50 protein-coding genes, 1 tRNA gene and 1 riboswitch (1 of these 52 running past the window's edge) are annotated in these 57,671 nt (G+C 56.3%); of the genes, 27 read left to right on the top strand and 24 right to left on the bottom strand.

Translation table 11 applies throughout. From position 1 onward, the window contains the following. On the top strand, nucleotides 1–327 hold the 3' end of the coding sequence (locus tag IE156_RS05740) for a DUF484 family protein (protein ID WP_189391585.1). 351 nt of this gene lie to the left of the window's left edge; the window shows 327 of its 678 coding nt (coding positions 352–678); its start codon lies beyond the left edge, outside the window; its stop codon occupies nucleotides 325–327. Further along, nucleotides 315–1,352 carry a tyrosine recombinase XerC gene (locus tag IE156_RS05735; protein WP_189391584.1) on the top strand — a complete coding sequence of 346 codons (1,038 nt, stop codon included), beginning with the start codon at nucleotides 315–317 and terminating at the stop codon, nucleotides 1,350–1,352. The genes IE156_RS05740 and IE156_RS05735 overlap by 13 nt, the downstream gene beginning before the upstream one ends. A gap of 1 nt (nucleotide 1,353) precedes the next feature. Here the strand turns inward: IE156_RS05735 and IE156_RS05730 are convergent, their stop codons facing one another. Genes IE156_RS05730 through IE156_RS05715 form a run of 4 tightly spaced genes read right to left on the bottom strand, consistent with a single transcriptional unit; the run spans nucleotide 1,354 to nucleotide 4,145 of the window. Next, nucleotides 1,354–2,370 carry a metal ABC transporter substrate-binding protein gene (locus IE156_RS05730; protein WP_189391583.1) on the bottom strand — a complete coding sequence of 339 codons (1,017 nt, stop codon included), beginning with the start codon at nucleotides 2,368–2,370 and terminating at the stop codon, nucleotides 1,354–1,356. Next, the gene (locus IE156_RS05725; RefSeq protein WP_189392226.1) at nucleotides 2,370–3,269 is read right to left on the bottom strand and encodes a metal ABC transporter permease; all 900 of its coding nucleotides are present in this window, start codon (nucleotides 3,267–3,269) and stop codon (nucleotides 2,370–2,372) included. The genes IE156_RS05730 and IE156_RS05725 overlap by 1 nt, the downstream gene beginning before the upstream one ends. Next, nucleotides 3,269–3,991, bottom strand: a complete 723-nt coding sequence (locus tag IE156_RS05720; protein WP_189391582.1) for a metal ABC transporter ATP-binding protein — start codon at nucleotides 3,989–3,991, stop codon at nucleotides 3,269–3,271. Before IE156_RS05720 ends, IE156_RS05725 begins: the two co-directional genes overlap by 1 nt. 4 nt (nucleotides 3,992–3,995) lie before the next feature. Beyond that, the gene (locus IE156_RS05715; protein WP_189391581.1) at nucleotides 3,996–4,145 is read right to left on the bottom strand and encodes a hypothetical protein; all 150 of its coding nucleotides are present in this window, start codon (nucleotides 4,143–4,145) and stop codon (nucleotides 3,996–3,998) included. 79 nt (nucleotides 4,146–4,224) lie between these two features. On the opposite strand from IE156_RS05715, the gene IE156_RS05710 reads away from it, so the two are divergent. The 5 genes from IE156_RS05710 to hslU all read left to right on the top strand — a co-directional run bounded on the left by IE156_RS05710 (nucleotide 4,225) and on the right by hslU (nucleotide 8,644). Beyond that, the gene (locus tag IE156_RS05710) at nucleotides 4,225–4,716 is read left to right on the top strand and encodes a Fur family transcriptional regulator (protein ID WP_189391580.1); all 492 of its coding nucleotides are present in this window, start codon (nucleotides 4,225–4,227) and stop codon (nucleotides 4,714–4,716) included. 199 nt (nucleotides 4,717–4,915) lie between these two features. After that, the gene (locus IE156_RS05705) at nucleotides 4,916–6,007 is read left to right on the top strand and encodes a CobW family GTP-binding protein (RefSeq protein ID WP_189391579.1); all 1,092 of its coding nucleotides are present in this window, start codon (nucleotides 4,916–4,918) and stop codon (nucleotides 6,005–6,007) included. Between the two features lie 83 nt (nucleotides 6,008–6,090). Then, on the top strand, nucleotides 6,091–6,528 hold the full coding sequence (dksA, locus tag IE156_RS05700) for an RNA polymerase-binding protein DksA (RefSeq protein ID WP_042488105.1): 438 nt from the start codon (nucleotides 6,091–6,093) through the stop codon (nucleotides 6,526–6,528). A 227-nt stretch (nucleotides 6,529–6,755) separates the two neighbouring features. Continuing rightward, nucleotides 6,756–7,289, top strand: a complete 534-nt coding sequence (gene hslV / locus IE156_RS05695; protein ID WP_189391578.1) for an ATP-dependent protease subunit HslV — start codon at nucleotides 6,756–6,758, stop codon at nucleotides 7,287–7,289. A 17-nt stretch (nucleotides 7,290–7,306) separates the two neighbouring features. Then, entirely contained in the window at nucleotides 7,307–8,644 is a 1,338-nt protein-coding gene (gene hslU / locus IE156_RS05690; protein WP_189391577.1) for an ATP-dependent protease ATPase subunit HslU, read from the top strand. A gap of 259 nt (nucleotides 8,645–8,903) precedes the next feature. Here hslU and IE156_RS05685 read toward each other — a convergent pair whose 3' ends face one another. Further along, entirely contained in the window at nucleotides 8,904–9,209 is a 306-nt protein-coding gene (locus IE156_RS05685) for a copper-binding protein (protein WP_189391576.1), read from the bottom strand. A gap of 111 nt (nucleotides 9,210–9,320) precedes the next feature. On the opposite strand from IE156_RS05685, the gene IE156_RS05680 reads away from it, so the two are divergent. Both IE156_RS05680 and IE156_RS05675 read left to right on the top strand, forming a co-directional pair. After that, nucleotides 9,321–9,845 carry a GNAT family N-acetyltransferase gene (locus tag IE156_RS05680; protein ID WP_189391575.1) on the top strand — a complete coding sequence of 175 codons (525 nt, stop codon included), beginning with the start codon at nucleotides 9,321–9,323 and terminating at the stop codon, nucleotides 9,843–9,845. A gap of 7 nt (nucleotides 9,846–9,852) precedes the next feature. Then, complete coding sequence (locus IE156_RS05675; RefSeq protein WP_189391574.1) at nucleotides 9,853–10,416, top strand: cob(I)yrinic acid a,c-diamide adenosyltransferase; 564 nt, start codon at nucleotides 9,853–9,855, stop codon at nucleotides 10,414–10,416. A gap of 62 nt (nucleotides 10,417–10,478) precedes the next feature. On the opposite strand, the gene IE156_RS05670 is transcribed toward IE156_RS05675, so the two are convergent. Further along, nucleotides 10,479–11,516, bottom strand: coding sequence for a C45 family autoproteolytic acyltransferase/hydrolase (locus IE156_RS05670; protein WP_189391573.1), 1,038 nt, complete (start codon nucleotides 11,514–11,516; stop codon nucleotides 10,479–10,481). A gap of 5 nt (nucleotides 11,517–11,521) precedes the next feature. Continuing rightward, on the bottom strand, nucleotides 11,522–12,382 hold the full coding sequence (locus tag IE156_RS05665) for a MurR/RpiR family transcriptional regulator (protein ID WP_189391572.1): 861 nt from the start codon (nucleotides 12,380–12,382) through the stop codon (nucleotides 11,522–11,524). 181 nt (nucleotides 12,383–12,563) lie between these two features. Between IE156_RS05665 and IE156_RS05660 the strand changes: the two genes are divergently transcribed. Next, nucleotides 12,564–13,889, top strand: coding sequence for an aspartate aminotransferase family protein (locus IE156_RS05660; RefSeq protein ID WP_189391571.1), 1,326 nt, complete (start codon nucleotides 12,564–12,566; stop codon nucleotides 13,887–13,889). Nucleotides 13,890–13,993: 104 nt separating this feature from the next. After that, complete coding sequence (locus IE156_RS05655) at nucleotides 13,994–14,518, top strand: carboxymuconolactone decarboxylase family protein (RefSeq protein WP_189391570.1); 525 nt, start codon at nucleotides 13,994–13,996, stop codon at nucleotides 14,516–14,518. Here the strand turns inward: IE156_RS05655 and IE156_RS05650 are convergent. Beyond that, on the bottom strand, nucleotides 14,515–15,456 hold the full coding sequence (locus IE156_RS05650; RefSeq protein WP_189391569.1) for a LysR family transcriptional regulator: 942 nt from the start codon (nucleotides 15,454–15,456) through the stop codon (nucleotides 14,515–14,517). The genes IE156_RS05655 and IE156_RS05650 overlap by 4 nt on opposite strands. 86 nt (nucleotides 15,457–15,542) lie before the next feature. Here IE156_RS05650 and IE156_RS05645 point away from each other — a divergent pair, with 86 nt between their 5' ends. From IE156_RS05645 to IE156_RS05635, 3 genes are all read left to right on the top strand, one after another. Next, on the top strand, nucleotides 15,543–16,178 hold the full coding sequence (locus IE156_RS05645) for an alanyl-tRNA editing protein (protein WP_189391568.1): 636 nt from the start codon (nucleotides 15,543–15,545) through the stop codon (nucleotides 16,176–16,178). Between the two features lie 89 nt (nucleotides 16,179–16,267). Next, entirely contained in the window at nucleotides 16,268–17,038 is a 771-nt protein-coding gene (locus IE156_RS05640; RefSeq protein ID WP_189391567.1) for a 2OG-Fe(II)-dependent halogenase WelO5 family protein, read from the top strand. 1 nt (nucleotide 17,039) lies between these two features. After that, complete coding sequence (locus tag IE156_RS05635; RefSeq protein ID WP_308430469.1) at nucleotides 17,040–17,699, top strand: LysE family translocator; 660 nt, start codon at nucleotides 17,040–17,042, stop codon at nucleotides 17,697–17,699. Nucleotides 17,700–17,877: 178 nt separating this feature from the next. Here IE156_RS05635 and IE156_RS18375 read toward each other — a convergent pair whose 3' ends face one another. From IE156_RS18375 to IE156_RS05605, 7 genes are all read right to left on the bottom strand, one after another. Continuing rightward, nucleotides 17,878–18,000: a putative transporter small subunit gene (locus IE156_RS18375; RefSeq protein ID WP_229841048.1), complete on the bottom strand. Its 123-nt coding sequence runs from the start codon at nucleotides 17,998–18,000 to the stop codon at nucleotides 17,878–17,880. A gap of 30 nt (nucleotides 18,001–18,030) precedes the next feature. Further along, complete coding sequence (locus IE156_RS05630; protein WP_189391566.1) at nucleotides 18,031–19,728, bottom strand: sodium:solute symporter family protein; 1,698 nt, start codon at nucleotides 19,726–19,728, stop codon at nucleotides 18,031–18,033. A 529-nt stretch (nucleotides 19,729–20,257) separates the two neighbouring features. Further along, the gene (locus IE156_RS05625; RefSeq protein ID WP_189391565.1) at nucleotides 20,258–21,055 is read right to left on the bottom strand and encodes a winged helix-turn-helix domain-containing protein; all 798 of its coding nucleotides are present in this window, start codon (nucleotides 21,053–21,055) and stop codon (nucleotides 20,258–20,260) included. Nucleotides 21,056–21,098: 43 nt separating this feature from the next. After that, nucleotides 21,099–21,683 (bottom strand): SecDF P1 head subdomain-containing protein, encoded by a 585-nt coding sequence (locus tag IE156_RS05620; RefSeq protein WP_189391564.1) that lies wholly within the window; start codon nucleotides 21,681–21,683, stop codon nucleotides 21,099–21,101. Between the two features lie 116 nt (nucleotides 21,684–21,799). Further along, nucleotides 21,800–29,191, bottom strand: a complete 7,392-nt coding sequence (locus tag IE156_RS05615; protein WP_189391563.1) for an ESPR-type extended signal peptide-containing protein — start codon at nucleotides 29,189–29,191, stop codon at nucleotides 21,800–21,802. Between the two features lie 278 nt (nucleotides 29,192–29,469). Next, on the bottom strand, nucleotides 29,470–30,249 hold the full coding sequence (locus tag IE156_RS05610; protein ID WP_189391562.1) for a response regulator transcription factor: 780 nt from the start codon (nucleotides 30,247–30,249) through the stop codon (nucleotides 29,470–29,472). Nucleotides 30,250–30,581: 332 nt separating this feature from the next. Then, the gene (locus tag IE156_RS05605; RefSeq protein WP_189391561.1) at nucleotides 30,582–31,463 is read right to left on the bottom strand and encodes an ATP adenylyltransferase family protein; all 882 of its coding nucleotides are present in this window, start codon (nucleotides 31,461–31,463) and stop codon (nucleotides 30,582–30,584) included. Between the two features lie 117 nt (nucleotides 31,464–31,580). Here IE156_RS05605 and IE156_RS05600 point away from each other — a divergent pair, with 117 nt between their 5' ends. The 4 genes from IE156_RS05600 to IE156_RS05585 all read left to right on the top strand — a co-directional run bounded on the left by IE156_RS05600 (nucleotide 31,581) and on the right by IE156_RS05585 (nucleotide 33,774). Next, complete coding sequence (locus tag IE156_RS05600; RefSeq protein ID WP_189391560.1) at nucleotides 31,581–31,958, top strand: RidA family protein; 378 nt, start codon at nucleotides 31,581–31,583, stop codon at nucleotides 31,956–31,958. 92 nt (nucleotides 31,959–32,050) lie between these two features. Continuing rightward, nucleotides 32,051–32,545, top strand: a complete 495-nt coding sequence (locus IE156_RS05595) for a RidA family protein (protein WP_189391559.1) — start codon at nucleotides 32,051–32,053, stop codon at nucleotides 32,543–32,545. 144 nt (nucleotides 32,546–32,689) lie between these two features. Next, nucleotides 32,690–33,040 (top strand): CidA/LrgA family protein, encoded by a 351-nt coding sequence (locus IE156_RS05590; RefSeq protein ID WP_189391558.1) that lies wholly within the window; start codon nucleotides 32,690–32,692, stop codon nucleotides 33,038–33,040. Then, the gene (locus tag IE156_RS05585; protein ID WP_189391557.1) at nucleotides 33,040–33,774 is read left to right on the top strand and encodes an LrgB family protein; all 735 of its coding nucleotides are present in this window, start codon (nucleotides 33,040–33,042) and stop codon (nucleotides 33,772–33,774) included. Before IE156_RS05590 ends, IE156_RS05585 begins: the two co-directional genes overlap by 1 nt. Before the next feature lie 21 nt (nucleotides 33,775–33,795). On the opposite strand, the gene IE156_RS05580 is transcribed toward IE156_RS05585, so the two are convergent. The 4 genes from IE156_RS05580 to metX form a co-directional block, all read right to left on the bottom strand. Then, nucleotides 33,796–34,413: a trimeric intracellular cation channel family protein gene (locus IE156_RS05580; protein WP_189391556.1), complete on the bottom strand. Its 618-nt coding sequence runs from the start codon at nucleotides 34,411–34,413 to the stop codon at nucleotides 33,796–33,798. 8 nt (nucleotides 34,414–34,421) lie between these two features. Beyond that, the gene (locus IE156_RS05575) at nucleotides 34,422–35,651 is read right to left on the bottom strand and encodes a muropeptide transporter (protein ID WP_189391555.1); all 1,230 of its coding nucleotides are present in this window, start codon (nucleotides 35,649–35,651) and stop codon (nucleotides 34,422–34,424) included. A 17-nt stretch (nucleotides 35,652–35,668) separates the two neighbouring features. Beyond that, entirely contained in the window at nucleotides 35,669–36,295 is a 627-nt protein-coding gene (metW, locus tag IE156_RS05570) for a methionine biosynthesis protein MetW (protein WP_189391554.1), read from the bottom strand. Next, nucleotides 36,292–37,536: a homoserine O-succinyltransferase MetX gene (gene metX / locus IE156_RS05565; RefSeq protein WP_189391553.1), complete on the bottom strand. Its 1,245-nt coding sequence runs from the start codon at nucleotides 37,534–37,536 to the stop codon at nucleotides 36,292–36,294. The genes metW and metX overlap by 4 nt, the downstream gene beginning before the upstream one ends. Further along, nucleotides 37,526–37,604, bottom strand: a riboswitch (SAM riboswitch). It overlaps the preceding gene by 11 nt. A gap of 203 nt (nucleotides 37,605–37,807) precedes the next feature. On the opposite strand from metX, the gene IE156_RS18480 reads away from it, so the two are divergent. Further along, on the top strand, nucleotides 37,808–38,083 hold the full coding sequence (locus IE156_RS18480) for a response regulator transcription factor (RefSeq protein WP_189391552.1): 276 nt from the start codon (nucleotides 37,808–37,810) through the stop codon (nucleotides 38,081–38,083). Here the strand turns inward: IE156_RS18480 and IE156_RS05555 are convergent. Further along, entirely contained in the window at nucleotides 38,013–38,543 is a 531-nt protein-coding gene (locus tag IE156_RS05555; protein ID WP_189391551.1) for a hypothetical protein, read from the bottom strand. The genes IE156_RS18480 and IE156_RS05555 overlap by 71 nt on opposite strands. A gap of 193 nt (nucleotides 38,544–38,736) precedes the next feature. On the opposite strand from IE156_RS05555, the gene gshA reads away from it, so the two are divergent. Then, nucleotides 38,737–40,320: a glutamate--cysteine ligase gene (gshA, locus tag IE156_RS05550; protein ID WP_189391550.1), complete on the top strand. Its 1,584-nt coding sequence runs from the start codon at nucleotides 38,737–38,739 to the stop codon at nucleotides 40,318–40,320. 185 nt (nucleotides 40,321–40,505) lie between these two features. Here the strand turns inward: gshA and IE156_RS18520 are convergent, their stop codons facing one another. Beyond that, the gene (locus tag IE156_RS18520) at nucleotides 40,506–41,582 is read right to left on the bottom strand and encodes a bifunctional transcriptional activator/DNA repair enzyme AdaA (RefSeq protein ID WP_189391549.1); all 1,077 of its coding nucleotides are present in this window, start codon (nucleotides 41,580–41,582) and stop codon (nucleotides 40,506–40,508) included. A 308-nt stretch (nucleotides 41,583–41,890) separates the two neighbouring features. Between IE156_RS18520 and IE156_RS05540 the strand changes: the two genes are divergently transcribed. Both IE156_RS05540 and IE156_RS05535 read left to right on the top strand, forming a co-directional pair. After that, on the top strand, nucleotides 41,891–43,945 hold the full coding sequence (locus tag IE156_RS05540; RefSeq protein WP_189391548.1) for a TonB-dependent receptor domain-containing protein: 2,055 nt from the start codon (nucleotides 41,891–41,893) through the stop codon (nucleotides 43,943–43,945). Then, the gene (locus IE156_RS05535) at nucleotides 43,942–44,730 is read left to right on the top strand and encodes a class I SAM-dependent methyltransferase (protein ID WP_189391547.1); all 789 of its coding nucleotides are present in this window, start codon (nucleotides 43,942–43,944) and stop codon (nucleotides 44,728–44,730) included. The genes IE156_RS05540 and IE156_RS05535 overlap by 4 nt, the downstream gene beginning before the upstream one ends. A 178-nt stretch (nucleotides 44,731–44,908) precedes the next feature. On the opposite strand, the gene IE156_RS05530 is transcribed toward IE156_RS05535, so the two are convergent. Beyond that, nucleotides 44,909–44,983 (bottom strand) — tRNA-Arg (locus IE156_RS05530). A gap of 243 nt (nucleotides 44,984–45,226) precedes the next feature. Here IE156_RS05530 and IE156_RS05525 point away from each other — a divergent pair. After that, a complete protein-coding gene (locus IE156_RS05525) occupies nucleotides 45,227–46,093 on the top strand; it encodes a c-type cytochrome (RefSeq protein WP_189391546.1) in 867 nt (288 codons plus the stop codon). Nucleotides 46,094–46,210: 117 nt separating this feature from the next. Here IE156_RS05525 and IE156_RS05520 read toward each other — a convergent pair whose 3' ends face one another. Together IE156_RS05520 and IE156_RS05515 are read right to left on the bottom strand one after the other, a co-directional pair. Next, nucleotides 46,211–47,746 (bottom strand): 3-hydroxyacyl-CoA dehydrogenase, encoded by a 1,536-nt coding sequence (locus IE156_RS05520; RefSeq protein ID WP_189391545.1) that lies wholly within the window; start codon nucleotides 47,744–47,746, stop codon nucleotides 46,211–46,213. 31 nt (nucleotides 47,747–47,777) lie between these two features. After that, on the bottom strand, nucleotides 47,778–49,010 hold the full coding sequence (locus tag IE156_RS05515; RefSeq protein WP_189391544.1) for a CaiB/BaiF CoA transferase family protein: 1,233 nt from the start codon (nucleotides 49,008–49,010) through the stop codon (nucleotides 47,778–47,780). A gap of 245 nt (nucleotides 49,011–49,255) precedes the next feature. Here IE156_RS05515 and IE156_RS05510 point away from each other — a divergent pair, with 245 nt between their 5' ends. From IE156_RS05510 to IE156_RS05495, 4 genes are all read left to right on the top strand, one after another. Further along, the gene (locus IE156_RS05510; protein WP_189391543.1) at nucleotides 49,256–50,227 is read left to right on the top strand and encodes an NAD(P)H-dependent flavin oxidoreductase; all 972 of its coding nucleotides are present in this window, start codon (nucleotides 49,256–49,258) and stop codon (nucleotides 50,225–50,227) included. Nucleotides 50,228–50,243: 16 nt separating this feature from the next. Then, nucleotides 50,244–50,987 (top strand): enoyl-CoA hydratase/isomerase family protein, encoded by a 744-nt coding sequence (locus tag IE156_RS05505; RefSeq protein ID WP_189391542.1) that lies wholly within the window; start codon nucleotides 50,244–50,246, stop codon nucleotides 50,985–50,987. Between the two features lie 220 nt (nucleotides 50,988–51,207). Next, nucleotides 51,208–55,941: a glutamate synthase-related protein gene (locus tag IE156_RS05500; protein WP_189391541.1), complete on the top strand. Its 4,734-nt coding sequence runs from the start codon at nucleotides 51,208–51,210 to the stop codon at nucleotides 55,939–55,941. 32 nt (nucleotides 55,942–55,973) lie between these two features. Further along, on the top strand, nucleotides 55,974–57,446 hold the full coding sequence (locus tag IE156_RS05495; protein WP_189391540.1) for a glutamate synthase subunit beta: 1,473 nt from the start codon (nucleotides 55,974–55,976) through the stop codon (nucleotides 57,444–57,446). Nucleotides 57,447–57,671: the final 225 nt, after the last annotated feature.

The raw sequence follows: 57,671 nt of genomic DNA, 5'->3' as shown, positions 1-57,671 counted from the left end.
CACTGCTGGAACCCCGACGAAGTTTTGGCAGATGACCTGCTCGTCAGCTGGGCCTACACCTTGATCGACCCCTATTGCGGCACTAGACGCGAACAGGAGTTCCTGGCGAATTTGCAGCAAGATGCGCAGTCTGTTGCGATTGTGCCCTTGAAGAGCCCTGAATCAAATACTTTGTTTGGCCTGCTGGTTCTGGGCTCACCCGAAGCCAGTCGTTTTACGGTTGATATGGGCACAGATTTTCTGGAAGGGATTGGCGAGCTGTGCAGCGCCGCGCTGCAGCGTTTGCACAAGCCTAGCAGTGTCAATCAAAGCGAATGTCCGGCCTAAAAAAACAAGACCGCTCCCTTTCTGGGGAGCCCTCCGAGCAGCCAGCCGCCCCCCCGGCCCTCAGTCCTGCCATGCAACGCTGGCTGCATCAACTAAGCCATGAAAAACGTTATTCGGAACACACGCTCAGTGCGTACCGAACTGATCTGCGCCATTTGCTGGCGCAGCATCCCGGCATAGATCCCGACACGCTGAATCAAACACAACTAAGGCAAGCTGCCGCTCGCTTACATGCGCAAGGTATGGCCCCACGCAGTCTGGCCCGTATTCTGGCCGCCTGGCGTGGCTACTATCAATCTCGCACCAAAGAATTGGGCTGGCCCTTGAATCCCGCAGCCAGCCTGAAAGCGCCCAAGATAGGCCGCCCCCTGCCCAAAGCCTTGTCCGTAGACCAGACCCAACAATTATTGGACCGGCCAAGCGCGCCCATACAAGATGATCCGGTCAGCTGGCGCAATCAGGCCATGTTTGAACTGTTTTATTCCAGTGGCCTGCGCTTGTCTGAGCTGGTCAGCCTGGATACGCACTATCACCAAGACTCTCAATACCAGTCTAAAAGCTGGCTATTAATGGATGATCGTGAACTGCTGGTCAGCGGCAAAGGCGGCAAAGTTCGCCGTTTGCCCATCGGCGAAAAGGCCTTGAATGCTCTGCAGCAGTGGTTGACAAAACGAACGGCCCTGGCCTCGCTGGCGATAAGCGCCGATGCCAGTGCCGCCTTGTTTCTAGGTGCTCGCGGAGCGCGGATTCACCCGCGTGTCGTGCAGCAGGAGTTGGAAAACTACGCCCGTGCCAGTGGCCTGCCTGTGCATGTACACCCGCATAGCTTGCGTCACAGCTTTGCCAGCCATTTGCTGCAATCGGCGCAGGATCTACGGGCGGTGCAGGAGCTATTGGGACATACCAATATCTCCACCACCCAGATTTACACCCGCCTGGATTTCCAGCATCTGGCCCAGGCTTACGATCAGGCCCACCCTCGGGCACAACGAAAGAACCGGGCCAGCGACAAGCCGGATGAATGAATCAGGGCTGCAAAGCTTTGATCAGCTGATCCGTGTTCGAGCGCATCATGCCCAAGTACGTGTCCACCCCTGAACCCGCGACGCCCAAGGCATCGGAATACAAAGTGCCACCCACTTTCGCGCCAGTTTCCCGAGCAACTTGCTCCACCAGCTTTGCGCTGACGGTGTTTTCCACAAAAATAGCCTGAATCTGCTCACGGCGTGCTAGCTGAATGATTTGTGCAATATCACGAGCCGAAGGCTCTGCTTGGCTGGACACACCGACCAAGGGGATAAAGCGAATGTCGTACGCCTTACCCATATAAGAAAACGCATCGTGCGAGGTAATCACCTTGCGCTTTTCTACAGGCACAGCTTGAAGGCGGGTTTTGATGGAATCGTCCAGTTCCTGAATACGCTGTGCGTAATCCTTAGCGCGGCGCTGGTAGTACTCAGCATTGGCCGGGTCTGCCTGTTCCAGACCTTTGCTGATATTGCGTACATAAATCTGTGCCAAACCCAGACTCTGCCAAGCGTGCGGGTCCTGACTGCCGTGCTGATGGCTATGGGCATGGTCACTATGGGCCTGCTCACCCTCTTCAGCGCGGACATGTTGATGATCATGGTCATGCGCAGGCTCGTGATCGTGATCGTGACTATGATCAGCGTGATCATCCTGCCCGCCCTCGAAAGCCAAAGGCGTAATACCCTCGGTGGCCACGATCTGCGGGCCTTTGTAACCCGCCGCCTGCTGCAAACGAGGCAACCAGGTTTCAAATTCCAAGCCATTAATAACCAGCAACTGCGCACTAGCCAAGGTTTTGGCATCGCTGGGGCGCGGCTCAAAAGAGTGGGCATCGCCATTGACCGGCACAATCGTACTGGCCATGACCTTGTCGCCGCCTATCTCCTTGACCATATCGTTCAAGATGGAAAAGCTGCTGACCACTCGTAAAGGCTCAGCTTGCACTGACAGGCTGGCCGCCAGCAAACCCAAGGCCAATACCGTACGGCCAGAATACAGGTCTCGCATTTTCATCAATCGTGCTCCAAAAGAGAGGCCATGCGCCGACGCCGTGCACGCCATTGGGAATAAGCACGCAGCAAACCGCCTTGGGGGCCAAGGGTGATAGAAAGAAAATAAAAGCCACCCGCCGCCAGGATGATCGCGGGCGAGGCGGGCACGTTGTAGTAATACGAGAACAGCAGCCCCAGATAGGCACTCACCATGCCCAGCACAGCCGCCACCAACATCTGGCGTCCCACGGAATACACCCAGAATCGGGCCGAAGCGGCGGGCAGCATCATAATCCCGACCACCATCAAGGTCCCCAGAACCTGGAAGCCAGCCACCAGCGTGATGACCAACATGAACAAAAACAGCATATGAACGACCGAACCCCGACCACCTTGGGTGCGCAGGAAGATCGGGTCCATGCACTCCAGCACCAAAGGCCGGAACACCAGGGCCAGAATAATCAGCGTGACGGTCGTACTGCTGGTGACCAGTAGCAAGGACGCGTCATCCAGCCCCAGCACAGTGCCAAACAGCACATGAATCAAATCCATATTGGAGCCGCGCAGCGAAACCAGCAGCACTCCCAGCCCTAAAGACACCAGATAAAAAGCGGCAAAACTGGCGTCTTCACGCTGGGGAGTCAGGCGAGCCACCAGGCCAGCCAGCAAGGCAACGACCAAACCCGTAATCATGCCGCCCAAGGCCATCGCGCTTAGAGACAGACCAGCGGTCAGAAAGCCCACAGCAACACCGGGTAGGATGGCATGCGCCATGGCATCGCCCATCAGGCTCATGCGACGCAATACCAGGAAAACACCCAAGGGCCCAGCAGCAGCGGCCAAAGCGAAAGACCCCGCCAAGGCCCGCTTCATGAATCCAAATTCGATGAAGGGTCCTAACAGCACATCCATCAGCGCCATCATAAGTAGTCCCCTGCACACAGATGACGAGCCAGATGCAGGTTTTCCGGGGTCAGCACCGCTTCGGTTTCACCCCAGCCCACCACTTGCCCCGCCAACAGCACGGTTTGCGGGAAACAGCTGCGCACCATATCCAGATCGTGCAGCACGGCCATCACGGTACGGCCCTGTTTGTGCCAGTCCAGAATCAGGTTCATCAATTCATCCGAGGTTGCGCGGTCCACCGCGGCAAACGGCTCGTCCAGCAAAAGTATCTGGGCATCTTGCATGATCATGCGGGCAAACAAGGCGCGCTGTAATTGTCCGCCTGACAAGGTGCCAATCGAGCGTCGTGCAAAGTCGGCCAGGCCCACCTGCTCCAAAGCATGGCCAATGCGCTCGTGCTCTGCTTTGGGGAAACCACCCCAGGCGCCAACACGCTTCCAGGCGCCCATAGCGACCAGATCATGCACGGTCACAGGAAAGCTTTTATCCAGATCGCCCATCTGCGGCAGCAAGGCCAGTTGATGCAGAAAACCGCTATCAAGCGCGATGCGACCTTTCAGGGGGTTGATCTGCCCTGTCAGCCCTTTAAGTAAGGTGGACTTGCCTGCGCCATTAGGCCCGACAATCGCTGTCAGGGAGCCACGGGTGAAACAGCCGCTAATGTCCCGCAAGGCAATTTTGTCTTTCCAGCCCAACGCCACATGATCCAGCTCGATCAAAGTCTGATTGTTCGTCATGCTCTTACCACGCGCCCAATGCCCAGGCCGTCATCGCCCACAGGGCGGCGGCCACGCACAAAGCGCCCAGCACACGCTGCCACGCCGAGGCCAGCAAGAGCGAACGGCGGGGGGCCGGACTGCGAGAAGTCGAGGAAAATTGAGAACAGGACATGAAACAGGGATAATGCGGCAAGAGTGGGAATTTATTTTTCCAAAGATGTTATAACATAACAAACACCCTATCAAGCGCCATGCCTGTACATATTCTTACGCCCAACGCCATTGAAGATCAGCTTGCTACCGCTGAACAGCTTTGTCTGGAACGCGGTAAACGGCTGACTTCAATTCGACGCCAGGTGCTGGAAATCCTGATTCAGGCCCAGCGCAGTTTGCGCGCCTACGAACTGCTGGACCTGGTTCGTGAATTTCAGCCGGGCGCCAAACCTCCCACCGTTTACCGCGCTCTGGACTTTCTGACCGAAGAAGGTCTGATCCACCGCTTAGATGCCGTCAATGCCTGGACGGCTTGTGTGGATGCCGGTGGTCACCCCCACGATTTGCTGATTGTCTGCACCCAGTGCGGCACCGTAGTGGAACTGTGCGCTCCGGCCTTGAGCAAGAAACTGGCCGACTGCGTACGCGAGGCGGGTTTTGCTCTCTCTGGCCACGAAACTGAATTACGTGGTCTGTGCCAGCGTTGTGTTGCTGCTAAAAACGAGCGAAAACCCTTATCTGCCCCCTAAAACGTGGTATTTTGCCGCCAATCAGTATATATTCCCCGATCTATTGGCAAACCTCTGTGAATTTTTACAGATCACCGTTTGCCCAACAGGCAAGGCTGTGCTGTAATCGCACGTTGTTTTCGTGCGGAGCAGATGGGTGCAGGAAGCCGCGGTTGGAACCGTGCCTTGTACCTTTCGCCCGCCACTGCGAGGCATGTTTATGAACGCGGCATCAGATCTGAAAAACATGGTTCCAGTCACTGTTCTGACTGGTTTTTTGGGCGCTGGCAAAACCACGCTGCTCAAGCGCATCCTGAGCGAATATCACGGTCGACGCATTGCCGTCATCGAAAACGAATTCGGGCCCGAGGGCATCGACAATGAATTGTTGGTGCAAGACTCCGAGGAAGAAATCGTTGAGCTGAGCAACGGTTGCGTCTGCTGCACGGTGCGCGGCGACCTGATGCGCACGCTGAACGATTTGCGTGTTCGCCGCCAAGCGGGCGAACTGAAGTTCGAGCGCGTCATCATCGAGACCACAGGCATGGCTAACCCCGGCCCGGTCTGCCAGACCTTCTTCATGGACGATGATATTGCCGACTACTATCGGCTGGACGCAGTCATCACCGTGGTGGACGCCAAACACGGCATGGCCACGCTGGATAATCAAGAAGAAGCACAGAAACAAGTGGGTTTTGCGGACCGCCTGCTGATCTCCAAAAAAGATCTGGTCAACGATGTAGATTACGAGGCCCTGCGTGCCCGTCTGATCCGCATTAATCCACGAGCAACCATTACGCCGGTTCACTTCGGTGAGACCGACATCAAGGATTTGCTGGAAGTCAGCGGTTTTAACCTGACCTCCATTTTGGACATTGATCCACAATTCCTGGCTGAACAACACCCCGATGCAGATGATGGTCATGATCACCATCACGATCATGCTCACGATGAAGATGGCGACTGCGGCCCAAGCTGCGGCCACCACCATCATCACCAGCACGCTGCTCACAATGACGAGATCGGAGCCTTCGTGTTCCGTTCGGATCGTCCTTTTGATCCCGAGCGTCTGGAAGATTTCCTATCGGGGATTGTCCAAGTATTTGGACCAGATCTGATGCGCTATAAAGGCATTCTGTATCTGAAGGGCATCAATCGCCGTATGCTTTTCCAAGGCGTACACATGATGATGAGCGCCGAGCCTGGCAATGCCTGGCTGGCCAAAGATAAAAAAGGCACCAAGCTGGTCTTTATTGGCCGCAAATTGCCACAAGACATCTTCACCCAGGGCTTGGAGAATTGCCTGGCTTGAAGTGAAAACTTATTCAGTAAATGCGGAGCGATTGCGCGTGACGACAGTTACAGGCTCCCAGACGTCAACAAGAGGTAAGCATCATGGCAACTAAGTCACATGACAGTACTACAACCCTGCTGACCGAGCAGGAGCTTTTGGCGATGCCTGAGTCAGACTACATGAACGCCGCCCAGCTGGAGTTTTTCAAGCACCGCTTGCGCCAGCTTGAACAGGAAATTCTGGCTAACGCAGGTGCCACAACGGAAAACCTGCGTGAAACCCAGTTCGTTCCTGACCCGGCTGACCGTGCCACGATCGAAGAAGAACACGCTCTGGAGCTGCGTACCCGCGACCGCGAACGCAAGCTGCTCAAGAAAGTGCAACAGTCCATCGCCCTGATCGATTCGGGCGAATACGGCTGGTGTGAGGAAACGGGCGAGCCTATCGGCCTGCCCCGTTTGCTGGCACGCCCAACGGCTAACCTGTCCCTGGAAGCCCAAGAGCGTCGCGAGAAGCGTCAAAAGATGTTTGGGGACTGATAAGGCCCTACGGCTTATCGCCCTGATAAAAAGCCCGCTTGATTTTTCTGGCGGGCTTTTTTGTGACTGCCCGCAAGGCCACAATGCGACCCGCTCCAAACTGCTGGCCGCTCTCCCCTGATCCACAGCTTCCAGCCCAAGTACACGCTGAAACAAAAACTTCGTTCTGTCATGCGCTTGAAATTTCCTGCCCGGCCCCCAACTGAGAATCTTAACGGAAGGAAATCATGGAACAATTTCACGCCACTACTATTGTCTGTGTACGTCGCGGCGATCAAGTCGCCATTGGCGGCGATGGTCAGGTTACGCTGGGCAATGTTGTCATCAAAGGCACAGCCCGCAAAATTCGCCGACTGTACAACGACAGCATCCTGGCCGGTTTTGCCGGTGCGACGGCCGACGCATTTACCTTGCAAGAGCGCTTTGAGGCCAAGCTGGAAAAGCATCAGGGCAACCTGCTGCGCGCTGCGGTCGAGCTGACACGCGACTGGCGTACCGACCGCGTTTTGCGCCGTCTGGAAGCCATGCTGCTGGTGGCGGACAAAGAGCACACACTGGTGCTGACCGGCAATGGCGACGTGCTTGAACCCGAGCATGGCCTGGCTGCCATCGGTTCCGGCGGCTCCTATGCCCAATCTGCCGCCATGGCCTTGCTGAAAAACACCGATATGGCCCCTGCCGACATCGTTAAAAAGTCGTTGGAGATTGCAGGCGATCTGTGTATCTACACCAACCAGAACCATATCGTCGAAACACTCTGACAGCCGGATACCCCACCATGTCTACACCTAATATGACTCCCGGAGAAATTGTCTCCGAACTGGACAAGCATATCGTTGGCCAGGGCAAGGCCAAGCGCTCCGTGGCCGTGGCCCTGCGTAATCGCTGGCGTCGCCAGCAGGTTGCCGAGCCCCTGCGCAGCGAAATTGTCCCCAAGAATATTTTGATGATCGGACCCACCGGCGTAGGTAAAACCGAAATCGCCCGTCGTCTGGCCAAACTGGCCAATGCACCGTTCATCAAGGTCGAAGCCACCAAGTTCACGGAAGTGGGCTATGTAGGCCGCGACGTTGAAACCATCATCCGCGATCTGGTGGATATCTCGGTCAAGCAAACCCGCGAAATCGAAATGCGCCGCGTGCGTACCCAGGCCGAGGAAGCGGCTGAAGACCGCATCCTGGACGTACTGGTGCCGCCCTCTCGCGACGCCCACGGCCAACCCCTGCGCGAGGACAACTCTGCTCGCCAGGTGTTCCGCAAGCGTTTGCGTGAAGGCAAGCTGGACGATAGCGAGATTGAGATCGAAATGACTCAGGCCATGCCTCGCATGGAAATCATGGCTCCTCCCGGCATGGAAGAGATGACCGAGCAATTGCGCGGTATGTTCTCCGGCATGGGTCAGGAAAAAACCAAGCCCCGCAAGCTGACGGTCAAAGAAGCCTTCAAACAACTGACGGAAGAAGAAGCCGCCCGTCGCGTCAATGAAGACGATTTGCGCACGGCGGCGGTGGCCAATGCAGAACAGAACGGCATTGTGTTCCTGGACGAGATCGACAAAATTACCGCGCGTGGCGAGAGCCAGGGCAGTGGTGGCGATGTATCCCGCCAAGGTGTACAACGCGACCTGCTGCCTTTGGTTGAAGGCACCAACGTCACCACCAAATACGGTGTCGTGCGTACTGATCACATCCTGTTCATTGCCTCGGGTGCGTTCCACCTGTCCCGCCCATCGGATCTGATTCCTGAACTGCAAGGCCGTTTCCCTATCCGTGTGGAGCTGGAATCGCTGAGCGCCCAGGATTTTGTACAGATTCTGTCGGCCACGGACGCCTCCCTGACCAAGCAATACGCTGCTTTGCTGAACACTGAAGAGGTGCAACTGGACTTCCGTCCTGATGGCATCCAGCGTCTGGCCGAGCTGGCGTTCGAGGTCAACGAGCGTACTGAAAATATCGGCGCCCGTCGCTTGTACACCGTCATGGAAAAACTGCTGGAAGAGCTGTCCTACAGCGCCGGCAGCCATGGTGAGCAAAACGTGGTCATTGATGCGGATTACGTGAACAAGCAGTTGCAGGAAACGGTCGCCAGCCAGGATTTGGCGCGCTACGTGCTGTAAGTTCGGGTTTTGCTAGACATGAAAAAGGGGCAGATTTTCTCTGCCCCTTTTTTCATTCTGACTCAGGTAATACCAAACATCGTAGCAAGCAAGCCACTCAACACAATACTTCACCCGGCTCTGCCCGAACAAGCCGAGCTTGCTCGCTGCAAGATCAACAAAGCTAACTAATATCCATGAACACGCTGGCAAATCACCTACGCCGGACGTGAAAAAACCGGGCGAACCCGGTTTTGGTATTCAATGGTTCAAGTCAGCCTTATTTGCTGATCTTGGTGACCACGTAATCACCACCCTCACGTTTGGCAGTGAATTTAACTTTGTCGCCCGGCTTGATGTTCGCCAGCAAGGCTGAATCAATCTTGTACACCAGCGTCATGGCGGGCAATTCAAGATCGCTGATCTCACCATGTTTGATGGTGATCTTGCCAGCTTCAGCGTCCAGTCGGCGCACTTCGCCCGATGCACTGGCCTCTTGAGCCTGGGCAACCACGACATATGCCGAGCCAGCCACAACACCCAAAGTTCCCAGTGCCAAGGCCGCGCCTCGTTTTGTCCACGTCATCTTTCACTCCTGCAAATTGGGCAGAGCTAAACAATTAGCTCATAATGCCTATTTTCGGACGTTTACTACGTCTGTTTCCGATCAAGCATAACGCTAAATCTTTGCAAAAGCATGAGCGAATTTATTAAAGGGTATGTGCTGCGTCCAGCCACCCCCGCTGACATTCCGGCTGTTTTGGGCCTAATGCGCGATATGGCCGCCTTTGAAAAACTGGAACACATTTTCAAGGCCAGCGCCGAATCACTGCGCAACAGCTTCTTCTCAGACGAGCCCAGTGCTTACTGTCTGGTCATCACTCCGGAAGATCAGCCCGACGCACCAATTTCTTACATTATGTGGTTTTACAACTACTCCAGTTTTTTGGATCGCCGCGGCATCTATCTGGAAGATTTGTATATCGATCCCGCTCACCGAAAACACGGCTTGGGTGCAGCTGCCTTGCGCCATCTGGCTCAATTAGCGGTCGCTCAAGAATGTGGTCGCCTGGAATGGGTGGTGCTGGACTGGAACCAGAACGCGATCGACTTTTACAAATACCAAGGTGCCCAAGTGCTGGAAGAGTGGCGTATCGTTCGCGTTACCGGCGATGCCCTGCTCAATCTGGCCCAAGGCACACCCAAGCCTGCCGAGGCATAAGGCCAGTATGTCCACACGACTTTCCATTATCAGCACCCGCACGGGGGACGACGGTACCACCGGATTGGGGGATGGCAGCCGCCTGCCCAAAACCGCTCCCCTGATTCACGCCTTGGGTGATGTGGACGAGCTCAACAGTCATATTGGTGTGTTGCGCAGCATGGCGCTCCCCAAAGATGTGGATAGTCTGCTGTCCGATATCCAGCACGATTTGTTCGATATGGGTGCCGAGCTGTGTATTCCCGGCCATCAGGTCATAGGCAGCAGCCATGTAGAGCGTCTGGATCAAGCCATTCGCCACTACAACGAGCCCTTGGGCATACTCAAAGAATTTATTTTGCCCGGCGGCAGTCCAGCGGCTGCACAAGCGCATGTATTGCGCTGTGTCGCACGTCGGGCAGAGCGCACAGTCGTAGCCGTGCCAGCCGCCTCTTTGCCGCAGGATGGCCCGCGTCTGTATTTGAACCGGCTATCGGATCTGCTATTTGTGCTGGCGCGCACCTTGAACCGCCATGTCGGTCGCTCTGACGTGCTGTGGGAGCCTAAACGCGGCGAGCAAGACAAAGGCTGACACTCACCAAGAGACAGCGACAATAAGAATAGGGCCCTGCTAAAACAGGGCCCTATTTCTTTTTAGGCAAGATCAAGACGGGTAATGTCAGAGAATTTCAGCACCGGCTGATCCGTCGGGTCTTCGTAGACCTGCCATTTCAATGACAGACTTCCCACCTGAATGTCCACGGTCGCCAAGGTATTCTCCGCATCGCTATCGTCAGGAGCACAACGCCAGATCGGAAATTCCGCATGGTGCTGATCAGCCAGTACTTTCAAGGGGTCAAGGTCTGCCCCGGCCTGGGCCAGCATCTCATCACCGCGTTCCTGCCGAAACTCGGAGGAACGGGTAATGCGCTGCTCAAACCCTTGCATGGCTTCATGCAAGGCATGGTTGGCATGCAGACGATTTTGCTCGATGGTCTGGACCGAAACGGCCTCGGCGCTGAACTCCACGCTAAACAAACGCGGATCACCGCGCTGAGCCAGACTCAAGTGGAACGCACCCGAACGTGGGTGATCCTGCAAGAGGCTGACCGCCTGATCCAGATCTGGCTGATCCAGCATGGCACGGGTCAAGACCATGCGCGGTACGCCAGGGGCCACATGGCGGGCACGCACATTATTGACGGTCATGGCCAAACCCGCCTGCGTCACGGCAAAGCTATGTCCTGGCAGGGACGCGGGGTACAAGAAAGACACAAAGGACATACCGCTGTCAGGGATGAATTTAGCCACCCCGCAATAGCCGGCAAAGCCTGGATCGCCGTCTTCGTTGTGCACCAGACGGGGCTCGCCCTGGCCGGGCATCTGCACGGTGGTGCAGCCGTCCGGGGCCATGGCCCACAGGTCGCCCCGGCAGTTCCACAGAAACACGTCATCAAAGGGGAGCTCCAGGCCTAATGCCAGGCCCTGGAGCTCGGTCCATATTCGGGGGAAATAGCGCTCGGTGTACTGTGCCAGTTCACTGGCTACAGCCGACCCTTTATGTTGCATGATGCCTTGCCATGCTGCTGAGCTCAGCAAATAGGCATGCACTGCAGGGGCTCCGAAACGTCCCAAAGAATGGCCAATTTCTTTGGGACCACCACTTAACTCCAGATAGGACAACTTAGCCATCGCGTCTATTTCCAGTAGGCACCCGATTGGTGCAATTGATTTTCAAGCGACTCAATACCGCTTACAGCACGACTGCCTGCTTTGGCCAGAACCTGCTCCAGCAAGACCTCCACCAGCGCTTGGGCAGCAACCAGAGAAGGAAAAAAAGACGGGCTGTCGGTTCCAAACAATAATGTGGCATCCGCCTGCTGCGCAATAGGGGCAAGCAAGCTGTCGCAAATCGACAGAATTTGTGCATTAGCCTGTCGGGCGGCACGATGTGCCAGCACGGCCTCGTGGGAATAAGGGGCAAAACCAAACAAGACCAACACATCGCCCTTTTGCAAAGCCCGTAAATCCATGTCCAGGGTGCCTGCTTCGCCCCGCAGCAACACAATAGAAGGCCGAAACAAACGGTACTGATAATGGAAGGCAAAAGCCGGCGCAAAAGAAGCTCGAAACCCAGCAACAAAAACCCGCTTGGCTTTGTTAAGCAGCTCGACTGCTGGCGGTAAACGCGCTTCGTTCACTTCTCGCAGCAGCGTCAGATTATCCATTTGTGCGGTCAGCACCTGCTCCAGCCGGTCCTCTTTGCAGCGATTACGCACCACAGCCCGAGCCTGATCAGCGTAACGCCGGGCTCCTTGCCCATGCAGGGCCTGCGTAAATACGGCCTTGAACTCAGCCCAACCACCGAAGCCCAGGGACTGCGCAAAGCGCAGCAAGGTCGCAGGTTGTACTTGGGCTTGTGCGGCCAACTGACGCATGGACATCAGCGGCACCTGATCAGCATGGTCCAGCACATAGCGCGCGCTTTGCTGAAACTGGGGCGACATGGCGGCAAATGCGGCCTGGATACGCTCAGTCAGGGTGCTCAAGGAATTCATGGGCCAACACGCTTTAAAAAGGGACACTCAGTATATATCGGGCGCAAATGCAGTCAGGACGCAACAGTGAGGCCTTTATCCACCCACCTCAGCACCGTTGATATGATTTATTTGTTGAAAGCATTATTATATATTCAACATACGTTGAGAACACCTCGGGACTACTTTCTGGATCTGCGCCATGACACACGTGTTTCACCGCAACCCCAAACAAACACTGCCTTACGCCGTCAAAGGCGATGGCATCCACATTGTGGACAGCAATGGAAAATCGTATATAGACGCCAGTGGTGGCGCGGCAGTGTCTTGTCTGGGTCATAGCCACCCCGCTGTTATTACTGCCATCAAGCAGCAACTGGACCAGATTGCCTACGCCCACACGTCCTTTTTCAGCAGTCAGGCTGCTGAAGATCTGGCAGATTTCTTAACCCGTCGCTCGCCGGGTGATCTGGACCATGTGTATTTTCTGTCCGGTGGTTCTGAGGCCGTGGAAGCCAGCCTGAAACTGGCTCGACAATATTTTGTAGAGATCGGCCAGCCAGAACGTCATATCTTCATCGCACGTCGTCAGAGCTATCACGGCAATACGCTGGGTGCCCTCGCTATCGGCGGCAATGAATGGCGTCGCAAACCTTTTCTGCCCTTGTTGGCACAGGCCCAGCATGTCTCGCCCTGCTATCCCTACCGCGATCAGCAGAGCGATGAAAGTGCCGAGCAATACGCTGACCGTCTGGCCCAGGAGCTGGATGACATGATTCAAAGCCTAGGGCCCCAAAACGTGGCGGCTTTTGTAGGCGAAACCGTTGTCGGTGCGACCGCAGGCGCTTTGGCTCCAGTAGGTGATTACTGGAAGAAAATTCGCCAAGTCTGCGATAAACACGGTGTCCTGCTGATTCTGGACGAAGTCATGTCCGGCATGGGCCGCACAGGCTACCTGTTTGCTTGCGAAGAAGATGGCGTGGTGCCTGACATCATGGCGATTGCCAAAGGCTTGGGTGCAGGCTACCAGCCCATTGGAGCCATGTTGGCCAGTGACCGGATTTATCAAGCCATCTTGAATGGCTCGGGCTTCTTCCAGCATGGCCATACCTATATGGGACACGCCACCGCCTGCGCCGGAGCCTTGGCAGTACAAAAGGTGATTGAGCAAGACCAGCTACTGGAAAACGTACGCCAGCGCGGGGAGCAATTACGCCGGGAACTGCATCAGGCCTTGGACAACCACCCCAATGTGGGCGATATACGTGGTCGCGGCCTGTTCGTCGGTATTGAACTGGTTCAAAACAAAGCCAGCAAGCAAGCTCTGGACCCTGGGCTGAAAACCCATGCCAAAATCAAGCAGCTTGCCTTTGCCCAAGGGCTGATGCTCTACCCGATGGGCGGCACAATTGACGGTGTGCAGGGCGATCATATTTTGCTGGCACCGCCTTTCATCTGCACCGAGTCCGATATTCACGAGATTGTGGAACGGCTGACCCACACCCTGGACAGCATTCTGCCTCGTTAAACCGACCCTGCTAAAGGCTGCCATCTGTGCGCGATGAACGTTTTGTCCGTTGAGTCGCAAACCAGTGCAGCAGCCGCAAGCACCACTATGAATAAAGGAGAACCATGGCCCGCCTGCCTTATGCCAAGCTAGAATCCCCCGAAGCCGCCCCACTGGTAGAACAGATCATTGCTGAGCGCGGCAGCGTCTTGCACCTGTACCAGATGCTGCTGCACAGCCCGCCAATTGCCAAAGGCTGGCTGAATCACCTGACTGGCATTCGTCACAACAGCAGCTTGCCGGGTGACCTGCGTGAACTAGTGATCATGCGCGTAGCCTTATTGAATCGTGCCCCTTACGAGGCCGATCAACATGCCCCTATCGCGCTGGCAGAAGGCCTGAGCCAGGCTCAACTGGATGCCCTGCCCGACTGGGAGGGCTCGGATCAATTCACGCCTACCCAGTGCGCTGTGCTGGCCTACACCGATGCCATGACCCGCGACGTACAAGTAGATAAGGCCGTGTTTCAAGACATACGCCAGTATTTTGATGAACGCCTGACCGTAGAACTGACCGCCACCATCGCTACCTACAATATGGTGTCGCGCTTTTTAGAGGCGCTGCACATTCATTCGGACGACTCGCGCTAAAGCGGAGCCACCCCGACCTCCGCTCTGCCTCCCCCTAAACGTCCCGCCAGAAACTCCACAAACAAGCGCAGCTTAGGAGGTAGATGGCGGGTGGGCGGATACAACGCCCAGAGCGCACCGCAATACTGCGTGCGGAATTCCCAATCGTCCAGAACGCGCACAATCCGCCCTTCTTGCTCCGGCTCTTTAGCCACAAAAAAGGGCAAGCTGCCGACTCCCAGGCCACGCTCCACCGCATCCAGACGCACGCCTGTATGGTTGGCCGCGTAACGCCCCTTCACCGCCACATTCAACACCCGCCCGCCTTTATTGAAACGCCAGCGCGAATCGCTGGGTGCCTCGCCTAAATAAATACAGCTGTGATCACGTAACTGCTGCGGGTGAGCGGGCATGCTGTGCTCGGCCAGATAGGCCGGGCTGGCATACAAACCATGGCGAATATCGGTCAGGTGACGACCCATCAATCCAGGCGGCGGCTGATCGGTGATACGGATGGCCAAATCCAGCTGATCGTCGATCAGGTCTGCGTAGCGATCATCCAGATTCATCAAGACATTCACTTTGGGATGGGCGGCCAGAAAATCCGGCATATGGGGATGAATCAGAAAATGCCCCACGGCCTTGGGCACGCTCAGGCGGATCTGCCCTTCCGGTTCAGTCTGAAACTGCCCCGAGATTTCCATGGCCGCCTGCGCGCAAGACAGCATGTCGCGGGCGTGTTCGTAAATCGCCTGACCGCTGTCACTTAAGCGCAATTTTCGGGTCGTGCGTTGCAGTACCCGCGTCCCCAGCCCTTTCTCCAGGCGTGCAATGGAGCGGCTGACCGCAGACGGGGTATAGCCCAACTGACGAGAGGCCTCGGAAAAGCTGCCGGTCTCTACCACTTTGACAAAGACCACCATATCGCTCATCAGGGAAGTGAGATTACTTGTGCTCATAGGGAATAAATTATTTCATTGAATTGCAATTATCAGGACTGTCCACTATGCCTACAATGCCTTAAAACCAACCTACAGGTAATAAAATGCAAGATAAATTATATTTGACAAGCAATAGCCTTACCTGCGTGGCGAAAATCTTGGAGTGTTATCACTCGGAAAATGAACGCTACGCTGTCAGGCTGGATAAAACCTTATTCCATCCCCAAGGCGGTGGCCAACCTTGCGATAAAGGCACACTAAATGGTCACGAGGTTCTGCATGTGGCTCAAAACCGTGACGGCCATGTGCTGCATTACCTGCATGTACGCCTCCCCCTAGGCCCGGTAGAACTGCAAGTAGACCGTGTGCACCGTCTGCAACACGCACGCTTGCACACCGCTGGCCACATGATTGGCCATTTGATCGAACGCACGGGCTGGCAAGCCGTCAAGGCCCATCACTGGCGGGGCGAGTCGCGGGTTGTATTTCTGAACCCCAAAAATGCCCTACCCCCTTTTCTGGATGATTTGTCTGATCGCTGCGCAGAACTGATCCAGTTGGCGCAACCCATTTCCATCAGCTTTCGAGATGACAAACGCCAAGTCGCCATTGGAACTCTGGGACATTATCCTTGCGGCGGCACGCATGTTGAAAATACCTCTGAATTAAATGGATTGAAAATAATCCGTATCAAAAACAAAAAGGATGAACTCAGCGTTCATTATGAAATACTAGATTAATGAATAATAAAAATTAAGCCTGTTTATTGTTTTTAGCTATTACTGGGAAAGAAAAACAATTCTTTTAAAACCCCAAAGGGAAGTGAGACATGTATTTAGAGACAGAACGTTTACGGACTGAGCATATGCAGTCCCTGCTTAATGGCGACCTCCTGGCAATTCGGCTCTCCCAGTTCATTGATGCGCCCACCTCACAAAAGCTGGGGACACAAATCATTGATAAAGGTTTTGACCGCTATGTGAATGCACCCAGCATTGGCCGTATTGGCATGGCGTTTTACGAAGCTGAAAACCAGCCCGAGCGCATGGCGTCTTATTTTGAAGGCGTGTTCGACAATATTGACGAGCTGCGCCGCCGCTGCGCGCCTTACCTGTCCCCGATTGACGTGCTGCGCTGCACGCTGGACGAGGTCTGGCCCGCCGGGGCCACACTGGAGACGCTGTACGGCAAAAAAATGTATGTGGGCTTGTCGCGCGTGGTGCAGCCGGACGTCCATTTCCTGGCGCATCACGATATTTTGGCGAAAGACGCCCCCGGTAGTTATCAGGCCATCAGTCTGCAAGGCCAGTTGGCTGCCAATGTGTATTTGAAAATGCCCGAACAAGGGGGTGAACTGCAGATCTGGAAAACAGAACTAAGTCCTGCTGAATTTGATCAGATGCGTGGCGACAGCTACGGCATCCATCCTGATTTACTAGGCGCACCTGAAGTACAGATATGTCCCGGTCCGGGCGATCTGATTATTTTCAACTCTCGCAAAATGCACGCTGTCACCCCTGGAAAGGGCGATTTGCGTTTGAGCCTGTCGTGCTTTGTGGGATATCGCGGCCCGGCCATGCCGCTGACCTTTTGGAGTTAATGTGCTGCAAACCTATTGGCCCGAATTCGCTACTCTTGCCGTGATTCATTTTTTAGCCGTTATTGCCCCCGGGCCTGATTTCGCTGTCACCATCCGCCAAAGTGTGCGGCTAGGTCGCCAAGCCGGCATTGCTACAGCTATTGGTATTGGCGCGGGAATCTCCGTGCATGTCATCTACACCTTGATGGGCGTAGGCGCTCTGCTGCACTCCACTCCCTGGCTGATGAGCGTGGCCGAAGTGTTGGGCGGTGCCTATCTACTCTATATAGGTTGGGGGTTTTTACGCCAGGCCAGTACGCCCATGGAGGTGAGTCTGGCCGAATCCGACAATGGCAAACCAGCCGCCGTCAGTGTGCGTCAATCGCTGACCTTAGGCTTTATGACCAATGCCACCAACCCCAAAGCCACACTGTTCTTTCTGGCCGTATTTACCACGATAGTCAGCGCCAGCACACCGTTGACGACCCAAATGCTCTATGGCGTCTGGATGTGTCTGGTTAATGCGGGCTGGTTTATTGTGGTCAGCCTGATCTTTACCAATCCCGGTGTGCGCCAGCGTTTTCTGCGTATGGGGACCTGGTTTGAACGAGTGACTGGAGTGTTGTTACTGGGCTTTTCTCTACGCTTGCTGGTCCATGCGGGACAACGCATCCTGACCTGAACAAGCCAGGAGCCAGCCTAGTTTGGGTAAGGCTTTTATCGCGCCATGATCTATGCAGCGAAGCTGCCTGGCAACGCGCAAGAGGTAAGTTCACCGCCGGCCTTACCCCAAGAACAAAGCCACATCTGCAACAGCGTAAACAACAAAGTCCCGCCTTGCAAAAGGCGGGACTGTCTGCTTAGATCATGGCCTCGCCCGTTTTACGGGCATTGCTCCAATCTCGGACCAGATTAACAATCAGCAAGAGCAAGATAAGAGCCGACAAAACAGGCCACACCAAAAAATAGATCGTCATCATCATAAGATTCTCCTTAGTTGTTCTCTCACCCAATCAGGCGCGTGCAGAAACAGGCTCGCCTGCGGGCTCAGCCCCCTTCTTACCCAGCGCAGGTGTGTCGTCGTAGTGAAAAGACTGAACACGCTGAGCCAGTAAAGAAAAGTCAAACCGCTCCTGGTTGCGCAAACTGATGGCCACGCAAACTACCGCGCTGACGCCATAAGCCGTCAAAGAACCCATCAAAACAATGTAGTCACGCAAGAAGCCGATAAAGCTAGGCAACATGATGGCGGTAGCAATCACCCCAATTGCAATGGCAATCCGGCTCCGGAAGAAGGCGAAGGCCATCAAACCTGCCACTACACCACCACCAATCGAGGAGGTGATTTCGTAGAACAAGGCCACCGCGCCTTCGATCGGGATTAGCTCGAAGCGCACAATGGTGAACAACACGACAGCACTCAACACCGACCAGCTAAAGGCCTTGTTGGTGACACGATCCCAGTAAAAACTGACAATAACCGGGAACACGATTGCCCCCCACAACGCACCCACGAAAACCAGCATCACCAAAATATCCAGACGCAGGCTGGCAAAAATCACCCCCACCATCGTAGCCACTACCATCGTGATACGGCCCCACCACAACATGTGAGCTGGTTTTGGACGACCACGGGCAATGTTCTTCGCATAGATGTCGGTCATCATGATGGCCGACAAGGCTGACAAGTCAGAGTCCGCTGTCGAGGACAAGGAACCCACGACCAGAATGAAGAACAAAGCGATCCCAAAAGGAGGTAGGTACGTCGAGGCCATCTGCGGGATGATGTTGTTCATGTTTCCATCCACAGGCTCCAGACCAGTGAACAGAGCCAGCAGGCCCAACATACCCAGACCAATCACCACGGCACCGTAGCCAATCGTGGCGGTCAGGAAGGTGGGTTTGATCAAGTCTTCGCGCACGGCAAACAGGCGCTGGGCAATGGTCTGGTTACCAATGGCATACGCCAGCACCGCCACGAAATACGGTGCACCCTGTTCAAGAATGGCCTTGGTGGAATAAAAGTTGGCTTGCTCTGCGTCCAGACGCCACCAGTTGGCCTGGATCATCTCCGGCCCGCCGGCGTTAAAGAAGATCAGCGGAATAATCACCACGGCCGACAGAATCATGGCGACCAACTGGGCGAAGTCCGTCATGACTGAAGCGCGAAAGCCCGACCACAAGGTATAGGACAGCACGCCCAAACCCGCGATCAGCACACCCTGAATGAAGGACAAGGGGCTAAGAATCGAGACCAGTGCGCCGGCGGCCGTAAAGTTCACCATCAAGCTGATGCCACTGCCGACCACGTTGGAAATTGCCATGATCATCTGACTGGATGAACCGTGCCGCGCATGCAGCACTTCGGCCAGGGTATGCGCCTGGGGGGCCAATTTACGGAAGCGTCGTCCAAAGGGATAGATGAACAGAATCATCAAGGCTCCCCAGAGTCCGTAATGCAGGGGACCGGACAGTCCGTATTTGAAACCCGAGGTCGCGCTGGCGTAAAACGACGCGGCCCATACCCAGGTGGCGATCATACTGGCCGCAGACAGGCCAAACCCCACCGCACTGTTGGACACCATGTATCCGTCCACGTTTTCTTTCTTTTGGCCAATCATGAGCGACATCAGAAATGTCGCGCCATAAAAGCCGACCAATAACAATATGGCCGTTGTTGTTGAAAGCGTAAAAAACTCCGCCTCTTGCATGTCTTTCCCTTTCTCTTCTGCGCAGCGGCCATGTGCAAAGTGGTCGTCGTGCGCATGTGTGCCAATTCCGCAGTAACGCGCTGGGCGGCACTGATCCCATGATCAGAACCGAAACACCTAAACCGAACGCGCGCACCAACGCCCCCACCGTGGGCAAAGCCCAAAGCGGGGAAAGAGCAAGACACAGCGCAAAGTGCCTCACATTACGACGAGTCTGCGGGCCTTACAGCAAATAAACATGGCCAGAGGCAAGTCGCTCTGTTGCAGGCCGATGTCGGGAGAGACAATCGGCTGGTTGTTCCGCGACCCAAAGGGCCGGGCAAGGTGTTTCGGACTAAAAAGCCGGGTTGTTGTGCAACAACCTGTTGAAGAACGGACCGCCATTTTTTATGCAATTTTGTCGCACCTGAACGGCCTGTTCGAGACGCTGATTCGAAGAACCAGAGCCACCAATTATACATATTTAAAATTTAAGGGTCTATATCATGCTGTTTCAGCATCGAGAAAGGGCTTTTCAGCCCTTTTCAGATCAGTCGTAGACCTCGTCATTGCTTAAGCTGACTCGTGTCAGCTCCTGACACGCCAACGGCACTTTACCCACAAATGCGTAGCCTTCACCACGCACAGAACGAATAGGGAGCTCCTCTCCCATAGCACTTAATTTTCGTTTTAAACGGCTGATGAGAACGTCCACAGAACGGGCAGTGGCCTCACGACTTTCATCCAGCGGAAATAGGCGCTCACGCTCCACCGTCTGGGGGCTGACCGCAAATAACACTTGCACAATACGGCGTTCGCCCCGGGTCAGCATGACCGAATGCCCCTTGGGAGTCAGCAAAGTCCAGCCGTTCTCAGTTAAATCCCACAACGCAAACTCTGGCTCCGGTTCCGGTTTGTGGTCCAGCGCCATCGCTCTGCTAAGCGCCGAGCCTGGACCGCGTAGGCTCTGGCGCAGCGCATAAGCACGTCGGCGCAAAGCCTGCACGCAGGCCACCACTTCCACTGGCAAGGCGTCCTGATCGAAGCAAGCATCAGCACCGGCCAACAAAAAATGGCCTCGTTCCAGTCCCGCCATTTTTTCATGCCGCACAATAATGAGCCCAGCGGCCGGAAAATCCATGCGTATGCGGTTGATATGCAGGAACACATTGTCTGACAAGCACGACAAGGCCAAGACCTGCTCTCCCCCGGACGCATGGGCCTGAGCCAGGCACTTTTCCATCGTTTCAACGAGTTCTACCCGCACTCCCCATTGTTCAGATTCCACCGCGATCTGGCGCAAACTAGCCTGATCGTCATACAACAGAAAAATCTGCTCAATCGTCATATCCCTTATCCTTGCTGGCCCTATAAGGCACTTTATATTGTTCTTAACCCTGAACCTGCCTTAACAGCCGCTGCGCGGCGGCATCATCGGGCACGGGCAGATAAATCATTCCCTGCATCAAGGGTGCGTCAATTCGGGCAAGCTGCGTCACCCGATCCTCCATGACGAGAACCAGCAAAGCTCCCACATTACCAGAGCTGACCTCAGCCAACTTACGAGCACCCAAGGGATTTAATTGAAAACGCACCAAGTGCCTTCCCTGCTCGGTCCGTAAGGTAGCCACCCGCATTAAATCAGTACGCTGCACGATCACTTGGGGATACAGCCACAAGGGTCCCTGCGGCCCTTCCACCTGTATCAGCCCGGGTGCTGGTTGCGGCATGCCCACATAAAAATCCACCTGAGGCGCCTGGACCGATCGTGGAGTTTGAGAGGCTAAAAAACTGCGTGTACCGTCCTCCCTTTCGCGCTCGTAATTACTAGCCAAAGCCGGTGGACTCAAGTCCGCAGGGCTCGTTTGTGTAGCTACGCCTGCCCCCGTGGTCTGGCAAGCAGTCAGCAAAAATGCCAATACGCCGAGCGTCGATACCAGCGCTGCTCTCATCATTTCATTACTTTTTTTAAACATAGCTCGCTCTCCGTGCGGGCTCTTGCCATCCAGCAACAGCCAGGACTGCGAAACCGGGACTAGCCCAGTAAAAAAGGGCCACGTGCAGCTGCACGCGACCCTGCCTTCTTACTGACTTACCATTGATAGCCCACGCCCACCGAGCCGCCATAATCACCACGAGACGAACCGGCTACCGTGCCCTTCAAGACCCAGCTGCCACTATCCGTGACCGTGGACAAGCCCATGGCGTAACCGCTTTCACCATTCCAGGCACCACCGGCCACCGCAAACATGCTCTTTCCAGGAACATAAGCCTGCGGCAAACCAGCCGTCGCCATGGCCGCTGCCACACCCGCATTCGCCCGGTTTTCCACCTTGTTGATACGGCGATCCAGATTATTGAACTGATTGGTGATGTTAGAGGTCGCCTGACTCAACTGACGCACGTTGACAGCATCTTGCGGTGCTTGGCCATCAGCGACGTTGCTAATGGTTTTGTCGTGCATATCGATGCCGCCCTGGTTGATCGTAGGCCCGCCAACAATCTGCACCTCGTTAGTTGTGACTGACTTGGCCACCACGCTATTGACCTTGATGTCCTGAGCCAAAGCCACCTTCACATCCAGGCCAGAGCGCGAGATCTCGATGTTGTCCCCGTTCGAGAATTGCACGGTGTCCTTGGGCCCAACCTTGGACGCCGTATCCCCGTTGGTCTGAATGTTCCAGCCTGAATTGGCCAGCTCCGTCACGTTTTCGATGTCGGTATTCAAACCACCCAAGGCATCGTTGACGTTGTTGTAGGTCTTGTCACCTACCGTCAACTCCGTCACCAGCTTGCCATCCACAAACTTGGAGCCACCGCCCATACCACTGGCGACGCTTTCACCCATATCGTGAATCTGGCTGCCATTGACCGCATCGGTACTATTGGCCGAGATATCGCCGCGAGCCACATTGGTGATTCCTGTACCACCGGTTCGGCCACCGTCAGTCGATTCGGTACCGGCCATGGTGACCTTGCCGTAATTCACAGACTGATCCGGATTCTGGTCGTACTTCACTGCACGGTCGGACAGTTCCTGGGTTTCTCCCCGTACCAGACCCAACTGTTCCTCAGTAGCCGCACGGCCGTTCTTGCCGAAGTTGGCCCCCGTCAAGGTCCGGTTACTCAGGCCAGTGATGTCATTGTCCGTGGCGGAAACGATGACAGTCCCGGCACGCAGACCCGCATTGCTCAAGGCAATATTGGTGCCAATCGCAAAACCGGCATTGTCCATGATCACGTCTGGCGCACCGGCCGTGCCTTTGATCGTCACACTGCTCAGTTCCAGATCATCACTTAAGGCAATCTGCAGTGTGTCGGTGCCCACAGTGGAAGTCGCCAAATTAGCGTTGCTACCCACCACCTTCAAGGTTTCGCCCAGATCTCGATGCACGGCCGTGCCTGTATTACCGGCAAAGTTCATGCCCTTGGCAGTCAGGCCCGTATCACGACCGTCAAGCTGGCTGACATTGACCGCGTCCGTGCCCGCTACACCTGCGGCCACATTGGTGATTTTCTGACTGCCGGCATTAATACCCTGGTCGTTGATCACCACATTAAAGGCCTTGAAACCTGCACTGCTGACACTCACCTGCCCAATCGTCAGACCCGTATTGCCCAACACCACATCAGGCTGGCCCGTCGCACCTTTGATCTTCACACCTGCCGTGCTCATTTCAGTATCACCGGTGGTGACACTATCGAGCACCAGATCATCACTTAAGGCAATCTGCAGTGTGTCGGTGCCCACAGTGGAAGTCGCCAAATTAGCGTTGCTGCCCACCACCTTCAAGGTTTCGCCCAGATCACGATGCACGGCCGTGCCTGTATTACCGGCAAAGTTCATGCCCTTGGCGGTCAGTCCCGTATCACGACCGTCAAGCTGGCTGACATTGACCGCGTCCGTGCCCGCTACACCTGCAGCCACATTGGTGATTTTCTGACTGCCGGCATTAATACCCTGGTCGTTGATCACCACATTAAAGGCCTTGAAACCTGCACTGCTGACATTGACCTGCCCAATCGTCAGACCCGTGTTGCCCAGCACCACATCAGGCTGGCCCGTCGCACCTTTGATCTTCACACCTGCCGTGCTCATTTCGGTATCACCGGTGGTGACACTATCGAGCACCAGATCATCGTTCAAGGCGATCTGCAACGTGTCGGTACCCACGGTGGAAGTCGCCAAATTGGTGTTGCTGCCCACCACCTTCAAGGTTTCGCCCAGATCACGATGCACGGCCGTGCCTGTATTGCCGGCAAAGTTCATGCCCTTGGCGGTCAGACCCGTATCACGGCCTTCAAGCTGACTGACATTGACGGCGTCCGTGCCCGCTACACCTGCGGCCACATTGGTGATTTTCTGACTGCCGGCATTAATACCCTGGTCGTTGATCACCACATTAAAAGCCTTGAAACCTGCACTGCTGACATCGACCTGGCCGATGGTCAGCCCCGTATTGCCCAGCACCACATCAGGCTGGCCGGTCACACCTTTGATCTTCACTCCTGCCGTGCTCATTTCGGTATCACCGGTGGTGACACTATCGAGCACCAGATCATCGTTCAAGGCGATCTGCAACGTGTCGGTACCCACGGTGGAGGTTGCCAAATTGGCGTTACTGCCTTTAACCGTCAGCGTCTCCCCCAAGTCGCGATGTAGCGCGGTTCCGGTTTGAGCGGCAAAACCCATACCCTTGGTCGTCAAACCGCCTTCAGCCTCCGTCAACTGGCTGACATTGACTGCATCCGTTGCTGCCGTGCCCTTAGCCACATTAGTAATTTTCTGACTTCCGGCATTGATGCCTTGCTCATTGATCACCACGCTAAAAGCCTTCAAGCCGGCATTGCTGGCACTCACCTGACCAATAGTCAGGCCAGTATTGCCCAGCACCACATCGGGCTGGCCCGTCGCACCTTTAACGGTCACGCCTGCCGTGCTCATTTCGGTGTCGCCGGTGGTGACACTATCGAGCACCAGATCATCACTTAAGGCAATCTGCAATGTGTCGGTGCCCACGGTGGAAGTAGCCAAATTGGCGTTACTGCCTTTAACCGTCAGCGTCTCCCCCAGGTCGCGATGCAGCGCGGTTCCCGTTTGAGCAGCAAAACCCATACCCTTGGTCGTCAAACCGCTTTCAGCTTCAGTCAACTGGCTGACATTGACCGCATCCGTTGCTGCCGTACCCTTAGCTACATTGGTAATTTTCTGACTTCCGGCATTAATGCCTTGCTCATTGATCACCACGCTAAAAGCCTTCAGGCCGGCATTGCTGGCACTCACCTGACCAATAGTCAGGCCAGTATTGCCCAGCACCACATCGGGCTGGCCCGTCGCACCTTTAACGGTCACGCCTGCCGTGCTCATTTCGGTGTCGCCGGTGGTGACACTATCGAGCACCAGATCATCGTTCAAGGCAATCTGCAACGTGTCGGTACCAACAGTGGAGGTCGCCAAATTAGCGTTACTGCCTTTAACCGTCAGCGTCTGCCCCAGGTCGCGATGCAGCGCGGTTCCCGTTTGCCCCGCAAAGCCCATACCCTTAGTGGTCAGACCCGCTTCAGCCTCCGTCAACTGGCTAAGATTGACCGCATCCGTTGCCACTGTGCCCTTCGCCACATTGGTGATCTTCTGACTGCCCATATCGGCACCCTTGAAAAAGGGCGTCTCGGCGATTTGAATCTGCAGCTGGCCGTTTAGAACCTGAGTGCGCACATTGGCACCACTATAATTTCCAGCCGTTGTCGCCCCACCCAGAATTTGCAGACTCTGGCCCAGGTTCTTATGAATCGTCGTACCCGTGGGGTTACCGCTGCTGAAGTTATTGCCTACGTAGTTCGTACCCAAGGCCGTCAGATCCTGATCCAGCTTGACCAACTGAGCGACGTTGACCGCATCATTGGCGTCCTGCCCCCCCGCCAGATTGGTGATACGGCGTTTTTCCGAACTACTACCTACCGAGATCACCCCTTGCGTCGCTTCCTGATTCACGACATTGGTGTATCTTGCCGTGGAGTTGGTGTAAGCCGCGTTCGTGCTGGAACCGGCGCCCAGCGCAACCGCACCACCAGCCGACACAGTGGCACCTGCTCCGAGGGCCAAACCTCTAGTAGCCGTTTCATTGGCAATCGCACCTTGACCGAACGCCATGGATTTCTCGGCAGACGCGCGGGCATCTTTACCCCATGCCTGAGACGCATTCGCCAAGGCTTGAGCATTGGTACCCAGTGCCGAAGCATCCACTCCTTCAGAGATAGCCTTGAACCCTAACGCCAGACCACCGTCCTCACTGGCATTGGAGCCAGCGCCTACACCCATCGCACCTTCACCGTGCATGATGTATTCAATCAAACCATTCGGACCTTGTTTTTCCTCGATCCAGCCCGCCTTGGCTCTGTCACCCAAGGCAACTGAACGGAAGCCATCCGCCTCAACTGCCGAACCGACACCTACTGCATTGCTGGCGCGGGTCTTGCTGCCCTGACCTAAAGCAAGCGAGTTGCTGCCAGCCACCGAGGCCTGATAGCCCAAAGCGACAGACTGAGCGCCCGAAGCCGACGAGCCACTGCCCATGGCCATACTGCGGGCAGCCCCGCGATCTACGCTGGAATTAACACCAATCGCGACCCCGTCCACGGCTTGATCGTAGGCATTGCGCCCAAAGGCAATCCCCCCTTCCTGCGTAACTCGGGCTTGCTCTCCAATGGCAACCGCCCCCCTGGTGTGAGCCAGTGCGTCACCCATCACCTCTGATTTATAGCCAATAGCCACGGAGTAATTGGCAGTGTCTGCCACGCGTGACTCCTGACCGACTGCAATCGAGCTTTCCGAAGCTGCGGTTGCCGAAGTTCCCACCGCGGTAGCGCCCAGACCCGAGGCCTCTGTATGGGAACCGATAGCGGTGGTCAGATTCGCCTGCGTCAGCCCACCAGCCGAGGAGTTCAAACCAATGGCCGTAGCGCCAATGCCGGAGCCGCGAGCCACCGCACCAATCGCAATCGCATCGGCCCCGGTTGCTCCATCGTTGTTCTCATTGGGGTTGTTGGACGAATTAACGCTGACATAGCGCTGTCGATTCGCAATCAGCGTTGATTCCAGCTGCTCGAGCTGACCTTTATTGACGGCGTCACCTACAGCGATGCCAGCTGCCAGGTTGGAGATCCGTACCGGCGCTCCTGTCGTACTGTCCAGATCAATCAAAGTGCGGTCCGGGCTGGAATACGTCACTGCCGATAGCCCAGCAATCGTTCCTGCTACCCCTGTACGCATGGCTTCAAAGGCTGAGCCGATGGAGGTATAGCTATGATCGGCCCCGTTTTCGTCTTTGATGATGAACGTCGGGCCAGTCATCTGCCCGTTGCTATCCCAATTTAGGTTGCCGCCCACAATGGACGTCAGATCCCCGTGGAGCAACTTGAGCTGGCTTACGTTCACGGCATCCGTGTCCAGGCGACCTGCAGCCAGATTGCTTAAACGACGCTCCCCCCCCACCGTGCCGATGGACACACTGGCCGAAGGCAACAGCGCCCCGGAAGGAGCTCCGTAACCCACCCCAACTGTCTCTGCCGAGCGAGAGTTAGCGCCAATCGCCACGCTATTGGCATGTGTAACGTGGGACTGATCCCCCAGAGCAATACCGCCAGCGGCCACATTGGTCGAGGTGCCGGCATAAACCAGCGCCTGATTACCAATCGCAATGCCGCCAATATCATAATCAACCACCGTCGCCATTGAGCCTAAAGCGATGGCACCATCTGCCCCCGAGCGGGACCGATCACCGATCGCAACGGCATGCGCAGCTTTGACGGGTGGGGCCACGGGAGTACCGGAGCCTGTCTCTCCCGGCAAATTATTAGCGCCATAACCAATGCTGACGGTACGATCACCCGTGAGTTTGTTACCTGCTTCACGTCCGATCGACACGGTATCGTCACCGGTAATGTCGCTCCCAGACTTGTAGCCCAGAGCCACGTTATAGCCGCCATACACACCCTGTCCGGCAAGGCCGCCAACCGCCACTTGGCCAAAGCGGTTGCCAATGACGGGGGTTCCGGCATTGGAGCCCGCGCCTTCACCGATAGACACACCGGAGGTGGTATTGCTCATGGCACCTGAACCTACCGCCACCGAATTGCTGCCAAAGGCTTTAGAGCCACTGCCTCCTGCAAAGGCAGAACTGCCAGAGGCCTCCGCCTGATTACCAATTGCCGTGGAGCCTGCGCTTGAACTGCGCGCGCCAGTTCCAATGGCTGTTCCAGCCGCACCCCAGACGACAGTACCGGACCCCACTGCAGTGGCGCCCGCCGCATCCTGAGCCACTGTCGAGTTATTCCCCATTGCAATTGCATTCGTCGCCAGCAAGCCCACATCAGCACTATTGCCCAGCGCAATCGCCCCTGTGGCCTTGGCCTGCGCCTCATTGCCAATGGCAAGGGTATTGTCCACTTCCAAAGGATCAACCAGATTGCCAGCCGCATTGCCAATGGCCACATTATTCTTGCCTTCCAGACGCTGGCCAGCCTTGTTGCCCACGGCAATCAAATCACTGCCTTTGCTCTGAGCCCCGGCATCACTGCCAATCATCACGCCGCTGGCAACCGTATTACCAGTACCTGCACGGGCTCCCAGCGCCACGGCCTCTTTGCCTGCCGCCTGGGCCAACAAACCGGCAGCCAAGGCTGCTTCACCGGCCGCTGCGGCTTGCGGGCCGATAGCGACGGCATCGGCACCGCTGGCAACGGAATCCGCCTTGGTAGAGCTACTGTGGAAGTACTTCATCCCGTTGCCTGAATTCAAGGCTCCATACAAGACCTTGCCGGACACCGCTTCTGTGCTGGCAGCGCTGACCGTGGCGTCCGCCAAGCCGGAAATCTTGTTGTTGTTTACATTAACGGCCCGCAGGCTGCTATTGCCGGTGGCGGTCAACGTTCCCGTAGTGACGCCCCCCGCGGTGACGGTACCGGTGACCGTAGCGGCATTCGCCGTCAAGCCAGCCGTAACAGCCACGCTTTGCGCTTGCACAGCCCCGGTAAAGGTGCCCGTTCCGGCCGAGACACTACCCGCCGATACCTGACCGGTGAACTCGCCCGTCGCGCCCTTAATAGCCCCCGTAGCCGTTAAGGAGTCCACGTTCAAATCAGGACTCAGCGCAAACGAAACATCGCTGCCCGTTTGTGTCAGCACCATATTGCTGCCCGAACTCAGGGAAAAAGCACCGCCAGGAATCACATGAAAAGGGCTTGCGCCGTCAACGATCAGCTCCCAGCCATCTGTGACCTGCGCCATGACAGGTTGTGTCAAAGCCCCTGCTGATAGCAAGGCCATTGCCACAGAACGCAAGCGCAGGCCCTGAACCCAGCTCAAGACAGCCCGCGTGCCGTTCGCTCCCCCACTGCAACGCTTGCCGCGCGCCTTGGTGTTTTCAGCGACAGCGACAAAGGTAGCAGTCTGCTCATTCCAAACCGATTTATAGATTCTGTTCATGATCTCTTCGCTTACAAAGGAAATTAGTCATGTGTGCCTTCCTGACCGCCCTCTGCGTCGTGCTGACGTAACAGAATTTTCAGGCACAACAAATCCCCTCGCCCCGTCTTGGCGATAATTTGAATGTGTTGTTCAGGAAAGCCTTACCGAACCTTCACCCCTATTCGGATAGTTTTATTTTCTTACTGTTTTTTAATAATTACTTTTGAATTTCTACAGAAGCCGTTTGAATTACTGCAAAACAACATTTTTAATAAATTTACTATTTCAATTATGTTTTAAATATTAGTACTGTTTCGTTGCCGGTAGACTGACGGCGACAGGCCGCTGTACTGCCGAAAGGCCGTGGCAAAGTTAGCGGGATTCACATAACCGGACTCCTCAGCCACGTTGGTTACCGCCATATCCGTCTGACGAAGCAACTGCATGGCATAGCTCATGCGGCTGGAGCGCACGTAATCGTGCACAGTCAAACCGCAAGACGCCTTGAACAGTTCATTCAAACGCCGGCACGTCGTACCAAACAGCTCGGCCAGACTCTCGGCCGTCAAATAAGCCGACAAATTATCCCGCACGTGTTGCTGCACAGCCCCCACCAGGTAATGGCGCACGCAAGGGACCTCACAGGCCTCCAGCATCCGGTCCTGAATCAAGGCAACACTGTCTGGCGGAACCTCCCGCAACCCCAAATGCAGGCGAATTCGCTCCAGCACCAACTGCACATTGGTTTGATAAGCAATGAAATCACGGGCTCCGCTGCGTAGCGCCATCAACTGACTGTCAGCACACAACACGGCCGATAAAAAGACAACGGGGATAGAAGCGGTTTGAGGATTTGCCCGCAGCATGCGCATGAAAGTGTCACCACGCAAACGGGGTAAATGATATTCACTCAAGACAAAATCAGGCTGCAATGATTGGCACCGCGCCAGCCCCTGCTGCGCATCCAGCGCATAACTAATACGAGCAAAACTAGTACGTAATACAAGCAGCAAATCCGCCACACCAGCCGGATCTGGAGCAATGACCAAAATATGAGCATCAGAAGAAACATGCATAAGCAATCCACCCATGGAGACAGACAAGGTTGTGTTGTTCCAAGCTGAAGACAATTCTAATAATTAATAAGGCTTATACATTAAGGCGCTATTTTTTTTAAACTCCTTATTTCTTTCTATTTCCATAAACAAAGTTACATTGTTTCAGTTATTTTCTAAATTTACTCAACAATTCCTTATTAAACCGCAAAGAATAGAAACCAACACTGCATTAAAAACTAATATCTGCTTATTGTTTCTAAAAATTAAATAGAGATTCAAAACGATACAGACGGGCATAAATATAAACCCCGCCATAGCGGGGTTTATTGTTTTGGAGCTCTCTTCCAGGTTCAGGAGTGTTGCGTGTTTGCATAGGCTGCCTGAGCCAAAACACCTAAAGGCCCGATTTGACGCACCCGCTCGATTTGCTCCGGCGTACGTACATAAATGCAACCTGCATACGACAAGGCATTGACTGAGATACCTTCCACCAATTCCACGCTACGAGGCACCGCAAATAACCAGCCCTGGCCCGCCAACATATTATGAGCAGGCAGTAAATCATCAGCGCCGGGAACCAGATCCAGTTCAGTGCACGCGAGGCGATAAGCCTGCAAAAGGCTATCGCTCAAAACTGTCGCGTCCTGAGTATCGAGCAAACGGACAAAACAGTGCTCAAAAGCCAGATCCGGATGGCGGTGGGCGGTACCGGGAGCAGCCTGTGCAGGTAACTTGTCCAGATACAGGGCCAGCGAACCATTACCCACGGCTGCCGGTATCCATTGAGTGTGCTTGTGACGCTGGCTGGCACCGGCCGCCGCCCCGCCATTATAAAAGCCTAGCCCCCCCTGCTCGGCCAGGAAGTCGGCCAAGGCGCGAAAATCGATAGCACGCAAAGGATGCAACTGCTCGCTAAAGACTTTGTCAGCCAGGACCAGATGCAGATCACAGACCGCAAATTTATTAAGCACAATATTGTGCGTCGCGCTCACATCGTCGACCGTCAGTGCCGGGGCCGGCGGCAAGAATGGGTTGAAATTGGGGTCCCGTGGCCCCCCTGGAATCGAGACGCTGGCCGCATCTTTCGCCGCCAAGGTAGATACCCAACGAACAAAAAAGCTCAGTCCCTGATCCTGCAGCTGCTCTTCTTGAGCTTGCACGGGCAACAAGTCACCACTGGCCAGCGCGGCCTGGCTCAGTTGGTCCAGGCGTTGCAAAATTTCCTTGCTCACGTCGTCTCGCTCCTCATTTGAAGTTGTATAGTGACGCCTTATTGTAGGCAAGAGACGCAAATAAACGCGCATTGCTGCCCTGCCCGAATTTTCCACCATCCCTATCAGGAGTACACCATGTCCGGTATCCGCCGTATTGCCAGTCCACTGCCACTGCCTTTTTCGCGTGCAACCATGGCTGGCGGCTTTTTGTTTTTATCCGGCCAGATTCCTTACGATGCCGCCGGTGAAGTCGTGCGCGGTTCCATCCAGGACCAAACCCACGCCGTATTTGATCGCCTGATCGAAGGCCTGGCCTTGGCCGACGCTACCTTGGCTGATGTGGTTAAAGCCACTGTTTGGCTGTCCGATATGGCTCTGTTTGCTGACTTCAACAAAGTCTACGCCGAGCGTTTTGGCGACACCCTGCCTACCCGCTCTTTGGTTGAAGCCAAACTCGCCAAAAGCGTAGACGTAGAAATTGAAGTTCAGGCCTGGTTGGGCGACCGCGCTTAATCAGCCCTGACACCGACGGGCCGTCACACAAATTAACGCGACCCTGCCAGAGCTATGGCACACTGAATTTCCCTATCCCAAGGAGAATTTCAATGCGTTTCTTTGCTTCGGCCCGTCACGCTTTACTGGCTTGCTCTTTATTGGGCCTGGGTGCCAGCAGCGCCTACGCAGCAGACACCAGCAAGACAGCAGAACCCACTGCGATCAAACGTTATCTGGGTGACTCCACCATGCCCTTTTCCCGCGCCGTGCAGGCCGGAGACTTCCTGTTTCTATCCGGGCAAATCCCGTTGAACGAAAAGGGTGAAATTGTGCGTGGCAGCATTGAAGATCAAACCAATGCCACCTTGGACCGGATTGAAGAAACGCTGGCTCTGGCCGGTGCAAACCTAAGCCATGTTGTAAAAGCCACCGTCTATCTGTCTGATATTGCTCTGTACGACCAATTCAACAAAACCTATAAAGAACGGCTGGGCAGCAACTTTCCGACTCGCTCCCTGGTGCAGGCCAAACTGGCTGGCGGCGTGGATGTTGAAATCGAATTTCAGGCCTGGATGGGTGACAAAGCCAGACCTGCCAAACAGTGATACGGCTCCCCTGCTATAGGTAAATCAATATAAGCAGCCCGCTTACTGCCTTGCTGTCTTGTATGGCACACTAGCACTCGTCACAGACCCCATTACCCGCGCCAGGCTTGCTGCCTGGCGTTTTCGTGCTTTACGGAAAATCTCATGATCTACGCGATTACCGCCCTATTCGCCTTCCAGTTACTAGGCGAGATCCTGGTTCAGACTCTGTCTTTACCGCTGCCAGGCCCCTTGGCTGGCATGCTGCTTCTGGCGCTTGCCTTGCTGATACGGGGCGGCGTACCGGCCTCTTTAGAGAGTACGGCCAGCGTCATGCTGCAGAACCTGATGTTGCTGTTTATCCCGGCTGTAACCGGGGTGATGTTGTATTTTGATCGGGTCGCCGAGGAATGGCAGCCCTTTTTAATTGCCACTTTTGGCGGCACCATCATCACCTTAATTGTCACTGCAGTGGTGCTCAATCGCCTGCTTAAAAACCGCCAGGAAGAAGAATAATGACGGACGGCCTCTTTCAAATCTGGGTTTTTCTGTCCAGCTCCCCCCTGCTGTGGCTAACCTTGACCTGCTCTGTGTACGCAGGCTCGGTCTGGCTCTATCGCAAGTCCGGTAGCAGCCCGTTTTTGCTGCCTATTCTGGTCTCTGTCGTTGTGATTGTGGTCTTGCTCTTGCTGACCCGTACGCCCTACCCCGTCTACTTTGAAGGCGCGAAATTCATTCACTTTCTGGTTGGCCCGGCTACGGTCGCCTTGGCCGTGCCGCTCTACAGCCAGCTGCGTCAGCTTCGCAAAATCTGGAAGCCTTTAACGATTACCTTGTTGATTGGCTCGGTGACAGCTATTTTCAGCACCGTGCTGATTGCCTGGGCCTTGGGCGGGTCGATGGAAACCATCATGTCCGTCGCCCCACGTTCAGCCACCATGCCTATTGCCATGGCCTTGGCCGAACAATTTGGGGGTCAGCCTTCGCTGGCCGCGGTTGCCGTCGCGATTACCGGAATTGCGGGTACGATCATCGCCCGGCCTTTGCTCAATCTGCTGCGCATTGATCGCCCCGAGGCGCGCGGCTTTGCGGTGGGTGTGACCGCCCACGCCATTGGCACCGCACGCGCCTTGCAAGTACATGAAACCATTGGAGCTTTCTCCGCCATCGGCCTGAGCCTGAACGGCATCATGACAGCGGTGCTGATTCCCTTTGTGCCTATCGTGTTGCGCTGGTTAGGCATGGTCTAAGGCACGGCAAAAAGCCTGGCCTTAGCGCCACTCGTCGCGATAGACGAAACGTGGCATCTGCCAGTTGCGGCGCAGGGCCAGCATACGGAACCCCAAACCTATCACCATAGGCCCCAACAAGGTCACATAGGGGTTCCAATCCAGGTGCTGGGCACCCAGATACAAGGCGCCGGTCAGCATGGACACACTGGCATACATCTCCTTGCGCAGCAGCAAGGGGATGTCATTACACAAGATATCGCGCAGCACCCCACCTGCACAGCCGGTAATCATGCCGCTAAGCAGTACAACGGTAATCGGCAGCTTCATCTCCAGCGCGATCTGACAGCCAATCACGGTAAAGACCACCAGCCCCATGGCATCGAGCAGCAGGAACAAGCTGTGCAAGCGCCGCATAATGGGTGCAATCAAAGCGGTCAGAATCGCCGCTCCGGCGGTGATCCACAGGTATTCAGGATGCTGAACCCAGGTCAGCGGGTAGTGGCCCAGCAGCACGTCACGCACGGAGCCGCCACCCAAGGCGGTGATACAGGCAATGGTGCACACCCCCACCCAGTCCATGTCGCGACGGCCTGCCGCCAGAGCGGCTGTCATGGCCTCGGCAGTAATGGCAATAATGTAGAGAGTCAGTAAAAGCATGATATTTCTTACGCATCAAGCTGTTGAATAAGGCCCCGATAACAACGTAGCATCAGCAAGCCAGGCACAGCGATAAATACCGTACAGATAAAGAACCCAGGCCAGCCCAGGGACTCAACCAGTACCGGCGTTAAAGGTCCGGCCAGATACGTGCGCCCCACCGCCGACAAGGCCGATAACAGCGCAAATTGAGTGGCCGAATAGGTCCGGTTACACAAGGCCATCAGCAAGGCTACAAACGCAGCCGTACCCAGGCCACCACACAGATTTTCCAGACCGACCACCATCCCCATCAGCCACATGGACGGCGCGGTTTCAATCGCGATCAACCAATAGCCCAGGTTGGAGACAGCCTGCAAAATACCGAAAATCATCAAGGCCCGGTACAAGCCCAGACGAGCCATAATGGCCCCGCCCATCAAAGCCCCCACCACCGTAGCAGCCAGGCCAAACACCTTATTGATCGTCCCGACTTCGGACAGGGTAAAACCCGCAGCCCGGATCAGAAAGGTCGTGGACAGCGCACCTGCAAAGGCATCACCCAGTTTATAGAGCACAATCAGCGCCAAGATGCTCCAGGCACCGGGACGCGAGAAAAAATCGGCCAAAGGCGCGACCACGGCTTCGGACAAGCTACGCGGTGGACGGCTTTGCTCCTGCGGTTCCGGGGACACCAAGGTCACCAGCGCACACAGGGCCATGAACACGCCCATCAGAAAGTACGTGTTGGACCAGCCCAACCAACGGTCCGCCAGAACCAAAGCCAAACCACCGGACACAATCATGGCCAGGCGATAGCCCATGACCTTGACGGCCGCTCCCGCCGCCCGTTCCTGGGCCTGCAGCACGTCCGTGCAATAGGCGTCAAAGGCAATATCCTGAGTGGCGGACAAGAACGCCACCCAGACCGCCAGCAACGCGAGTGCCGTCAGATTTACCGAAGGGGAGAACAAGCCCATGGCCGCAATGGAGGCGGCCAACAGCAATTGAGTGACCAGGATCCAGCCACGCCGCCGCCCCATAAAAGGGGGAGCATAGCGGTCAATCAGGGGGGCCCATAGAAACTTGAGGGTGTAAGCCGACCCGACCAGGGTTAGAAACCCGATCTCGGTCAGCGATACATTTTCAACGGTTGCCCAGGCCTGCAAGGTACCTGATACCAGGGCCAGAGGCAGGCCACTGGCGAACCCCAGAATCAGCAAAGGCAAGACTCGGGGACTGGTATAGACACGGGACACGTCAGGCCTTATTAGCGCTAAGCGGCAAGATGGGGAGATTCAAAACGATACATGGCCAAGGTACTGCGCCAGCCCGGCAAAAAGCGTACCGTGTTGCTGCCATTGAAGGCCGCGCTATCCAGGATACGGACACCCACTGCTTGGGCCAGATCCTGGAAGTCTTTCATGGTGCACAAATGGATGTTGGGCGTGTTGTACCACTGGTAAGGCATTTCGCCGGTAACCGGCATGCGTCCGCGCAAAATGCTCCAGCCATGCGGCCAATAACCGAAGTTAGGAAACGAGACGATACCATACCGCGCCACACGGGCCATCTCGCGCAAAATGTGCTCGGTATGGTGCATGGACTGCAGCGTCTTGGACAGGACCACGGTGTCAAATTGCTGATCACTAAATAGCGCCAGACCCTTTTCCAAGTCCTGCTGAATAACGTTGACACCCCGGCGTACCGAGGCAATCACGAATTGATCATTCAGCTCCACACCCGTGCCCACGATCTGACGCGTATCGCGCAGATGGGCCAGCAAGGTGCCATCGTTACAGCCTAGATCCAGCACACGTGAACCCGGTTCAATCCACTGCGCAATGCGCAGCAAGTCCGGTCTTAACATGGCGGCATCCACCGGTATTTGCGGCTTAGTCATTCTGCCAACACCCCTGTAGTGCTCGTACGCGCGGGCAAGCCCAAATTAGCGGCGATCTGGTCATAGTATCCCTGCACCACGGCATGGTAACGGGGGTCTTCCAGCAAAAACGCATCATGCCCATGCGGTGCATCAATCTCTGCGTAAGTCACCTGACGCTGGTTGCGCAGTAAAGCCTGCACCATTTCACGCGACCGTTCGGGTGAAAACCGCCAGTCCGTGGTGAAAGACACTAATAGAAACTTGGCCACCACTTTTTCCAGCGCCTTGACCAGATCTCCCTGATACGTACGCGAGGGATCAAAGTAATCCAGTGCTCGCGTAATAATCAGGTAGGTATTGGCGTCAAAGTAGCGCGAGAACTTCTCGCCTTGATAACGCAGATAGGATTCGACCTCGAATTCCACCCCGTAGTTGTAGTGGTATTCACCGCCTTGGGCTGGCGCACGTTGGGTGCGGCCAAACTTCTCGGCCATGACGGTATCAGACAGGTAGGTAATGTGCCCAACCATGCGGGCGACGCCCAGACCGGCTTTGGGCACCACACCGTGCTCGTAATAATTACCGCCATGAAACTGCGGGTCGGACAAAATGGCGCTACGGGCCACTTCGTTAAAAGCAATGTTCTGGGCAGACAGGCGCGGAGTGCTGGCAATGACCACGCAGTTTTCCACGCGTTCCGGGCAGCTGATGGCCCAGCTCAAAGCCTGCATGCCACCCAAGGAACCGCCCATGACAGCGGCAAACTTGCGTATGCCAAAGTAATCGGCCAAACGGGCCTGGGCGCGAACCCAGTCTTCCACCGTCAGAACGGGAAACTCAGAACCCCAAGGTTTGCCTGTGGCCGGATTGATACTGGACGGGCCGGTAGAGCCAAAGCAGGAGCCAATATTATTGACGCCAATGACAAAAAAGCGATCCGTATCAACGGCTTTGCCGGGGCCGACCATATTGTCCCACCAGCCTATGCTTTTGGGATCGTCGTCGTAATAACCGGCTACGTGGTGCGAGGCATTGAGCGCATGACACACCAGCACCGCATTGCTGCGTTCTTCATTTAAGGTGCCGTAGGTTTCCACTGCCAGCTCGTAGCTGGGCAGCACTTGCCCACTGCGCAGGTGCAGGGGTTCGTCAAAGGCGATTAGTTCGGCTTGTACAGGGCCCACGGAACCTACGGGGATCAAACCGCAGGATGGGCTAAGGGCGCCAGCGTTGGCGCTAGGGACGGAATCAGTGGCCATCAGGACCTCTTTAGCTGGATTTATGGAGCGCCCGCAAGCGGATCAGGCAAATCGGCGCAAAACGTATAAGACAAAATTCTAGCATCGCTGCGGCGCGGCGTCCAAATCGACCAGCCGGGATCGATTCAGAACTCAGCGCCAAGGTAACGTTATAAAAAACACAATGCTTTGATTTACATCATTATTTTCATACACATCTGTCTGCCAGCTAAGCTAAATTTGAGTACATTGGCCCGACGTCTACCACGAATGCATGAGGAATGGCTTTACCGTGACGCATTTAACTTCACGCGAACAGTCCTGCCTGAACTGGGCTGCCCATGGCAAGACCAGCTGGGAAATCAGCATCATCCTGGGCATTACTGAACGCACGATCAATTTCCACTTCCAGAACGCCTACGCCAAGCTTGGAGTCTATAGCCGCCAAGCTGCCATCACCCTGGCCCTGCAACAGCGCCTGATCAGCGGCGACCCTACTAGCGAGCTAAGCCGTCAAAGAAAACCTTTGCCTGGGCCGCGTCCGGGGCCTTTCCGGAATCCGTCATAACAAAGCCCTGCACCAGCCAAGCCGGTTCCATCCGGATCATGGCTTCCAGGCGCAACGCCACCCCGCCTACATCGCGCGTCATGAAAAAGACCTGGCCCGGCTTGGGTAATTGCACCTCGTTTTGCTGGCTGACTTGCCCATCCGGGATGAACTTCTGGCGCAAAGACTCATGCAAGGCCTCGTACAGGCGCTGGCGGGCAGCCTCATCCTGTTGCAGCTCCGCAGGCAAAATCACATGGCCCACGGTATAGCTCTGACCGCCTGCCGCAGCGGTCGTCAGATAAAAATCCAGCTTATAGTGCTCAAAATCCAACAGCCTGTGGCTGGTCGTTGGCTTGCCGGGCAGCATCGCCGACAAGCCCGTTTGTTCAAGCTGGACCTTGCGCCAGTTAAACTCCGGACTGCAGGCCGCCAACATCAAGAAAGCCGCCAGTATCGCTGTAATGCGCCTGATCATCATGGTGCTAATCCCATATCCCGTTTCATGCTTTTCGTGGGCTGATTGAACAGCCGCCTTATACTCGCCCTGCCCGACACGCCTTTTGGCGCACCTTAACAAAGCCAGTGTGGTCGGACTACTATTTATAGACGGGCGCACGCCCATTGAACAGTCCCGTATCTTGCACCCGATTTCGAAAGTGGGAAACACCACCATGAACACCAGCCACGAACGCCGCCTTGTCCTGCAACAGAATCCCGATATTTTGAAGGGAATCTTGCGTGGCATCGAAAAAGAAGGACTGCGCGTCGATGCGCTGGGCCAATTGGCAGACACCCCCCACCCCCAGGCAATTGGGTCGGCCCTGACCAACAGCCACATCACCACCGACTACGCCGAAGCCTTGCTGGAGCTGATTACCGAGCCGCGAGCGCGAGTCGAAGAGGTGCTGCAGGAACTGGCGGATATACACACTTTTGTGGCCGGCAAGCTGGACCAGGAAATAATCTGGAACCAGTCCATGCCCGCGCTGCTACCGGCCGAAAAAGACATTGCCATTGCCTGGTACGGCAAATCCAATACCGGCATGCTAAAGCATGTGTACCGGCGTGGTCTGGCCGAGCGCTACGGCAAGCCCATGCAATGTATTGCCGGGGTGCATTACAACTTTTCCCTGCCTGATGGCATCTGGCCCCTACTCAATGTGTGTGGCGACAATCTACAAGACCAGCGCTCCAATGGTTATCTGGCGCTGATCCGCAATTTCACCCGCTATTCCTGGCTCCTGATGTACTTGTTTGGCGCCTCGCCCGTGCTGGATGCCAACTTCCTGCAAGGGCGCAGCAACAATCTGGACAAGGTCGACGACGACACGCTGACCATGCCCTGGGCCACCAGTTTGCGCATGAGCGATCTGGGCTATCACAACAAGGAAGCCCAGGCCGAACTTCAGCTTTGCTACAACGACCTGGACACCTTTGTGATGCGCATGTATCACGCTGCCGTGACCCCTTGGCCCGATTACGAGAAGCTGGGTACCCACCGCGATGGCGAGTGGATTCAGCTCAACACCCACATTCTGCAAATCGAAAACGAGTACTACTCCAGTATTCGCCCCAAACGCACCACCCAGCGCAGCGAACGCCCGGCCACTGCCCTGGCCCAGCGCGGTGTGGAATACATTGAAGTGCGTTGCCTGGACATTGATCCTGAATCGCCTACCGGCATTTCTGAACAATCCTGCCGCTTCCTGGATACCTTCCTATTGTTCTGTACCGTACAGGACAGCCCCTTCTTCCCGGATGGCGGCTACTGCCAGGACAGCAAGAACAACTTTGCCACCGTGGTACGCGAAGGCCGTCGCCCTGGCCTGATGCTGACCAATCAGCAAAAGCAAAGTGTCAGCCTGCAAGACTGGGGCCGCGAGATTCTGGAGTCCCTGTTGCCTTACGCACACATGCTGGATCAGGCCTTGGGTACCCAGGGCCATACCGAAGCGGTGCAAGCACAGCTGCGCAAGCTGGACGACCCAGAGCAAACGCCTTCGGCCCAGTTGCTGAACCATTTGCGCGAAACCGGCTTGAGCTTTCACGACTACGCCCTGCAGCGCAGCCGCGAGCATCATGAAACCTTATTGGCCCATCCTTTGCCTGCTGACAAGCAAGCCGCCTTCGAGCGGCAAGCGAAAGACTCGCTGCAAACCCAGATTGATATCGAGGCCCAAGATCAGGAGTCCTTCGAGGATTACGTCCAGCGCTACGAACGTAATCTGATTCCACCTGAAGTTGAAAACAGCTAAAACAGCTCAATACATCTACTCTGCTGAATGGCCCCCAACGGCTTGGCTTAATGCCCAGCTCTTGGGGGCCATTCATTGAAGGCTGCATTTTTATGCTGTGACGACTCTTTATTGATTGTCCTGAACATCCAAGGCCAAGGCGGATTCTTTAGCCTTGCCGCTCTCCACTGCATTCAGCCCGGTACTCAGCCGGCCTCTACCTGCCTTCCCCTCTTGAGTTCCCGCTCGATCTCAATCAAACGCTGTTTGCGCCATAGCCCGCCCCCGTAACCCGTCAAGGAACCATCGGCACCGATCACACGATGACAAGGAATCATCAGTGCAATCTGATTGGCCCCATTGGCCCGTGCCACCGCCCTTACCGCCGTAGGCCGCCCCATCTGACGGGCAATGTCGGAATAGCTGCGTGTTTCCCCGGCTGGAATGCCCTGCAGAATACGCCATACCTCTTGCGTAAAGGCACTGCCACTGGTCAACGCCAGCGGCGTCTTGAAGCAATCTGAGCGCGCTGAAAAGTAATCCGCCAGCTCGGCAGCGGCTTGTTCTGAGGGCGGCATTTCACCGATACCAATTCCCTCTTTAATCGACGCTTGCAAGCGTTTCAGCTCAGCAGGCAGACCCTTACGGTCCACGAACTCCAACAAGTGCAAATAACTCTGACTGCTGACTGCAATCATGTCGCCTAAAGGAGTGGGTATCCAGGTGGCACGCAGCACGCCGTCCGTGCGCAACGCTGCTGGCGCACAGCCCAGCAGACGAGCGAAAGCACTCCGAAACGCACTGGCAGATTCAAAGCTGGCCTGATGCTGCGCGGCGATCACATTGCCCCCAGAGGCCAACGTCTCAAAACCCTCACGCAGGCGGCGCTGTCGGGCCATTTCCAAAAACGTCATGCCAAAGTGCCGTTTGAAGCTACGGCGCACAGTGGACAGGTCATAGCCCATTCGCTCCAGATGCCCTTCCGACCAACGCAATCCAGGCTTGGCATCCAGTTCCCGCAGCAAGGCGATGATGGTCGGGTCTTCCAGGGCGGCAGCCTGAAGCGGATGGCATCGTTTGCAGGGCCGAAAGCCCGCCTCGATGCATTCACCAATCGTGCTGTGAAACGTGCAGTTCTCAGCATTGGGCTTTCTGGCCGGACAAGTCAGGCGGCAAAACACACCCGTAGAGGACACGCAGACGAAGGCTTGTCCGTCATAGCGCTCATCTCGAGTGAGCAAGGCTGTGTACAGCGTATCGAAATCGGGAAGGTCAAATAGCATGTCGAATTTTTACTCTGAAAAAGGTGGACATGCAGCCGATTTTCAGGCGTTTATTCCAAGCCTCCTTCCTTGCTCCAGGGCGGTAAACCATCTTTTTCAGCACAGGGTCTACCAAACCAAAATCCTTCCCTCCCAGCTGACTCAAACAAAAAACCCACCGCCAAGCTACCCGACAATCTAGCCAAACTCTACCCAGCTACCAGCAACTCCTTTCCCTCTTTTCCCTTTTCAAAAAATGGTTTCCCCTCTTTTTCAAATATTTATTGTTATGTTATAACATCACCAAAATTAACAAACCGGAAGATGAGATGTATTTCAAACCACGTCCCCTGCCACTGGCCCTGGCCTTGCTACTTTGCGCCTCTGCACAAGCCCATGAAGTTGAAGAACCCATCCCTCAGTTGGCCCCTATCCGCATCTCCGCCAGTCCCCTGGCCTTGCGACAAACAGAACTGGCCACTGCCACCACGGTCTTGCAAGGCCCCAAGCTGGAGCTTCGTCGCGCTGGCACCTTGGGAGAACTGCTGGACGGTGAAGTCGGCATACACGTAGACAGCTTTGGCAGCGGTGCCAGCCGTCCCGTAATTCGCGGCCAAACCGCCCCCCGCGTCAAAGTGCTGAGCGATGGCGCCGAAGTCATGGATGCCTCGGCCATTTCCCCCGATCACACTATTACCGTCGACACCTGGCAGGCAGAACGCATTGAAGTGCTACGTGGCCCCTCTGCCCTGCTTTACGGCGGTGGCGCGATTGGCGGCGTGGTCAATGTGCTGGATCGAAAAATCCCCACCGCGATTCCAGAAAGAGGGTTTGAAGGTTCAGTCCGTGCCCAAGGTTCAACAGCAGACCGCGGCAAGATCGGTGCAGTAGAGTTGACGGCAGGCGAAGGCAATATGGCCCTGCATGTAGAGGGAGCGTCACATCGCAGCCGCGACTATCGCGTCCCCAACTGGACAGATGGACGTGTCAAAGACTCCAACTCCAGTAGCGACACCGGCAGCGTGGGCCTGTCCTTTATCGGCGACCGTGGCTACATTGGCGCAGCCTACTCCTATCGCGAAGACAGCTACGGCCTGCCCGGCCATAGCCACGAGTACGAGGACTGCCACCCACACGGTGCCACTCTGCACTGCGGCGGGCACAGCCATGATCACGGCCATGACCACGATCACGGACACAGCCACGACCATGATCACGAACACTCGGCTACCGCCCATCTGCGTACCCAACGCTTCGACTTGCGGGGTGAATTGCGCGACCCCCTGCCCGGTTTCAAACGTGCCCGCCTGCGCGCCGGCGCGACCAACTACCAGCACGTAGAAAAAGACGGCGATATTGCGGGCACCCGCTTCACCAATCGCGGTTATGACACCCGTCTGGAGCTGGAGCACAATCCCTGGGGGCCCTTTGAAGGGGTAGTCGGCCTGCAAACCAGCCAATCCGACTTTGCTTCCCGCGACGGCACAGAAAACTTCATCCCACCTACCCGCACCCGCAGCCAAGGCTTGTTCCTGCTGGAAAGCGTCAATTGGGACGACTGGCGACTGGAACTGGGCGCACGCCAGGAATGGCAGACGGTAAGCCCGGACTCCCAAACGCTGGAGCGCCGCAAAGGCACGGCCACCTCTTTCTCCTTGGGGACGGTGTGGGACTTTGCACCTGAGTACGCCGCCAGCCTGTCCGTCTCTCGCTCGCAACGGCTGCCCACGGCACAGGAGCTATTTGCCAAGGGAGTGCACTTTGCCACGCTTAGCTACGAACGCGGCGACCCCAATCTGGACCGGGAAACCAGCCACAGCGTAGACCTGGGCCTGCAAAAGAACCTGGGGGACCTACGCTTTGACCTGCGCACGTTCTACACCCGCAGCTCCGGTTATATCTACGGCCGCAGCCTGGACCGCCACGAGGACTTCCAGCTGATTCAATACAGCCAGGACAAGGCCCAGTTCTGGGGCCTGGAAGCGGAAGCCTCCTACCCCGTCACATCCTGGGCTTCAGTCAGCCTGTATGGTGATCTGGTGCGCGGTAAACTGCGAGACCCCGGTCGCGACCTGCCCCGCATGCCCGCCGCCCGCCTGGGAATCCGTACAGATTTAAACTGGCAGAACTGGTCCGGTTTCGTCGGTTACACCCACACCTTCGCCCAAGATCGCTTGGCCGAGCACGAAGAACGTTCACCGTCTTACGGTTTACTCAGCATGGGTTTAAGCTACCGCCTACAAATGGACCAGAACACCTACACCCTGTACCTGAGAGGAAACAACTTGCTGAACAAACTGGCTTACCGGCATACCTCCTTCATCGCCCGCCAGGCACCTCTGATGGGCCGCAATATTCTGGCTGGCATACAGGTGGAATTTTGAGCAAAACAGCCGTACACACGGGTAGCCGCCTTTACCAGATCGTGTCCGACATGCAGGGCGAGCGTCCCTGGGGAAACTTTCTGGATGCGGGCACCGGTAAAGGCTCACTGCGCTGGCTGTTGACCTTGGACACGGAACGCTGGACCGCTATTACGGCGGCTCCCAGCATGGCAGAACAAGTTAGTCGCGAATTGGGGGAGCAAAAGCGCTCCCAGGACCGCCTGCTGGTGGGCAACTGGAGCGATCCGGAATTTCTGCAGGGAGAACGTTTTGACACGGTCCTGGCAGATTATTTGCTAGGTGCCATAGACGGCTTTGCACCTTACACCCAGGACCAGTTGTTCCCCCGCCTGCGGCCTTTGACCGGCCAACGCCTCTACATCATTGGTTTGGAACCTTACGTGCCCTATAGCAGCACGGACCCGGCAGGCAAACTGATTGTGGAGATAGGCCGCTTGCGCGATGCCTGCCTATTATTGGCAGGCGAACGCCCGTATCGCGAGTATCCGATGGATTGGGTACTGCGCCATCTGCGGCAATCCGGCTACCGCTGCCTGGACGCACAACGCTTTGGCATACGTTATAGCGATGGCTTCATAAACGGTCAGCTGGATATGTGTGATGCACGCTTGCGGCGTCTGAAAGATCGCAATCTGGCCATGGCCTTGTCCGAGCATGTCCAAGCTTTGCGTCAGCAAGCCCTGGCCTTGAATCAGACTTTAGGTGGACTGCGTCATGGGCATGACTATGTGATCTGCGCGGAAGCAGACCCCGCTTCGTCCTAGGCCAAATGATCAAGATCAATAATTAGCCCACCTCAAAACAGCTTTAAAACCGCGCCCCGGCAAACAACGGACACAAAAAAAGCAGCCATGCGGCTGCTTTTTTCGGAGTGGGCGGTAACTAAAAATAAGGCCCAAGTCTTGAAAAACGTCCCTAAAGGGACGTATAAACAAAGAATTCTGGCGCGTCCGACAGGAATCGAACCTGTATCGAGGGCTTCGGAAACCCTTATTCTATCCATTGAACTACGGACGCCAAGCTCGCTATTGTAGCGCGAGTTTGGACTTTTTTTCAGCAACTATCAGGCAATTATGAGTGCGCCAAATCAAGAGTCAGATACAAGAGCGATACACTCCGCTATAATCCATGGTTGCGCGATCTTGGTCGGTGGCTTGGTAGACACGTCCTTGCGCACCCCTATTAGGTAGGCGCAAGCCTTTATTGGTGGTCTTTACAGGCCCTCCCGTCATTTCTTGTACGAACAAGCAGGATCCGATAATGAGCAACACGGAACAAAAACCCGAAGAACACAACGAGGGTCACTCAGCCATGATCAAAACCCCTAAACAATTGCTTGTGACCGTGGCTCTGGCTTTCTTGGTGCCCATCGCGATTATTGTCATGCTGGTCAGCCTGGTGACGTCCACCATGGGCGCCGGTGCTGGCTCCAGCGCCCTGTCGCCTGAAGCCATTGCAGCACGTATTCAGCCTGTTGCCGGTTTCAAACTGGTTGACGCCAACGCCGTCAAAGAGCTGAAAACTGGCCAGCAAGTTTACGAAACCACCTGTACCGCCTGTCACGGCGCTGGCATTGCCGGTGCGCCCAAATTTGGCGACAACGGTGCTTGGGGTGAGCTGCTCAAACTGGGCCAGGACGAATTGGTCAAGAATGCGATCCACGGTATCCGCGCCATGCCTGCCAAGGGCGGCAACCCATCGCTGGATGATATCGAAGTGGCCCGTGCCGTTGCCTACATGGCCAATGCTGCTGGCGCTGATTTCAAAGAGCCTGAAGCTCCCGCCCCAGAAGGTGAGGAAGCGGACGCTGCCAAGACTGATGCTGCAGCTCCTGCCGCAGAGGCTCCTAAAGCGACAGAAACCGTTGCAGCTGACGACAGCAAGGTCGACCCAGCCGGTATCAAGCTGTACGACACCATTTGTTTTGCCTGTCACGCTGCCGGTATTGCCGGTGCACCCAAATTTGGCGATCAAGCAGCCTGGAAGCCTTATATCGAATCCGGTATGGACACTATGGTTCAAAAGGCCATTCACGGTGTAGGTGCCATGCCTCCACGTGGCGGCTCGCAAGCCTCTGACGACGAAATCCGTGCTGCTATTCAGCACATGGTTAACGCCGCCAAGTAAGGCCAAGCAAAGGTTCTGTACGTAGCATCGCTGAACCACACGCTCAACAAAAAGCCCGATGATTCATCATCGGGCTTTTTGTTTGCTGCTGCTAAGCAGCCATAACAGTACGCAACTTTACTGCGCCTTGCACTGTGCCAGCGCCGTCAAGGACATGCCCAGTTGAACACGACGCTGCAGCCAGGGACTGGCGCGATAGCGCATATCACCAGTCACCGCCTGCAAAGTATTCAACACATCCAGCAAGCCACGGGCACCCACGGCATCGCCCATGGACAGCGGACCATTGTGGGGGTAACCCAAGCCCAGACGAACAGCGGCGTCAATATCCGATGGCGTAGCAATCTGCTGCTGAGCGATATCGCTGGCAATATTCACGATGGTAGCCACCAGACGCTGGGCCACAAAACCAGCCGAGTCTTCAATCACGCTGACAGCGGTGCCATCACTGGCCAACATGGCCCAGGCTTGATCACGCCATTCTGGTGTCGTCGCTGCTGAGCACATCAGCACACGGCGTCGGCCTTGCTCCAAACCAAACAAGGTGTCCAGCGCCACGGTGCGAGCAGGGTCCAGGCCATGCAGGGACACCAGGGTGGCCACGTCTTCCCCGTATGGGGTCAACAGTATCAAGGCATCAGCAGGAGGCTGGTCGCCTTGCACCATCGTCATGCCCAGCTCTGTCAGCAATTGCTGAGCGCGAGCCTGGCCTTGCTCGTGGTAAGGCGACACCCACACTGGCGCAAAGGAGCTTAGCGCAGGAGGGGCAGGCTCTTGAGGAAGCTGTTTCTTACCGTCTTCATACTTGTAGAAACCTTCGCCATTCTTGCGGCCAAACAATTTGCCGGCATGACGCACCGCGGTGATGGGCGAAGGACGGAAGCGCGGCTCGTCGTAGAACTGACGGTAAATGGATTCCATGACCGGGTGCGATACGTCCAGCGCAGTCAGGTCCAGTAGCTCAAACGGACCCATGCGAAAGCCCGCTTGCTCGCGCATGATGGCGTCGATCTGGTAGAAAGGTGCGACACATTCCTGGGCAATTTTCAGGCCCTCGATGTTCATGCCACGACCGGCGTGATTCACGATAAAGCCCGGCATATCCTTGGCCCGTACAGGCGTGTGGCCCATCTCGCGTGATACCTGCATCAAGGCATCACCCACTTCGGGCGAGGTACGCAAGCCGTCAATCACTTCGACCACCTTCATCAAGGCGACGGGATTGAAGAAGTGGTAACCTGCCACGCGCTCGGGATGGCGGCAGGCTTGGGCAATCGCGGTAATGGACAGCGACGAGGTATTAGAGGCCAGCACGCAATCAGCCGACACAATATCTTCCAGCTGTTGCAACAAGCCTTGCTTCACATCCAGACGCTCAACAATGGCCTCCACCACCAGATCGGCGCGGGCCAGGGCCTGCAAATCAGTGGCGGTTTGCAGGCACGCGGTAGCCGACTGCACCTTCTCGGCCGTCATGCGGCCCTTTTCTTGCAAACGGTTCCAGACTGCGTGTACATCCGTCAGAGCAGCCTTGACCGAGTCCGCATTCAGGTCATAGAGCAAGACCTGCTTGCCAGCCTGGGCCGCAATCTGGGCAATGCCCCGTCCCATAGCACCTGCGCCAACAATAGCGATGGTTTGTATCTGTTTCATGATTCACAACCTGATCGAAAAGCAATAAAAATTAGACCTGCTCGCCTGAGCCAGAAATCAGCGCCTCGACCTTATCGGGCGATAGCTCCAGGACTCGGGACAAGACCTCGCGTGTATGTTCACCCAGACGCGGCGGCGCACTGCGATACTGCACTGGCGTAGCCGACAAGCGCAAGGGGCTGGCTACCGAAGGCAGCTGGCCACCTTGCCCGGTCGGCAAGTCCAGACGCAAACCTCGCGCCACCACCTGCGGGTCCTGATAAACCTGTTCCATTGTATTGATGGGCCCGGCCGGAATGCCCGCCGACTCCAGCGCCAGTAACCAGTTATCGCGTGTCCGGCTCAACATGACGCGTGCCAGCAAGGGCACCAGTTCTTCCCGGTGCGTGACTCGCCCCGAATTGCGTGCAAAACGGGGGCTATCTGCCCATTCCGGGTGGCCCAACTCCTGCGCAAAACTGCGAAACTGGGCATCGTTGCCCACCGCCACAATCAAGTGCCCATCACTGGCCTCAAAGACCTGATACGGCACCAAATTCTGGTGTGCATTACCGGGCCGCTTTGGGGCCTGCCCAGTACACAAGTAATTCATATTCTGATTGGCCATCATGGCCACCTGACAATCCAGCAGGGCAATATCCAGATGCTGGCCCAGACCACTGCGATGGCGTTCTAGCACCGCCGCCAAAACGGCCACCGTAGCGTACATGCCTGTCATGACATCAGCTACTGCCACGCCCGCTTTTTGCGGTTCGCCACCGGGCTCACCTGTCAGGGACATCAGCCCACCCAGCCCCTGGATCATGAAGTCATAACCAGGGCGGCTTGCATAGGGGCCAGTCTGCCCAAAACCGGTAATCGAACAATAGATCAATGCCGGGTTGATGGCTTTCAGACTTTCATAGTCCAGCCCGTATTTTTGCAGGCCACCTACCTTGAAATTTTCCACCAAAATATCGCATCGGCTGACCAGTTGGCGCACCACATCGGCACCTTGTGCAGTGCCAATATCCAGAATGATGGACTCTTTATTACGGTTGGCAGCCCCAAAATAGGCCGCATCTTCCGTGTCCGCTCTGTGACCATCCCGGAGATAAGGAGGCCCCCAGCCACGGGTATCGTCTCCAGCCCCTGGGCGCTCGACCTTGATGACTTCCGCCCCCAGATCAGCCAAGTTTTGTGTACACCAAGGCCCGGCCAGCACGCGCGTCAAGTCCAGAACACGTAATCCCGCCAAGGGCGATTTTCGTTCAGTCGTGGTCATAGCAGACAAAAATCCTTCAAGTGAGCCATTGTGCCCCATGGCTTCTTAGTCCGGTCTACGGACAGAAAAAAGTGCTCAAACAATGGCCATTTTCGGGCCCGGACAAGTTTGTGCACCGCAACAAGCCGGGCGGCGAAAATCCATCCTAGAATAGTGACGATAGATTATCAGCGGCAGATCTTCCTTGCAGGACCCCACCCCTTCAAGAGGCGGGGCACATCATTCCATAACAGGAGACCGACCTTATGCCCTCGGCATTAACGCAGCAGCTTTACCAATCTATGACTCTGCCTGTGATGGCAGCGCCCATGTTCATCGTCTCGAACCCCGCCCTGGTGATTGCGCAATGCGCCAGCGGCATCATCGGTTCGGTCCCCGCCTTGAATGCCCGCCCCCAGGAAAAGCTCAAGGACTGGCTGGACGAGATCGACAACACGCTGGGCGAACTGCGCGAGCGCCACCCCGAGCGCCGCATTGCCCCCTACGCCATCAACCACATCATCCACCAATCCAACGACCGCCTGGAACAGGATTTGATGGTCTGCGCCGACCACAAGGTACCGCTGGTCATCACCAGCCTGCGCGCGCCACAGGACATCGTGCCCCATGTGCATGCCTGGGGCGGCAAAGTCTTCCACGACGTGACCACCTTGCGTCATGCGGAAAAAGCGCTGGAAGCCGGTGTTGACGGCCTGATCGTCGTCGCTGCCGGTGCCGGTGGCCACGCAGGCACGCTAAGCCCCTTTGTACTGGTAAACGAAATTCGCCAGATTTTTGATGGCCCGATTGCCCTGTCCGGAGCCATGAGCCGTGGCCGCGACATTCTGGCCGCCCAAGCCATGGGTGCAGATATGGCCTACATCGGCACCCGCTTCATTGCCAGTACCGAAGCCAATGCCTCGGACGATTACAAAAACATGATCGTCAAAGGCCGTGCGGCCGATATCGTCTACACGCCCTTGTTCACCGGCATTCCCGGCAACTACCTGAAAGACAGCATCCGCGCAGCCGGTCTGGACCCGGACAAGCTGGACGCCGAAAAAGCAGCCGATACGGCCTTTGGTTCGGGTATGAGCAAAGCCTGGCGCGACATCTGGGGTGCTGGCCAAGGCATTGGTGGCATTGATTCGATTGAGCCCACCGCCGATATCGTGGCCCGCCTGCATCGCGAATACCAGGAAGCCAAGGCAGCCCTGCTGGCCTCACCCTTCGCCTGAAACGGGAGCACGCCACATGATACGTACCCATGACGCCGGCCATTGGCTGGAGGTTATTCTGGATCGCCCAGAACGACGCAATGCCCTGACCGGCCCGATGTACGAAGAGCTGGCCGAGATCCTCGACCAGGCCGATCAGAATCAGAAATATCGTGCGCTGATTCTGACTGGGGCCGGGGAGCATTTCTGTGCCGGTAACGACATCTCCGAGCTATCCAATGTGCGCAGCAGCACCGAACCACCCCCGATCAAGTTCCTGCGCAGTCTGGTCAAAGCCGACATCCCCCTGATCGCCGCGGTAGAAGGCCATGCGGTAGGAATTGGCGTGACCTTGCTGCTGCATGCAGACTTTGTGTACGCCGCCCGTGATGCCCGGCTGCGCATGCCTTTCACCGCATTGGGTCTATGCCCGGAAGGCGCATCCAGCCACTTGCTGGCCCAATACGTGGGGCAACGCCGCGCCAACGAGTGGCTGCTGCTGTCACAAGCCTTCAGCGCCGAGCAAGCCATGGAAGACGGCCTGCTGACCGAGCTGACCGACCACGGCAACAGTCTGGAAGCGGCCCGCGCCTGCGCCCATGTGCTGGCCGAGCAGCCACCTATTGCCTTGCGCACCAGCAAGCGCTTGCTGCGGGAGCCGCAACGCGAGGTCTTGCTGGAAGTACTGGAACGGGAGCGCAAGCTGTTTGCAGACCTGCTAGAAGGCGAGGAAGCCTTGCAAATTCTGGGGAAAATGAGCCAGAACCGCAGCGGCAAGTAGCACCGCTGTCGGCAGGCTTGCTGCACAAAGCCGCATGTGCAGCGATCTTGCCACAGTGCACCCTGAACACTTAGGGTAATTAGGGGCCTGTACGGACAGGCCTCTAATTTTTTTTACCGTATTCGCAAAAAAATCTTGCGCACAAAAAAAAAATCGCTGTATTTTATTTTTTGCGCTGCAACAAATGCATCGCTTTAACACGTTCTTTGCGGATACGCCCATGACACGCTCCTGTCCCCCCCAAGCCCAAGGCTTGTACCTTCCCGCTAACGAACACGACGCCTGTGGCGTCGGATTTATCGCACACATCAAAGGCCAGGCGAGCCACGCCATTATCACCCAAGGCCTCAAAATCCTGGAAAACCTGGATCACCGTGGCGCCGTAGGCGCAGACCCCTTGATGGGCGACGGTGCCGGCATTCTGATCCAGATCCCCGACCAGTTGTACCGCGAAGAAATGGCCGCCCAGGGCGTGAACTTGCCGCCCCCCAGCGAATACGGCGTTGCCATGGTCTTTCTGCCCAAAGAAACCGCATCCCGTCTGGCCTGTGAACAGGAGCTGGAGCGTGCGGTGCGTGCCGAAGGCCAACATATGCTGGGCTGGCGCGATGTCCCTGTGGACAGCAGCATGCCCATGTCGCCCACCGTGAAGGCCAACGAGCCAGTGATTCGCCAGCTGTTCATTGGTCGCGGCCCCGATGTCATGGTCCCCGATGCGCTGGAGCGCAAGCTGTACGTCATCCGCAAAACGGCCAGCCACGCCATCTACCGTATGGATCTAGCCCACGGCCAGGAATACTTTGTGACTTCGGCCTCCGTGCGCACCATTGTGTACAAAGGTCTGCTACTGGCCGACCAGGTTGGCCGCTACTACCGCGATCTGGCCGACCCCCGCGCCTGTTCCGCCCTGGCTCTGGTACACCAGCGCTTTTCCACCAATACCTTCCCCGCCTGGCCACTGGCTCACCCTTACCGCCTGATCGCCCACAACGGCGAGATCAACACGGTGCAGGGCAACTTCAACTGGCTGCGTGCCCGTGAAGGCGCCATGGAATCGGCCGTGTTGGGTTCGGACCTGCAAAAGCTCTACCCCATCGTGTACGAAGGCCAGTCCGACACAGCCACCTTCGACAACTGTCTGGAACTGCTGGTGATGGCCGGCTACTCCCTGCCACACGCCATGATGATCATGATGCCCGAGGCCTGGGAGCAGCACGCCGAAATGGACGAGAGCCGCCGCGCTTTCTACGAGTACTACGCCGCACAGATGGAACCCTGGGATGGCCCGGCTGCCATCGCCTTCACGGACGGCCTGCAAATCGGTGCCATGTTGGATCGCAATGGCCTGCGCCCCGCCCGCTACATCATCACCGACGACGACATGATTGTGCTGGCTTCTGAAGCCGGCACCCTGCCTATTCCCGAGCACCGCATTGTCAAGAAATGGCGTCTGCAACCGGGCAAAATGCTACTGATCGATCTAGAGCAAGGCCGCATCATTGACGATGCCGAGATCAAGTCCCAACTGGCCAATACTCACCCCTACAAGCAGTGGATCGAGCGTCTGCGCCTGCGTCTGGATTCCCTGCCCAGCGTGCCGGGTGTACGCCCCCAACTGGCCAACCGCGACCTGCTGGATCAGCAACAAGCGTTTGGCTGGACCCAAGAAGACATTAAAGTCGTGCTGCAGCCTATGGCCAGCAAAGGTGAGGAAGCCACTGGCTCCATGGGTAACGATGCCCCGCTGGCCGTGCTATCCGACAAATCCAAATCCTTCTACAACTACTTCCGCCAGCTGTTTGCCCAGGTCACCAACCCGCCTATCGACCCGATTCGGGAACAAATGGTGATGTCGCTGGTGTCTTTTATCGGTCCTAAGCCCAATCTGCTGGACATCAATAACGTCAACCCGCCACTGCGTCTGGAAGTGTCCCAGCCCATTCTGAGCCCGGCGGACATGAACCAGATCCGCCGTATCGAAACCGCCAGCAATGGCAAATTCCGCAGCCAGGAACTGGACATCATTTACCCCAGCGCCTGGGGACCAGAAGGCGTGGAGGCCAGTGTGGCCGCCCTGTGCGCCCGTGCGGCTGATGCCGTGCGCGATGGCTACAACATTCTGATCCTGACGGACCGACGCTGCGATGCCGAGCATGTAGCCATTCCTGCCCTGCTGGCAACTTCCGCCATCCATCAGCACTTGATCCGCAATGGCCTGCGTACCCGCAGCGGACTGGTCGTGGAAACCGGCTCGGCCCGCGAGGTGCATCACTTTGCCCTGCTGGGTGCCTATGGTGCCGAAGCCATGCACCCTTGGCTGGCCTTTGAAAGTCTGCAGCATCTGGCCCAGGACCCCATCAATCAAATCGACGCGTCTCTGGCCGAGAGCTATTACATCAAGGCCATCAACAAAGGCTTGTACAAGGTCATGTCCAAAATGGGCATCTCCACCTATATGTCCTACACCGGCGCGCAGATTTTCGAGACGATCGGCCTGTCGCGCTCGCTGGTGGACAAATACTTTGTGGGCACGTCCTGCCCGGTTGAAGGCATTGATATTTTCACCGTGGCGGACGAGGCGCTGCGCCAGCACCGCGCCGCTTACAGCAAAGACCCAGTCCTGGAAAACCATCTGGATGCTGGCGGTGAATACGCCGTACGTGTCCGCGGCGAAGAGCATATGTGGACGGCCGACTCTATCGCCAAGCTGCAACACGCCACACGTAGCAAGAACTACAGCACCTACAAGCAATACGCCCAGCTCATCAACGACCAAAGCCGCCGTCACATGACACTGCGCGGTTTGTTCGAGTTCCGTCTGGACCCTGCCCAGGCCATTCCCCTGGAAGAGGTGGAGCCAGCCAGCGAGATCGTCAAACGCTTTGCGACAGGTGCCATGTCGCTGGGTTCCATTTCTACCGAGGCTCATGCCGTACTGGCCGTGGCCATGAACCGGATTGGCGGCAAGTCCAACACCGGCGAAGGTGGCGAGGACGAACTGCGTTATCAACATGAAATGCAGCACGGTAGCAGCGGCATTCGCAACGGCGATACCTTGGCCAGCGTATTAGGCCAAGATCGCGTCTATGCCAACATTGAGCTGCAAGAAAACGACTCGCTGCGCTCGCGCATCAAGCAAGTGGCGTCTGGCCGCTTTGGTGTGTCAGCCCAATACCTGTGCAGTGCGGATCAAATTCAGATCAAGATGGCGCAAGGCGCCAAACCCGGCGAAGGTGGTCAGCTGCCCGGTCATAAAGTATCCGAGTACATCGCCAAACTGCGTTACTCCGTCCCCGGCGTAGGCCTGATTTCGCCTCCACCGCATCACGACATTTACTCCATTGAAGATCTGGCCCAACTGATTCACGACCTGAAAAACGTGAATACCCAGGCCGATATTTCTGTGAAACTGGTCTCCAAGGTCGGTGTAGGGACTGTGGCGGCCGGGGTTGCCAAAGCCAAGGCCGATCACATCGTGATTGCGGGCCATGACGGCGGCACCGGTGCCTCCCCCCTGTCTTCCATCAAGCATGCAGGTACCCCGTGGGAACTGGGCCTGGCTGAAACGCAGCAGACCTTGCTGCTAAACCGTTTGCGCAGCCGCATTCGCTTGCAAGCCGACGGCCAGATGAAAACTGGCCGCGATGTGGTGATTGGAGCCTTGCTAGGTGCAGATGAGTTTGGCTTTGCCACTGCTCCCCTGGTCGTGGAAGGCTGCATCATGATGCGTAAATGCCATCTGAACACCTGCCCGGTAGGGGTAGCCACCCAGGACCCAGTCCTGCGCAGCAAGTTCAAGGGCAAGCCCGAGCATGTGGTCAATTACTTCTTCTTTGTGGCTGAAGAGGTGCGCGAGCTGATGGCCAAGCTGGGCGTACGCCACTTTGATGATCTGATCGGTCGCAGCGACTGGCTGGATATGCGTACTGGCATTGAACACTGGAAGGCCCGTGGCCTGGATTTCTCGCGCCTGCTGCATAAGGTCGAGAACGAAGAGTCGCCACGTCAGATCGCTACCCAGGATCATGACCTGGAGCACACGCTGGACCGCCAACTGATCGAACGCAGTGCCGTTACCTTGAGCCAGGGCACGCCCCTGTCCTTCATCACGCCGGTACGCAATCGCAACCGTAGCGTGGGTGCCATGCTCTCAGGCGTGTTCACCAAGAAATACGGCCATCAAGGTTTACCGGACGACAGCCTGCATATTCAATGCAAAGGCACCGCTGGCCAAAGTTTCGCCGCTTTCCTGGCTCAGGGCATCACCCTGGATCTGGTGGGTGAAGCCAATGACTACGTGGGCAAAGGCCTCTCCGGTGGCCGCATCATCGTACGCTCGCCCAACGACTTCCGTGGCTACGGCCCGGATCACATCATCGTGGGCAATACCGTGCTTTACGGTGCCTTGGCGGGTGCCGCCTACTTCAACGGCGTGGCCGGTGAACGTTTCGCCGTACGTAACTCCGGTGCCAGCGCGGTAGTAGAGGGCGTGGGCGATCATGGTTGCGAATACATGACGGGCGGCACCGTCGTCGTGCTGGGCGAAGTAGGTCGTAACTTTGCCGCTGGCATGTCCGGTGGTGTGGCCTATGTGTGGGACCCTCAACGTCGCCTGCAACTGCGCTGCAACCCCGGCATGGTGGATCTGGAGCCGGTTCAGAGCAAGGCCGAGCAAGAGATGAACAGCAGCATGGCGCAATGGCATAGCCGCAGCGCACAAAGCGAGCGTCAGACCGACGATGCCATCTTGCACACCTTGGTCCAGGAACACTTCAAGGCCACTGGCAGCTTTCAGGCCCGTGAGTTGCTGAAGGACTGGGACAGCGCCCGCTCACAGTTCGTCAAAGTCATTCCGCGCGAATACCGCCGTGCATTGAGCGAACTGTGGCAAGGCCCGCAAGCCAGCAAAGCCGCGCCCAAAAGCAGTAAAACCCGCCGTTCGGCTTCGGCCTGAACCCTTCCCATCACCATCAGGAAACACACATCATGGGAAAGACGACTGGATTTCTTGAGTTTCAACGTCTGCAAGAGGCCGTAGAAGCTCCTTTAAAGCGGGTCAAGCACTGGAAAGAGTTTGTCCAGGTATTGAATGATGAGCAGGCTGGTCAGCAAGCCGCCCGCTGCATGGATTGCGGTATTCCGTTCTGCCACAACGGCTGCCCGGTTAACAACATCATTCCCGACTGGAATGATCTGGTGTACCGCCAGCAGTGGAAAGAAGCGCTGGACGTGCTGCACTCCACTAATAATTTTCCGGAAATTACCGGCCGCATCTGCCCTGCTCCTTGCGAGGCGGCCTGTACTTTGAACATTGATCGTGCGCCCGTGGGCATCAAGTCCATCGAGCACGCGATTATTGATAAAGGCTGGGCTGAAGGCTGGGTAGTGCCACAAGTGCCCACTCATAAAACCGGCAAACACATTGCTGTCATCGGCTCCGGACCTGCCGGTCTGGCTTGTGCGCAGCAGTTGGCACGGGTAGGCCACGATGTCACTGTGTACGAGAAAAGCGACCGGATTGGCGGCTTGATGCGTTACGGTATCCCCGACTTCAAGCTGGAAAAGGGCTTATTGGACCGCCGTGTGGCGCAGATGCAGGCCGAGGGCGTGCAGTTCTGCCCTTCTACCTATATTGGTCAGGCGCAGGATCAGGCGGCCCAGGAACCTGGCTTAACTGTCCTCTCGCCCACCGAGCTGGAACAGCGGTTTGATGCCATCGTTCTGGCAGGCGGTTCGGAAACCCCTAGGCTGCTGGATGCCCCTGGCAGCCAGCTACAAGGCGTACATCCCGCCATGGATTTTTTGCGTATCCAGAACCAGCAAGTGGCCGGATCGCGCGGTACGCCGGCTATCAGCGCCCAGGGCAAGCATGTCGTGGTCATCGGTGGTGGCGACACCGGCTCTGATTGTGTGGGCACTAGCACTCGTCAGGGCGCGAAATCGGTAACACAGTTTGAACTAATGCCACGTCCGCCCGAGCAGGAAAATACGGAGCTGACCTGGCCCTACTGGCCCTTGAAGTTGCGTACGTCGTCTTCGCATGACGAAGGGTGCGAGCGCGATTGGGCGATCAACACGGTAGAGCTGGAAGGCAAAAATGGTCAGGTTAAGGAGCTACGTGCTGTGCGCGTGGATTGGAAAACGGATCCTGAGACGGGTCGCATGAGCATGACTCCGATTGAGGGGTCTGAGGTAGTTTTCCCAGCTGATCTGGTTTTGCTGGCTATGGGCTTTACTGCTCCGGTACGTCAGGTCCTGGACGCTTTTGCGGTTCAGGCGGATAGCCGTGGCAATGTGGCGGCTAATACCGATGATTATCTGACCAGCCGCACTAAGGTCTTTGCGGCAGGCGACATGCGGCGTGGGCAGTCTTTGATTGTTTGGGCTATCCGTGAAGGTCGTCAGTGTGCGCGTTCGGTAGATGAGTTTCTGATGGGGAGTTCTACGCTGCCGCGTTGAGATGACGCACTGATTTGACGCTTTGTTTGATGGCCTCTTCTTACTGATTTAGCGATCTCGTGCTCAGGCTTTGATAGGTCGCTATTTCAGAGGGAGAGGCCTGTTTTATGCAGGCTTCGCTGTTGGCAAGGGTGTCTGCCCTATGCCATGTCTGCTCTTGGCAGCTTAGTCTGACTTCTTATGGATGGCGCTAGTTCTGGGAGTAAGGTCGGTCTGCTATGGGAC

It is taken from the genome of Alcaligenes pakistanensis (assembly GCF_014652815.1).
In the GTDB taxonomy this organism is placed as follows: Bacteria; Pseudomonadota; Gammaproteobacteria; order Burkholderiales; family Burkholderiaceae_B; genus Alcaligenes; species Alcaligenes pakistanensis.
The sequence above is the reverse complement of the archived record's forward strand: the minus strand, read 5'-3'. Positions and strand labels throughout refer to the sequence as shown.

What these genes read in the sequence shown, in the direction of transcription:
- IE156_RS05710 (WP_189391580.1), top strand. Translation starts at nt 4,225, where the DNA reads ATGCCTGTACATATTCTTACGCCCAACGCCATTGAAGATCAGCTTGCT.
- metX (WP_189391553.1), bottom strand. Translation starts at nt 37,536, where the DNA reads ATGGCCACTGATTCCGTCCCTAGCGCCAACGCTGGCGCCCTTAGCCCA.
- IE156_RS05675 (WP_189391574.1), top strand. Translation starts at nt 9,853, where the DNA reads ATGTCCACACGACTTTCCATTATCAGCACCCGCACGGGGGACGACGGT.
- IE156_RS05595 (WP_189391559.1), top strand. Translation starts at nt 32,051, where the DNA reads ATGCGTTTCTTTGCTTCGGCCCGTCACGCTTTACTGGCTTGCTCTTTA.
- metW (WP_189391554.1), bottom strand. Translation starts at nt 36,295, where the DNA reads ATGACTAAGCCGCAAATACCGGTGGATGCCGCCATGTTAAGACCGGAC.
- IE156_RS05715 (WP_189391581.1), bottom strand. Translation starts at nt 4,145, where the DNA reads ATGTCCTGTTCTCAATTTTCCTCGACTTCTCGCAGTCCGGCCCCCCGC.
- IE156_RS05665 (WP_189391572.1), bottom strand. Translation starts at nt 12,382, where the DNA reads ATGAATTCCTTGAGCACCCTGACTGAGCGTATCCAGGCCGCATTTGCC.
- IE156_RS05725 (WP_189392226.1), bottom strand. Translation starts at nt 3,269, where the DNA reads ATGGCGCTGATGGATGTGCTGTTAGGACCCTTCATCGAATTTGGATTC.
- IE156_RS05685 (WP_189391576.1), bottom strand. Translation starts at nt 9,209, where the DNA reads ATGACGTGGACAAAACGAGGCGCGGCCTTGGCACTGGGAACTTTGGGT.
- IE156_RS05585 (WP_189391557.1), top strand. Translation starts at nt 33,040, where the DNA reads ATGACGGACGGCCTCTTTCAAATCTGGGTTTTTCTGTCCAGCTCCCCC.
- IE156_RS05645 (WP_189391568.1), top strand. Translation starts at nt 15,543, where the DNA reads ATGCAAGATAAATTATATTTGACAAGCAATAGCCTTACCTGCGTGGCG.
- IE156_RS05610 (WP_189391562.1), bottom strand. Translation starts at nt 30,249, where the DNA reads ATGCATGTTTCTTCTGATGCTCATATTTTGGTCATTGCTCCAGATCCG.
- IE156_RS05615 (WP_189391563.1), bottom strand. Translation starts at nt 29,191, where the DNA reads ATGAACAGAATCTATAAATCGGTTTGGAATGAGCAGACTGCTACCTTT.
- IE156_RS05660 (WP_189391571.1), top strand. Translation starts at nt 12,564, where the DNA reads ATGACACACGTGTTTCACCGCAACCCCAAACAAACACTGCCTTACGCC.
- IE156_RS05500 (WP_189391541.1), top strand. Translation starts at nt 51,208, where the DNA reads ATGACACGCTCCTGTCCCCCCCAAGCCCAAGGCTTGTACCTTCCCGCT.
- IE156_RS05720 (WP_189391582.1), bottom strand. Translation starts at nt 3,991, where the DNA reads ATGACGAACAATCAGACTTTGATCGAGCTGGATCATGTGGCGTTGGGC.
- hslU (WP_189391577.1), top strand. Translation starts at nt 7,307, where the DNA reads ATGTCTACACCTAATATGACTCCCGGAGAAATTGTCTCCGAACTGGAC.
- IE156_RS05525 (WP_189391546.1), top strand. Translation starts at nt 45,227, where the DNA reads ATGAGCAACACGGAACAAAAACCCGAAGAACACAACGAGGGTCACTCA.
- IE156_RS05555 (WP_189391551.1), bottom strand. Translation starts at nt 38,543, where the DNA reads ATGATGATCAGGCGCATTACAGCGATACTGGCGGCTTTCTTGATGTTG.
- dksA (WP_042488105.1), top strand. Translation starts at nt 6,091, where the DNA reads ATGGCAACTAAGTCACATGACAGTACTACAACCCTGCTGACCGAGCAG.
- IE156_RS05580 (WP_189391556.1), bottom strand. Translation starts at nt 34,413, where the DNA reads ATGCTTTTACTGACTCTCTACATTATTGCCATTACTGCCGAGGCCATG.
- IE156_RS05620 (WP_189391564.1), bottom strand. Translation starts at nt 21,683, where the DNA reads ATGTTTAAAAAAAGTAATGAAATGATGAGAGCAGCGCTGGTATCGACG.
- IE156_RS05680 (WP_189391575.1), top strand. Translation starts at nt 9,321, where the DNA reads ATGAGCGAATTTATTAAAGGGTATGTGCTGCGTCCAGCCACCCCCGCT.
- IE156_RS05670 (WP_189391573.1), bottom strand. Translation starts at nt 11,516, where the DNA reads ATGGCTAAGTTGTCCTATCTGGAGTTAAGTGGTGGTCCCAAAGAAATT.
- IE156_RS05495 (WP_189391540.1), top strand. Translation starts at nt 55,974, where the DNA reads ATGGGAAAGACGACTGGATTTCTTGAGTTTCAACGTCTGCAAGAGGCC.
- IE156_RS05505 (WP_189391542.1), top strand. Translation starts at nt 50,244, where the DNA reads ATGATACGTACCCATGACGCCGGCCATTGGCTGGAGGTTATTCTGGAT.
- IE156_RS05640 (WP_189391567.1), top strand. Translation starts at nt 16,268, where the DNA reads ATGTATTTAGAGACAGAACGTTTACGGACTGAGCATATGCAGTCCCTG.
- IE156_RS05650 (WP_189391569.1), bottom strand. Translation starts at nt 15,456, where the DNA reads ATGAGCACAAGTAATCTCACTTCCCTGATGAGCGATATGGTGGTCTTT.
- IE156_RS05655 (WP_189391570.1), top strand. Translation starts at nt 13,994, where the DNA reads ATGGCCCGCCTGCCTTATGCCAAGCTAGAATCCCCCGAAGCCGCCCCA.
- IE156_RS05625 (WP_189391565.1), bottom strand. Translation starts at nt 21,055, where the DNA reads ATGACGATTGAGCAGATTTTTCTGTTGTATGACGATCAGGCTAGTTTG.
- IE156_RS05735 (WP_189391584.1), top strand. Translation starts at nt 315, where the DNA reads ATGTCCGGCCTAAAAAAACAAGACCGCTCCCTTTCTGGGGAGCCCTCC.
- IE156_RS18520 (WP_189391549.1), bottom strand. Translation starts at nt 41,582, where the DNA reads ATGCTATTTGACCTTCCCGATTTCGATACGCTGTACACAGCCTTGCTC.
- IE156_RS05590 (WP_189391558.1), top strand. Translation starts at nt 32,690, where the DNA reads ATGATCTACGCGATTACCGCCCTATTCGCCTTCCAGTTACTAGGCGAG.
- IE156_RS05510 (WP_189391543.1), top strand. Translation starts at nt 49,256, where the DNA reads ATGCCCTCGGCATTAACGCAGCAGCTTTACCAATCTATGACTCTGCCT.
- IE156_RS05520 (WP_189391545.1), bottom strand. Translation starts at nt 47,746, where the DNA reads ATGAAACAGATACAAACCATCGCTATTGTTGGCGCAGGTGCTATGGGA.
- hslV (WP_189391578.1), top strand. Translation starts at nt 6,756, where the DNA reads ATGGAACAATTTCACGCCACTACTATTGTCTGTGTACGTCGCGGCGAT.
- IE156_RS05540 (WP_189391548.1), top strand. Translation starts at nt 41,891, where the DNA reads ATGTATTTCAAACCACGTCCCCTGCCACTGGCCCTGGCCTTGCTACTT.
- gshA (WP_189391550.1), top strand. Translation starts at nt 38,737, where the DNA reads ATGAACACCAGCCACGAACGCCGCCTTGTCCTGCAACAGAATCCCGAT.
- IE156_RS05515 (WP_189391544.1), bottom strand. Translation starts at nt 49,010, where the DNA reads ATGACCACGACTGAACGAAAATCGCCCTTGGCGGGATTACGTGTTCTG.
- IE156_RS05730 (WP_189391583.1), bottom strand. Translation starts at nt 2,370, where the DNA reads ATGAAAATGCGAGACCTGTATTCTGGCCGTACGGTATTGGCCTTGGGT.
- IE156_RS05705 (WP_189391579.1), top strand. Translation starts at nt 4,916, where the DNA reads ATGAACGCGGCATCAGATCTGAAAAACATGGTTCCAGTCACTGTTCTG.
- IE156_RS05600 (WP_189391560.1), top strand. Translation starts at nt 31,581, where the DNA reads ATGTCCGGTATCCGCCGTATTGCCAGTCCACTGCCACTGCCTTTTTCG.
- IE156_RS05630 (WP_189391566.1), bottom strand. Translation starts at nt 19,728, where the DNA reads ATGCAAGAGGCGGAGTTTTTTACGCTTTCAACAACAACGGCCATATTG.
- IE156_RS18375 (WP_229841048.1), bottom strand. Translation starts at nt 18,000, where the DNA reads ATGATGATGACGATCTATTTTTTGGTGTGGCCTGTTTTGTCGGCTCTT.